32 protein-coding genes, 5 tRNA genes, 1 other RNA gene and 2 pseudogenes (1 of these 40 only partly in view) are annotated in these 43,711 nt (G+C 39.5%); 28 read left to right on the forward strand and 12 right to left on the reverse strand.

The genetic code is table 11. The features are described from left to right. Positions 1-345: the start of an aromatic amino acid transport family protein gene (locus J5X91_RS04710; protein ID WP_182684173.1), read on the reverse strand. Its footprint begins 858 nt before the window's first position; the window shows 345 of its 1,203 coding nt (coding positions 1-345); its start codon is at positions 343-345; its stop codon lies beyond the left edge, outside the window. A 220-nt stretch (positions 346-565) separates the two neighbouring features. Between J5X91_RS04710 and J5X91_RS04715 the strand changes: the two genes are divergently transcribed. Further along, positions 566-1,456 carry a DMT family transporter gene (locus J5X91_RS04715; RefSeq protein WP_041454509.1) on the forward strand — a complete coding sequence of 297 codons (891 nt, stop codon included), beginning with the start codon at positions 566-568 and terminating at the stop codon, positions 1,454-1,456. A gap of 10 nt (positions 1,457-1,466) precedes the next feature. Here J5X91_RS04715 and J5X91_RS04720 read toward each other — a convergent pair whose 3' ends face one another. Beyond that, positions 1,467-2,345, reverse strand: a complete 879-nt coding sequence (locus J5X91_RS04720; protein WP_086998494.1) for an OmpA family protein — start codon at positions 2,343-2,345, stop codon at positions 1,467-1,469. Positions 2,346-2,552: 207 nt separating this feature from the next. Here J5X91_RS04720 and rnt point away from each other — a divergent pair, with 207 nt between their 5' ends. After that, positions 2,553-3,251, forward strand: a complete 699-nt coding sequence (gene rnt / locus J5X91_RS04725; RefSeq protein ID WP_182684171.1) for a ribonuclease T — start codon at positions 2,553-2,555, stop codon at positions 3,249-3,251. Here the strand turns inward: rnt and J5X91_RS04730 are convergent. Beyond that, positions 3,235-4,860 carry a FapA family protein gene (locus tag J5X91_RS04730; RefSeq protein ID WP_197108192.1) on the reverse strand — a complete coding sequence of 542 codons (1,626 nt, stop codon included), beginning with the start codon at positions 4,858-4,860 and terminating at the stop codon, positions 3,235-3,237. The genes rnt and J5X91_RS04730 overlap by 17 nt on opposite strands. Before the next feature lie 269 nt (positions 4,861-5,129). Between J5X91_RS04730 and ssrA the strand changes: the two genes are divergently transcribed. Further along, positions 5,130-5,486, forward strand: a transfer-messenger RNA (tmRNA) gene (gene ssrA, locus J5X91_RS04735). A 551-nt stretch (positions 5,487-6,037) separates the two neighbouring features. Here the strand turns inward: ssrA and J5X91_RS04740 are convergent. From J5X91_RS04740 to gltS, 3 genes are all read right to left on the reverse strand, one after another. Next, positions 6,038-6,691: a hypothetical protein gene (locus J5X91_RS04740; protein ID WP_208834159.1), complete on the reverse strand. Its 654-nt coding sequence runs from the start codon at positions 6,689-6,691 to the stop codon at positions 6,038-6,040. A gap of 1 nt (position 6,692) precedes the next feature. Then, positions 6,693-7,754 carry a DUF262 domain-containing protein gene (locus J5X91_RS04745; RefSeq protein ID WP_244363750.1) on the reverse strand — a complete coding sequence of 354 codons (1,062 nt, stop codon included), beginning with the start codon at positions 7,752-7,754 and terminating at the stop codon, positions 6,693-6,695. A gap of 540 nt (positions 7,755-8,294) precedes the next feature. Further along, positions 8,295-9,509, reverse strand: coding sequence for a sodium/glutamate symporter (gene gltS / locus J5X91_RS04750; RefSeq protein WP_208834160.1), 1,215 nt, complete (start codon positions 9,507-9,509; stop codon positions 8,295-8,297). Between the two features lie 595 nt (positions 9,510-10,104). Here gltS and J5X91_RS04755 point away from each other — a divergent pair. Further along, positions 10,105-10,863: a sulfite exporter TauE/SafE family protein gene (locus J5X91_RS04755; protein WP_208834161.1), complete on the forward strand. Its 759-nt coding sequence runs from the start codon at positions 10,105-10,107 to the stop codon at positions 10,861-10,863. 5 nt (positions 10,864-10,868) lie between these two features. Here J5X91_RS04755 and J5X91_RS04760 read toward each other — a convergent pair whose 3' ends face one another. Both J5X91_RS04760 and mnmC read right to left on the reverse strand, forming a co-directional pair. Beyond that, positions 10,869-11,504 carry an NAD(P)-binding oxidoreductase gene (locus J5X91_RS04760; protein WP_011328740.1) on the reverse strand — a complete coding sequence of 212 codons (636 nt, stop codon included), beginning with the start codon at positions 11,502-11,504 and terminating at the stop codon, positions 10,869-10,871. Between the two features lie 82 nt (positions 11,505-11,586). After that, positions 11,587-13,596 carry a bifunctional tRNA (5-methylaminomethyl-2-thiouridine)(34)-methyltransferase MnmD/FAD-dependent 5-carboxymethylaminomethyl-2-thiouridine(34) oxidoreductase MnmC gene (gene mnmC / locus J5X91_RS04765; protein WP_208834162.1) on the reverse strand — a complete coding sequence of 670 codons (2,010 nt, stop codon included), beginning with the start codon at positions 13,594-13,596 and terminating at the stop codon, positions 11,587-11,589. Between the two features lie 181 nt (positions 13,597-13,777). On the opposite strand from mnmC, the gene fabB reads away from it, so the two are divergent. The 10 genes from fabB (at position 13,778) to purF (ending at position 27,902) form a co-directional block, all read left to right on the forward strand. Then, positions 13,778-14,989: a beta-ketoacyl-ACP synthase I gene (fabB, locus tag J5X91_RS04770; protein WP_011328738.1), complete on the forward strand. Its 1,212-nt coding sequence runs from the start codon at positions 13,778-13,780 to the stop codon at positions 14,987-14,989. A 109-nt stretch (positions 14,990-15,098) separates the two neighbouring features. Next, positions 15,099-16,220 (forward strand): 4-phosphoerythronate dehydrogenase, encoded by a 1,122-nt coding sequence (locus J5X91_RS04775; RefSeq protein ID WP_086998476.1) that lies wholly within the window; start codon positions 15,099-15,101, stop codon positions 16,218-16,220. Between the two features lie 45 nt (positions 16,221-16,265). Then, complete coding sequence (locus J5X91_RS04780) at positions 16,266-17,282, forward strand: aspartate-semialdehyde dehydrogenase (RefSeq protein ID WP_011328736.1); 1,017 nt, start codon at positions 16,266-16,268, stop codon at positions 17,280-17,282. A gap of 348 nt (positions 17,283-17,630) precedes the next feature. Next, the gene (locus J5X91_RS04785; protein WP_208834163.1) at positions 17,631-21,761 is read left to right on the forward strand and encodes a FimV/HubP family polar landmark protein; all 4,131 of its coding nucleotides are present in this window, start codon (positions 17,631-17,633) and stop codon (positions 21,759-21,761) included. A 149-nt stretch (positions 21,762-21,910) separates the two neighbouring features. Then, a complete protein-coding gene (truA, locus tag J5X91_RS04790) occupies positions 21,911-22,705 on the forward strand; it encodes a tRNA pseudouridine(38-40) synthase TruA (protein ID WP_011328733.1) in 795 nt (264 codons plus the stop codon). Positions 22,706-22,859: 154 nt separating this feature from the next. Then, entirely contained in the window at positions 22,860-23,735 is an 876-nt protein-coding gene (accD, locus tag J5X91_RS04795) for an acetyl-CoA carboxylase, carboxyltransferase subunit beta (RefSeq protein WP_011328732.1), read from the forward strand. A gap of 25 nt (positions 23,736-23,760) precedes the next feature. Beyond that, positions 23,761-25,026 (forward strand): bifunctional tetrahydrofolate synthase/dihydrofolate synthase, encoded by a 1,266-nt coding sequence (gene folC / locus J5X91_RS04800; RefSeq protein WP_086998467.1) that lies wholly within the window; start codon positions 23,761-23,763, stop codon positions 25,024-25,026. An 11-nt stretch (positions 25,027-25,037) separates the two neighbouring features. After that, on the forward strand, positions 25,038-25,667 hold the full coding sequence (locus J5X91_RS04805) for an SPOR domain-containing protein (RefSeq protein WP_089368568.1): 630 nt from the start codon (positions 25,038-25,040) through the stop codon (positions 25,665-25,667). Positions 25,668-25,862: 195 nt separating this feature from the next. After that, positions 25,863-26,357: a CvpA family protein gene (locus J5X91_RS04810; RefSeq protein WP_058373811.1), complete on the forward strand. Its 495-nt coding sequence runs from the start codon at positions 25,863-25,865 to the stop codon at positions 26,355-26,357. An 18-nt stretch (positions 26,358-26,375) separates the two neighbouring features. Further along, positions 26,376-27,902, forward strand: a complete 1,527-nt coding sequence (gene purF / locus J5X91_RS04815; protein ID WP_089368566.1) for an amidophosphoribosyltransferase — start codon at positions 26,376-26,378, stop codon at positions 27,900-27,902. 93 nt (positions 27,903-27,995) lie between these two features. On the opposite strand, the gene J5X91_RS04820 is transcribed toward purF, so the two are convergent. Then, positions 27,996-28,595: a Yip1 family protein gene (locus J5X91_RS04820; protein ID WP_011328727.1), complete on the reverse strand. Its 600-nt coding sequence runs from the start codon at positions 28,593-28,595 to the stop codon at positions 27,996-27,998. A gap of 223 nt (positions 28,596-28,818) precedes the next feature. Between J5X91_RS04820 and miaE the strand changes: the two genes are divergently transcribed. After that, the gene (gene miaE / locus J5X91_RS04825; RefSeq protein WP_011328726.1) at positions 28,819-29,586 is read left to right on the forward strand and encodes a tRNA isopentenyl-2-thiomethyl-A-37 hydroxylase MiaE; all 768 of its coding nucleotides are present in this window, start codon (positions 28,819-28,821) and stop codon (positions 29,584-29,586) included. An 18-nt stretch (positions 29,587-29,604) separates the two neighbouring features. Here miaE and J5X91_RS04830 read toward each other — a convergent pair whose 3' ends face one another. After that, positions 29,605-30,345 carry a UDP-2,3-diacylglucosamine diphosphatase gene (locus J5X91_RS04830; protein ID WP_011328725.1) on the reverse strand — a complete coding sequence of 247 codons (741 nt, stop codon included), beginning with the start codon at positions 30,343-30,345 and terminating at the stop codon, positions 29,605-29,607. Between the two features lie 112 nt (positions 30,346-30,457). Further along, positions 30,458-30,949: a peptidylprolyl isomerase gene (locus tag J5X91_RS04835; protein WP_011328724.1), complete on the reverse strand. Its 492-nt coding sequence runs from the start codon at positions 30,947-30,949 to the stop codon at positions 30,458-30,460. Between the two features lie 155 nt (positions 30,950-31,104). Here J5X91_RS04835 and cysS point away from each other — a divergent pair, with 155 nt between their 5' ends. Continuing rightward, positions 31,105-32,484 (forward strand): cysteine--tRNA ligase, encoded by a 1,380-nt coding sequence (cysS, locus tag J5X91_RS04840; RefSeq protein WP_086993300.1) that lies wholly within the window; start codon positions 31,105-31,107, stop codon positions 32,482-32,484. A gap of 88 nt (positions 32,485-32,572) precedes the next feature. Here the strand turns inward: cysS and folD are convergent, their stop codons facing one another. After that, positions 32,573-33,427, reverse strand: a complete 855-nt coding sequence (gene folD / locus J5X91_RS04845) for a bifunctional methylenetetrahydrofolate dehydrogenase/methenyltetrahydrofolate cyclohydrolase FolD (protein ID WP_011328722.1) — start codon at positions 33,425-33,427, stop codon at positions 32,573-32,575. Between the two features lie 345 nt (positions 33,428-33,772). Between folD and J5X91_RS04850 the strand changes: the two genes are divergently transcribed. The 12 genes and pseudogenes from J5X91_RS04850 to J5X91_RS04905 all read left to right on the forward strand — a co-directional run. Further along, a tRNA-Pro gene (locus J5X91_RS04850) sits at positions 33,773-33,849 on the forward strand. 116 nt (positions 33,850-33,965) lie between these two features. Then, a tRNA-Arg gene (locus J5X91_RS04855) sits at positions 33,966-34,042 on the forward strand. 23 nt (positions 34,043-34,065) lie between these two features. Continuing rightward, positions 34,066-34,141 (forward strand) — tRNA-His (locus J5X91_RS04860). A gap of 15 nt (positions 34,142-34,156) precedes the next feature. Further along, positions 34,157-34,233: transfer RNA gene (locus J5X91_RS04865), tRNA-Pro, on the forward strand. Positions 34,234-34,297: 64 nt separating this feature from the next. Continuing rightward, positions 34,298-34,374 (forward strand) — tRNA-Pro (locus J5X91_RS04870). Positions 34,375-34,830: 456 nt separating this feature from the next. Continuing rightward, complete coding sequence (tig, locus tag J5X91_RS04875; protein WP_011328721.1) at positions 34,831-36,135, forward strand: trigger factor; 1,305 nt, start codon at positions 34,831-34,833, stop codon at positions 36,133-36,135. 164 nt (positions 36,136-36,299) lie between these two features. Then, the gene (clpP, locus tag J5X91_RS04880) at positions 36,300-36,917 is read left to right on the forward strand and encodes an ATP-dependent Clp endopeptidase proteolytic subunit ClpP (protein WP_011328720.1); all 618 of its coding nucleotides are present in this window, start codon (positions 36,300-36,302) and stop codon (positions 36,915-36,917) included. Between the two features lie 132 nt (positions 36,918-37,049). Further along, positions 37,050-38,333, forward strand: coding sequence for an ATP-dependent protease ATP-binding subunit ClpX (gene clpX, locus J5X91_RS04885; protein ID WP_011328719.1), 1,284 nt, complete (start codon positions 37,050-37,052; stop codon positions 38,331-38,333). Between the two features lie 149 nt (positions 38,334-38,482). After that, positions 38,483-40,843: an endopeptidase La gene (gene lon / locus J5X91_RS04890; protein ID WP_011328718.1), complete on the forward strand. Its 2,361-nt coding sequence runs from the start codon at positions 38,483-38,485 to the stop codon at positions 40,841-40,843. A 170-nt stretch (positions 40,844-41,013) separates the two neighbouring features. Further along, positions 41,014-41,322 (forward strand): annotated as a pseudogene (locus J5X91_RS04895) (HU family DNA-binding protein); the annotation flags it as partial. 171 nt (positions 41,323-41,493) lie between these two features. Continuing rightward, complete coding sequence (locus tag J5X91_RS04900; RefSeq protein WP_089368565.1) at positions 41,494-43,395, forward strand: SurA N-terminal domain-containing protein; 1,902 nt, start codon at positions 41,494-41,496, stop codon at positions 43,393-43,395. A 241-nt stretch (positions 43,396-43,636) separates the two neighbouring features. After that, a pseudogene (locus tag J5X91_RS04905) lies at positions 43,637-43,711 on the forward strand (Mobile element protein); the annotation flags it as partial.

Genomic DNA, 43,711 nt, shown 5'->3' on the forward strand with positions numbered 1-43,711 from the left:
AAACCCCGTGTTTATGCGATCTTGAAGTTGTGCGCCACCACCAGCAATATAAGCTGCACACAAAGCGTAAAATAAAAATATCACCGAAAAGTTAGCTACATATTGCCCGCGTTTGCCAAGCCAAAGTTTAGCTAAGGTATTTAGCGTCGCATCGCGAGGAGCATATTGATGGAGCTCAAGCATTAGCAGTGCAGTGTAGGTCATTAATAACCAACAACCGACAATTAATGTCAGCGCAGTACTAAACCCTAGTCCGGCTGATGCAATTGGTAAGGCCAGCATACCTGCACCTATGGTAGTACCTGCAACAATTAACATGCTACCTATTGTTTTATTTTTAAGCACTTAATGATCCTGATCAATCTTGAGAGGTACGCAAGATATAACTAGTTAACCAAAACTTAAATAGTTTTGTTATAAAAGAAATAAAATAAAGTGTAATTATCTATTTACAACTGTAATTTAAATGCATCTTTTATTAATATTAACTATTAAAAAAGTGCTTTAAGCGTATAGTTTATTTGAAGTTTTTTGAGTTTTATTGTTAATGGCTAAGGAGCGGCATGTGCCAATTAAAGTATCGTACTTTATAATGATTCTTATATGGTCAACCACACCATTAGGTATAGTGTGGAGCAGCGATACAGTATCGCCAACATTAGCGGTTTTATTACGTATGTTGGTAGGGCTTACTTTAGGTGCTGTAATTATAGCTATTACGCGTATTAGGGTGCCGTGGAATAAAAATGCCTGCTTACTTTATTTTTACTCTAGCATAGGTATTTTTGGTGGCATGTTACTTAGTTATATGGCGGCTAAAACAGTGCCCTCAGGCATTATTTCATTAATGTTTGGCTTAGCGCCTATTTTATCGGGCTTACTTGCCCAGCAACTCCTTAACGAGCCTAAGTTTAGTGCAATTAAGCTAATCGCACTTGCATGTGCCCTAATCGGATTATATTTTGTCAGCTATAACCAAATTAAGCACTCGCAAACTCAGGGGCTTGGTTTGTTATATGTGTTTATAGCGGTGTGTTTTTTTAGTTTAAGTGGAGTGATGATCAAGCGGGTTAAAATTGCTATTCATCCTATGGCAACTACATTTGGTGCTCTGGTGTTTGTAACACCTTTATTTTTTATTGCTTGGTTGCTGCTAGACGGTGAATTAAATATACAAAATTGGAGTGCTAAATCAATATGGGCTATTGGTTATTTAGGAGTATTTGGCTCATTGTTAGGAGCGCTGGCGTATTTTCATGTATTACAAAACTTAAATGCCAGTACTGTTGCACTTACCACGCTTATTACCCCAAGTTTTGCATTAGGGCTTGGCGCATGGCTTAATAATGAACCGCTTAGCAAGGAGCTTATTAGTGGTGCGGTTATTATTTTACTAAGCTTAGGTGTGTTTCAGTTTGGCGAGCAAATAGTTAATCGAAATAAGCAAAAAATATGATGTTAAAGCATCATATTTTCGCTATTTGAATTACTAATCTACGGTTTTTGTTGCGCCCTAAAATAGTATCGTTAGTGTCTACAAAACGTTTTTCACCTAACCCATCGGTATGCACTTTAGTTTCATCAACACCTAAACTAATCATATAATCTTTAATTGCTTTAGCGCGTGTTTTAGAAAGGTCTAGGTTATTCCATCGACCGCCATAGCTATCGGTATAAGACGCTATATTAATTGACTCAATACTTGGATCATTTTTTAAGTATTCAGCAATTTTATCTAAACGTTGCTGCGAAGATTTAGTTAATTTACTGCTGTTAGACTGATAGTTCATTACCGTAAACGAAATATCTTCAAAGCTATATGGCAGTAATTCATCGCGGCATTGTAAAAAGGCCCAATAGGCTTGTTTAAAATTAACCCCCGACATGCCTACGGCAATTTTATCGGCACTATTTTGCCAGTCTTGATAATAAAAAGTAGGCTGATTACCTTTTTCAAGTTCGGTGAGCATTTCCCATGCGGTTTTATTACCCAGTTCGCCGTCAAACTTTTTAAGTAACTTCATGTCAGCTATATCGCGAACTGGCGTACCGGCTCGCCATGCTGGTGGCACTGCTTTTAAGCCCGCAATAGCGTAATTATCAGGGCGAACAACCATATCTAAATTAAAAGTAAGGTCTTTGTTTTTACTTGCATTAACATTAAATATGGCTTCGCCATAATATGGAACTTCATGATTCAACTGGCATTGTAAACGAGTGGTTTTAACTACTTGCCAATTAGAGTTGTCTTGATCGGCAATGTATTGGCGCATAGCACCATAGCTGCTATAACTGCAAAGTGCGCTGGTAATACCAAGGCTAATAAATAACAACTTAAACTTCATCGGGAATTCTCCAGTAAATCAGTATTGCCAATAATTTGGCAAAATACCGTGTAATAGCACTTAATAGTAAACAATACTGAGTAAGCTCTAACTGTAAAGCAAATTGCATGCCTATAGTTTTAGCTGTAATTAATCAATAAATCCCCTAGCCGAAAGGCCCTCAATTTTGACATAATAGATGGCTTACACCTACAAACCAAGAAGACTATGGCAAATACTGAGCAAACACTTTTCGCAAAACGCTTTCGTGGCTTTTTTCCAGTGGTAATTGATGTTGAAACTGGCGGGTTTAATAAAGATACCGACGCTTTATTAGAAATTGCAGTATCTGTTTTAAAAATGGATGACGAAGGATTGCTTAGCATAGATCACACGGTGCACTTTCATGTAGAACCGTTTGCAGACGCTAACATTGAACAAGCAGCTATTGAGTTCAATGGTATTGATCCATTTTCAGCACTGCGCGGTGCCGTGCCTGAAGAGCATGCAATTAAAGAAATTTGCAAAGTTGTGCGCAAAGCGCAAAAAGCAGCAGGCTGCCAACGTTCAGTTGTGGTTGCGCATAATGCAGCATTCGATCATGGTTTTTTAAATGCAGCAATAGAGCGCAATAATATAAAGCGCACGCCGTTCCATCCATTTGTAAGTTTTGATACTACATCGTTAGCAGGGCTTGCTTTAGGGCAAACTGTACTTGCCAAAGCATGTAGAGCAGCGGGTATTGAATTTGATAATAGCCAAGCACACTCAGCACTTTACGATACAGAGCGTACCGCTGAGCTTTATTGTTTAATAGTGAATCGCTGGCAACAACTAGGCGGTTGGCCACTAGCGGCATTAGAAAACACCGATACTGAGTTACAAGTAGATGATAGTGATAGCGATGATGCTAAAACGTCTGAGTAATTTTACCTTCGCTTAGTTTGACTAAATGGGGCGGATAAATACGCGAAAACTGCTTAGTGTCTTTTGCTATTTTAAGCTCCACACCCGGATGCATTAAATCGTTAACTTTTAAGTGGCTGGTGGCCAATAGTTGCATTATTTTATGCTTAATAAGCTGTTTTTGACGTTGTAACTGGGCAGTACGTGTTTGTATATGCTGCTCGTTAAGTTTTATTTTATCTAAATATAGTTGACGTTGTGCCGGCGCTGGGATTTTGTTGGCCTTAATTCGCGCATTTTTTAGCACAGCAGATTTATCAGCAAGCAGCTTTTCAAAGTCAAAAATTTCAGTTTGCTTTTCTCTCAGTTCAAACCAATGTTGTGCTAAAAACACCTTGGTTTTAGTTCCTGCGGGCGCACCCAGCTCACCAGTTTCAAGACGCAGTGCATCTAATATATTACCGCCAATTATTTTACCGCGCGGATTGTTCGCTTTTCCTACTCTAATTAATCGCTTAGCGCGTAAATCACAATGTAAAGCCTGGCGTTCAATAAAGAGATCTTGCGCTGTTTCTATGTGGCAATACTGCGCATATCCAACGCAAATAGTCCGCTGAGCAATTATGTGGCAACTAAATGCTTCATCAACTTCGCGCTTTCGGCCAATGGCACCTAGCATAATGGTTACTGCACCTTTACTGTGTATTGTTCCTGATTCTACAAAGCCTAAAACAGTAATGTCGCCATTCGCTTTAACATGCATACCATCTTTAATATCACCACTAATAATTACGCTACCGGTAAAGTTAATATGGCCGGTGCTTACATCTACGTTATCAAAACATAACACGTCATCCACACGCATTCCACGGGGGAGGGCAACTGGTACGCCTTTGCAATCAGCTATTAATATATTTGGGTTATTAGGATCTATTTTGGTTCCCTCAAAGGGCTGCAATTGATGCTCTTTTCCGGGCTTTGCTAAAATAATATCGCCAAATACAGTATAACCATCTTCACCTAAAGTAGCCGCAACTCGCTGCATAAGTGGCGTGCCTGGTTTTACCGTAATAATTGCCCCTAAATTTTTCATATCAACTTTACCGCCTTCCTTAGCTTGCGGGCTAAGTACGCGATCTTGTGCGGTTGAACACAAACGTACAAATTTGGCGTCAAGGCCTTTTTTAGGGTTACGGCCATGCGCAATAATTGCAGAATATTCGCTTCCTGCTGGGTGCTCAAATTGCTGTCCTAAAAAGTTATCTAATGCTTGTGGGCTTATGCCCTTACTAATACCAGCATCAAAAAGTGCTTTTTGTGCGTCTTGCATTGATAGCAATACACCACCTTTTGCCGTTTTAATCGTTGCTTCGGCTACCATATTTTTGTCATCAATATTAATAGTAATAGCGGCATTAATTGCGTGTGCAACAATTAACGATTCGCTTTGGTAATTTTTACTTTGCGTAAATAACTTACTAATATTGACAGCTATAATCTCAAAGTCACAATACTGAGATTGCTCTATCAATGTTATTAACTGTGTTGTTGTTGCTATAAAACCACTGTCTATAGGATGCTTTAATAAAGACAAGTACCCTGTTTGTTGATTAAATGAGAAAACCGACATTTATAAATTCCCTACGTAATATGCCTGTTATTATTTTATTTTTTATATAAAGATCAAAATTTGTTATTAAATAAATTTTAATCTCGTATTTGAGCACAAAGCAGAGAGAGTGTTAAGTAAATGTTATTGCCTACTCGGGTTGTTTGCATAGCTTTGCCTGTTTAATGCACAATAGTGCTTAGTAAATAAAATAAAGCGTCGAAGGCCCTTGAGTATCAGCATGTTACTCGGTTATACTAGCCGTACGCTCTGAATGAGTTACTAATTCAGGGGCTGATTAGGATTCGACGGAATTCAAGAAGCCCAAGGTGCATGTCGAGGTGCGGTTTGCCTCGTTAAACAGCCGCAACCTAAAGTAATCGCAAACGACGATAACTACTCTCTAGCGGCTTAGGCCAGCTAGCGCTCCTTCTATGTATTCTTGTGGACTAGATTTTGGAGTGTCACCCTAACACCTGATCGCGATGGAAACCCTGGCCGGGGTTGAAGCGTTAAAACTAAGCGGCCTCGCCTTTATTTACCGTGTTTGTCCGGGACTTAAAGGTTAATTAAATGACAATACTAAGCATGTAGTACCGACGGTCGAGGCTTTTCGGACGGGGGTTCAAATCCCCCCAGCTCCACCAATATCGGTTTTTAGATTCGTTTGTCTAAAAACCCTAAAAAACCCGCAAGCTTGAGAAATCAAGCTTGCGGGTTTTTTTATGGCTAAAGGTTAATTAAGATCACAGACCCATTAAGCTATTCGCCAAAGTACCCACCAAGCCGGTAGCGCTCTTTATTGAGTGTTGATGCAGTAACCGAAGCTAAGCTTTTAAAAAATGAAGGTTTAAATGAGGGGAGTAACTGAGAGTTTAAAACTGTCTGATGTAGATAAATTAATAATCAACCTTATTAGCAACGATCCTCATATTACAAACGCACAGTTAGTTGTCGCTAGCGAAACGTCGTTGAGCACCATCTAAAGGCGAATAAAGGTTTTGAAAGAAGCAGAAGTAATAGTAAGAATTGGCTTTAAAAAACCGGCAATTGTCAGATTAAATAAGTTATTAAATTGAAAGAGTTTTAAATACTTGCCCGCTACTAATTTGCCAGAAGAGCAGTATAGCCATGTTTTACGCGCACTTTGCACCAAGTCATTTAGAAGATGCTATTAAGTTTGGACCACAGTTTTAAGCTAACGTTTTTCAGTTGTGAGATTAGCTATTGTCAGCATTTCTTCAAGCCAGATATCTATAGCTAATTCCGTAGTACCTTTCTTATGAGACCAAGCTAAGTCAGTTGGTGTAGTAATTTTGACGAAGCTATACCTACCAGCTAAATCATATAAATCCGATATAGTTTCAACATTTTTATGGGCACAAGCATTACGAACTAATTGGAGATCCTTTAATTGACTAAAACTACCGAAGGAAGAGATTAAGTTACTCTTATTATTTGGAGAAAGCCCATCAACTATCACAGGAACGTTTTCAATATCTCCCCAAGTAGGTTCTTTTCTAATTAAAAAACTATTATGGCCGGTATCAGATAAATTGTTATTCCTCAAGAACCGAGAAGACTCATAGCCAAGCCTTTTCCAGCAATTACCTATGGTAGTTGTACGTTCTTGTATGAAATCCCCATTTCGAGCAACTGTTCCTCTGCAGGAACTAAAGATAAGCTCTCTACTGAAGGCTGACCAACTTTGCCATATATCTGATATAAGGACTTCGGAACAATAGTTAAATTTCCACTGTTCCGAAGACGGAATTTGTTGGATTTGATAAATTCTTGACTTATATGAGCGGTAACGGCACTCGAATCTTGAATATAGTTTTCCAAGGTGCAAATTAATCACCGCTTAATACGTCAACTAAAACCTGAAACCTAGCTTTGCGTTGAGGAAGCTTAGTTGTGCTTGATAGACACGAATTTACATATTTAGAATGTTCACCCTCATTATCCTGTACTTCATGAGCTTCAGCTAATTCAATCAGTTTTTGATTGATTCTATAAAAATCAAATTCTATGTCATTATTTGGGATTATGTTTACTAATTCATCCATATTAGGGAATCCGTACTTGCAAGCTACAAAAGCAGAAAATAATGAATTGATAACGTATGATTTCATTATAAAGGTGTCATGCACTGGCGATAAGTCTGTTTTCAACATATGAAAAAAATCATCTAAAATAATGTCATAGTGTTCTTGTTGTGAAAAATTGACATCAAAGTTTTTGTATAAATCTTCGAAATGCTTAGCTGTTTTAGCAACAATACCTTTTTCTAATGTAACTATTAAATCTGATATAAACTCACAATCCCCCATTCGTGATAAAAGCTTTTGACCTATTATTTCAAGTTCAGCTAAAAGTGGAGAGTAAGCATCAGCTTGATCAACAATAAACCATTTAAAAGCTCCCTGATAAATAGCATGTCTTTTTTCAGCGGCTGCAAGAGGAGCTGTGTATGCATTTATACGTCTGAACATTTCAAGCAATTCTGGTCTAGTTGCAGACAAAATTACTGTTGCTTCAATTTGGTAAGATAAGAAGCCTTGTTGATCATCCTCATCTAGATCTTTAAAAAACATACCTTTATATTTATTCGAACTATTACCAAGCTTAAATTTATTATTCATGAAGTCTATGATAGTTGTTATTCTTTGTTGACCATCGATTAACTCTTTAATTGGTCTTTTTGTTTTTTCATTAAAAACTTGGTATAGGTATATTTTAGGGAAAGGGTAACTTTCGAGAATAGTATCAATAAAGTACGACTTAGCAGTATCAGGCCAAACTTTCCCCCTTTGGTAATCTCTATTAACAACAACTTCTTTTCTGTGAATTTGCTCTACAAGATCTATAAGTGTAATTTGGCTTACGCTGAGGTTCATTTTTCTATCTTCCAATTTTAGTCCTTTAAATAATAACTCCGCTTGGGTAAATTATAAATCTTTATTTGAATATCGTTAGTGCCCATATATTGCCCAATTACATTAGTTAACACAAGACCTAAGTAGATATCACAAGTAGATAACTGCTTTTCAATGTAAATCATTGTTTTTATTCGTCATCTATAGCAATCGAGGCTTTCTGGCCGGGATTCCTCCCAGCTCCACCAATATCGGTTCTTAGGGATAAAATTCACGAGTACGTATTCAGGAGTGATTTTCTTATTACTGAGGTACTCGTAAGAGGCTTTAACAAGGTTTAACCACAGCGATAGATAATACCTTATACTGCCCCGTAGCAGGCTGTGAAGGGCTTTTATGGGGGTGTAAATAATACTAAACTTGTATTGCTTTAGATTATTGAAAGTAAGTTAAGATTTGATACGTTTGTAAGGTTACTGCTTAGCGATGAGATAAAACAGTAAGTAGATACGTAGTAAACATTAAGCCAGCGCTAAAGCTGGCTTAATGTTTACTACAATAGCTTAAGTGCGGCTATTAACCGCTAACAAAAGGAAAGCTTAAATACAGCTGTATAATGAGTGCGTTGGTAATATCAATGAAGAATGCGCCGACTAAAGGTACTACTAAAAATGCCTGTGGTGAGGGGCCGTAACGAGATACTAAAGATTCCATATTTGCAACTGCGGTAGGCGTTGCGCCTAAACCAAAACCACAATGACCGCCCGCTATTATTGCGGCGTTGTAGTTTTTACCCATTACTCTAAAGGTAATAAAGTAAGCAAACAGCATTAGCATAACGGCTTGTACTAAAATCATAAATATCATTGGGCCGGCTAAGCTCAGCAGCTCCCATATTTTTAACGACATTAAAGCCATGGCTAAAAACATTGATAGCGCCATAGTGCCCCATAAGTCTATACAGGCGCGGCTTACCTTATAAATTTTAGAAAATTCAGTAAGGTTAGTAATTAAAACACCAAATAATAATGGGATTAAAAATGCTGGTAAAATAACGTCAATTGCTTTTAATGCGTCGTAGCCCATGCGGCCTAAGTACATACATAATAATATAACAAACAAGGTTTCCATCATTTTACGCGGTGTTACTAGGTCGTGATCATCTGGATCGAAGGTAACTGTGTCATCGCGCTCTTCATGGTATGAAGTGTCTGCTTTTAAGTTGTATTTATTAATGAGGCGCCTGCTGACAGGGCCGCCAACTAAGCCACCAAGAATAAGCCCGAGCGTAGCGGCTGCCATTGCCAGTTCAAATACGCTACTTTGCATACCATATTCATTAATAAATAAATCAGCGTACGTAGCACCACTACCATGGCCACCAGAGAGTGTTACAGAGCCGCCAATTAACCCCATTAAAGGCTCCATACCGGTTGCTACCGCAATAGATATGCCTAAGGCATTTTGTACCAATAAATAAATTGTTGCGACGCCCAAAAACAGCGCGACTTTAGGGCCACCTTTAATTAATAAGCTAAAACTCGCACCTAAACCAACAGTGGTAAAAAACATGGTCATTAATGGGGTTTTAAAAGTCATATCGAATTGAAAGTTAATATCAAAGTAAACGTGCAGAATGGCCGCAATAATAGAAAAGGCAATACCACCCACAACGGGTTCAGGAATGTTGTTGTCTTTAAGAAAAGCAATTTTGCTATTGAGATAATAGCCTGCAAAAAGTATTAACAAAGAAACTAACAAGGTTTCTATAATAGAAATTTCAATATTCATAAGCGCATTTAACCTTTTTAATACGGTATATTTTTGTTTGCACATGAACCAAAGTTTGACCGTGAAGAGGTAATCAACAGATTAGCAGTTCAAAACTTTAGAGCGCCATAAGCAAAAGCAGTACCTTGCAACTTAGCAAATCATTAATAAAAAACAGGCAAAGTTTAATTTTGAGGGCAGGAGCTTAGCATATACCGGTTACCGATCAAGATGCATATTTTAAGTTTGTATACTATTTTGCAGCAAACACAGCCATAAAGTAATTCTTATTCATTAGTTTTAATGTGGTTGTATTTTTTTACAACAAACAAAGTTGGGTGTAATTGTTAAAAGTTGAATAGATAAAGGGACAGTTCATTTTTATTAGTTACGTGTTTGGGCTAATTTATAGCGGGTTATTAACTTTAAAATTGAATCTATAATTAATTGTTGTAAGCATATTTTAAACTTAATGCTGAGCTTTAATGTGCTGTGGCTTTACACAATGCTTATATTTTTTGAACGCAATTTAAACTATGCATGTTATACCTAATGGTTATACAAAATCACTAAAATAAGCCTCAATATAAGGTGTTATTCACCCTAGAGCATAAATATGGATTTATTGGCTACAGAGTTTGTTACTCCCTGTATAGCGCTGTTACTTATTGTACTTGCAGGCTTTACATCGTTTGTATCTGCCGCGTTTGGTGCCGGTGGCGGGCTGATGTTATTAGTTGTTATGGCATCAATTATGCCAATGACGGTCGTGGTGCCAGTGCATGGCTTAGTACAATTAGGATCGAATGCAAATAGACTAGTGTTGAGCATTAAACATATAGATAAAAGTATGTTTATTTACTTTACGCTTGGTGGGTTGGTTGGCGCTGGCATTTCTAGCACTGTAGTTAATGATATTCAGTTAGATGGTATGAAGTTGGCGGTTGCGGTATTTGTGGTTTATTTATTGTGGGGTAAAACGCCTGAATTTAAAAACGACTCAAAGCTGGGGCGTTTAGTTGCGGGTTTAATAACGGCATTTATTTCTATGTTTGTTGGCGCAAGTGGACCGCTAGTAGCGAGTTATTTGCATATTAATAATTATGACAAATTAAAGTTCACTGCAACGTTTTCTAGCATTATGACCCTACAGCATGTGTTAAAGGCGTTTGTTTATACTGTTATTGGGTTTAACTTTTGGCAATGGTTGCCATTGGTGATAGGTATGATTGCCAGTGGTGCGCTAGGCACCTGGTTAGGTATTTATTTACTTAAACGTATGCCTACAGCACGTTTTAAAGCTATTTTTAAGGTTATATTAACACTTATGGCTTGCCAATTGGCTTGGCAAGGCATAAGTGAAATATTGCTATAAGCAGATTATTTTACCGCAGCTTTAATAGGGCTGTCGCCATCAAAAAGCTCAAAAATACAACTGCTATTACATTGGTTTTGCGCAATGTTAAATAAAACATGAGCAACGTTTTCTCGGCTTATTTTTGCATTTGAACGATCGCTTGGTCGTGTTGTGCTAATAAGCATTGATGCAGCTTCGTTGGTTAATGCACCCGGTCGTACAATGGTATAACTAAGGCCGCTATTTATTAGGTATCTGTCTGCCATGTGTTTAGCTACTAGGTAAGGTTTTAGATCACTTTGAATTGCATCAGGATCGTCAGCACCTAACGAGCTCACCATAATAAAGTGTTTAACACCGTGCTCTTTTGAAAAGTTAATTGCCTTAGTAGCAGCCCACAGATCAATTAATAAGGTTTTATCAGCACCTGTACCGCCGCCTGAGCCAGCAACAAATATGACTTGCTCACAGTCTTTTACTACGTCACTAAAATCGCTTTCTAAATCTTGTTCGATAATAGTTAAATGTACGCTATTTAAATCACTTAGTTTATTTTTATTGCGCACTAAAGCGATTACATTATGCTCATGCTGGAGTAATAACTCGGTAGTCATTTTACCAATTTGCCCGCTTGCGCCAATAATTAAGGTTTTACTCATCATTAACTCCTAAATTTGTTTGCTATTTCAGCTTACAGTAGATCGTGACTCGTTGGTATACCTTTCAAGTATAGCTAACTGATTAAATTTTATTACGAATTAAATCACGCACTATAAAACGAGCAGGGTGAATAGCTTGGCTTACACGCTCGCTGAGCGGGCGCGGCTCGTTGTTTAAACTGCTAATTAAGTGTTCACTGCAAAGTGGCGCACTGCATAAAGCACGTGCACCAAAGCCGGTGAAAATATGTAGCCCTTGTTGTTTTTTACTTAGGGCTTGGTACTGATAGCGTTTACCTAAACGTAAATTAGCAAAGGCAGTTAGGTAATCGCTTTGCTCTGCCCACTCTCCTGCCATAGGTAAGTGATCAATAAAACTACAACGCACTGCGGCTTTTGCTGCGGTTATATTGCCTAAGCTAGTTGCAAAATTACAGTGGCCGTAAAAGTTGAGTAATTGCTCGCGATTACTAAGGTTGTCTTGCTCAGTTACTTGTTGGCTTTTGGTGTTTTTTTCAAACGTTGCACCCATGCAATGATGATCTAAATAAGCGGGTGTAAAATAGCCTTTATGGCACAGCACTGTTTTTAGTTTAGTTGACTGCTCACTTGCCTGCACATGCGATACTTGCCCGCGTACACCAACGATTGATAGTGCTTTAGTTTGTGCAAATGCATCGCTGTGCTCACCTGCACATATAATTACATCGCTAAAGGGGCCAAACTGTTTGCCGTTACTAAAAAGTAGCCAGCCGTTGCTGGTTTTTTTTAATTGTTCTATATGGCAGTTAAAAGTACTTTTATAAGGCGACAAACAATGGGCGGCGCTCAACATAGCATTAACTAGTTGTGGTGGGTTTACCCAGCCACCTTGTTCAAAATATACGCCAGAATAACCAGTAGTAACTCCGGCTATAGTATCTCCTTGCTCTGCGGTTACGTTACGCATTAATGTTTGTGGCCATAATTGCTGCTGGGCTAAATTTTCATGGCGATCAACGAGTGGCTGTTTTACTGCATGCTGCAATACACCGCACCAGCTATGATCAAAACTAAAGCCATCATTGAGTAACTGTTTATAAAGCCGTTTGGCATATAAAAAGCTATGCGCAAATAACTCGCTGTGTGGGGAGTTTTTTGCTTGTAAATGAGGGTATACCGCCCCTTGCACGTTGTGCGATGCCCCCATAGCGGGTGCAGCATCTTGGCAAAATAATTGGCTGCTAATACCTCGCTTAGCTAGGCTGTATAAAATACAGCTGCTGGCAATACCACCACCAATTACCGCCACATTACTAAGCGGGCTTACATCGTGATTAAAATAACTTGGCGCCGATTGCGTATCGTTAGTGTGTTTCAATGTGCCAATTAGCATGCTACGTTTGTGCGCAAATCCTTTAACTTTTTGCATGGTAAAGCCTGCATCACTTAACCCACGACGAACAAAGCCGGCAGCGGTAAAGGTAGCAAGGGTGGCTCCTACTTTTGAAATGTTAACCATGGCATTAAACAGGCTTTGCTGCCACATGTCAGGGTTTTTACTCGGTGCAAAACCATCTAAAAACCAAGCATCTACTATACCTGAGCGCGGATAGCTCATTGTTTTAATCGATTCCAGTGCATCACCAAAATATAAATCGAGCACGATTGTCCCATTATTAAATTCAAGTCGATGGCAGCCTGCTAAATTAATGGGATACTGGCTGATAAGTTGCTCACTTAATAAATTAAGTTCAGGCCATGCTGTTAATATTTTGCTTAAGTCGCTTACACTTAATGGGTGTTTTTCAAAGGCAATAAAGTGTAGTCGCTTTACACCATAGTTTAGTTGCTTTTGAACTTGTTGGCGTGCAAGGTGGTCAGTAAAGTGCTGGCATGTATTTAAAAAGTTAAGGCCAGTACCAAAACCGGTTTCGGCTATAACAAAATGTGCTTGGTCATGGCTTTGTAACCGTGTATCTATATTGTTTTGCTGATAAAACACATAATAAGATTCAGCTAAGCCATTATCGTCAGAATAATAAATATCATCGAAGTCATTGGCAACAGGTGTGCCTTGGTGGTTAAAGTGAATGTTGGCGTTTTTTATCATGACCCATTTAATTTTAGAGATGAAATTTTTTAATTATTTTACGTGTTTTCTTTGAAATAGTCTGGCGTTATTTATAAGCTAGCAGTTCAGAGTACAAGTGTACGCTAGAAAGCTGACCACTTAGATGATTAAATTCGCGTAAAATAGAACGCAATTAAGTATTAAGCTAAGGGAATTACCCATGAGAAGAGCCGTAATTACAGGTATCGGTGTTGTATCAAGTATTGGTAACAACAAAGAAGAAGTATTAGAATCGTTAAAAACAGGCCGTAGTGGCATTGCGTTTAACCAAGAATTTGCCGATTACAAGCTACGTAGCAACGTGTCGGGCAAAATTGATATTGACGTTAAAGAACATGTTGACCGCAAAGCAATGCGTTTTATGGGTGATGCTGCTGCCTATTCTTATATTTCAATGACGCAAGCGATTGCAGACTCAGGTTTATCTGACGAGCAAGTGTCAAACGAGCGTACGGGTATTATAGTTGGTTCTGGTGGTGGTTCATCTAAATGGCAAGTAGAAGCGGCTGATATTTTACGCGAAAAAGGCGTAAAGCGTGTAGGTCCTTATATGGTGCCACGTACTATGGCAAGCACCACGTCTGCATGTTTAGCAACACCGTTTAAAATTAAAGGTGTTAACTACTCTATTAGTTCTGCATGTGCTACATCAGCGCACTGTATTGGTAATGCAGTAGAACAAATTCAACTTGGCAAGCAAGATGTTGTTTTTGCTGGTGGTGGTGAAGAGCTGCACTGGACTTTAGCAATGGAATTTGACGCTATGGGCGCACTTTCTACTAAGTACAACGAAACACCAGAAAAAGCATCGCGTACGTACGATGCAAACCGCGATGGTTTTGTTATATCTGGTGGTGGCGGTATTGTTGTGGTTGAAGAGCTTGAACATGCTCTTGCTCGTGGCGCACATATTTACGCAGAAATTGTTGGCTATGGTGCAACGTCTGATGGTTACGACATGGTTGCTCCTTCAGGCGAAGGTGCTGCACGCTGTATGCGCCAAGCTATGCAAGACGTAGAAAGTATTGATTATTTAAATACGCATGGCACATCTACTCCAGTGGGCGATGTTAAAGAGCTTGGCGCTATTCAAGACGTATTTGGTGGTAATTCACCAATGATCAGCGCAACTAAAGCAATGACAGGCCATGCCCTAGGTGCGGCGGGTGTTCACGAGGCTATTTTCTCTTTATTAATGCTAGAGCATGGCTTTGTTGCACCATCAATTAATATTGATGAATTAGACGAGCAAGCTGCAGGCCTTGATATTGTTACTGAGCGTCGTGATGTTGAGTTAAATACTGTAATGTCGAACAGCTTTGGCTTTGGTGGTACAAATGCCACGTTAGTTATGAGTAAATATAAAGGTTAATTAGTTTCTTACTAAATACCCTAAGCCGAGCATTGCTCGGCTTTTTAGTTTGTGCAAAGCCTAGGTTGTTCGTTACAATAGCGACCCTTAATTGCCAAACGGACTCTGTATGAAAATTCTTGCCGATCAGAATATGCCTTTAGTTGAGCAGTACTTTGCAGACATTGGTGAAGTTGAGCGTTTTGATGGGCGACAATTAACAGCCGATCAACTAATAGACGTAGATGTGCTGCTTACTCGCTCAGTCACTCAGGTTAATAATGAGCTTTTAGCACACGCTAACAAACTAAGCTTTGTTGGCACCGCAACAATTGGTGTTGATCATATTGATACGCAATTATTAAATGATAAAAATATTGCCTTTAGTAGCGCGCCAGGCTGCAACGCAATTGCGGTAGCCGAGTATGTAATAAGCAGTTTATATGCATTAAGCCAAGAAAATGCCCGCCCACTTAATAATCAAACAATAGGTATAGTTGGCGTAGGCAGTATTGGCAGTTGTTTGGCGCAAAAATTACAAGCGCTGAATTTAACCGTACTTTTATGTGATCCAATAAAACATGCGCAAGGCTTATTAAACGAGCACGTAGCACTTGATCAATTACTTGCGCAGTCAGATATTGTAACTTTTCATGTTCCGCTTATAAAAAGTGGCGAGCATAAAACGCTACATATGATGGATAAAGCCAGATTAAAAGCGCTCAAACCCGGGCTTACGTTAATTAATGCAAGCCGTGGTGATGTGATTGACAATCAAGCATTATTAGAAGTGATGCAAGCGGGTGCCGATTTAGATTTAGTGCTTGATGTATGGGAAAACGAACCCACTATTTTAACTGAGCTATTGGAGCATGTGCGCTATGCAAGCGTTCACATTGCAGGGCACACCCTTGAAGGGAAAGCCCGTGGTACACAAATATTGTATCAAAAGTTTTGTGAACTCAAAGGGATAGAAGCAACAAAGTCGCTCGACGAGTTTTTACCCGTGCCTGCAATTACGCAAGCTACATTAGGACAAAGTTTTAATGAAGCTGATATTGCGCGTTTGGTGCATTTAATTTACGACGTACGCCGTGATGACGGTATTTTACTGCGTGATTTAGCGAATAACGGTTTTGATAGTTTACGTAAAAACTACCCTGTAAGACGAGAATTTAGCACTTTAACAATACAAGGTGATAGCTCGCAGCTAGCCGCTTTAGCCCAGCTTGGGTTTACTGTTGCAAACTAATTTAACTAGCGATGTTGTTTTAATATCGCTTAAAGAGGAATAAATATGTCGCAAAAATATAACGTTGTGGTACTTGGTGCTACAGGTTTAGTTGGTCGTCAAATCATTGAAACATTAGCAGATCGTAAATTTCCAGTGGATCAACTTTTTTTACTTGCTAGCAGCCGCAGCGCAGGCGAAGACATTAAGTTTTGTGGTGAGACCATTGAAGTACTAGATGTTGAAGGCTTTGACTTTAGCCAAGCGCACATAGGCTTCTTCTCTGCTGGTGGTAGTGTGTCAGAGCAGTACGCGCCAATTGCTGCAGATGCTGGTTGTGTAGTAATCGACAATACATCATTTTTTAGAAATGATTTTGAAGTCCCTCTAATCGTACCAGAAGTTAACGCAGCAAGCTTAGCCGATTTTAGAAATCGTAACATAATTGCCAACCCTAACTGTTCAACTATTCAGATGATGTTGGCACTAAAACCAATATACGATGCTTACGGAATTGACCGTATTAATGTATCAACATATCAAGCAGTGTCGGGCGCAGGTAAAAAAGCGGTTGATGAGTTAGCAAAGCAAACCGCTAACTTAATGAATGCCCGCCCAGTTGACAGCGATATATTTCCTAAGCAAATTGCGTTTAACGTGATCCCACAAATAGATGCATTTGAAGATAACGGCTACACCCGTGAAGAAATGAAAATGGTTAACGAAACGCATAAAATATTAGGCGATACTACCATTGCAGTAAACCCAACGTGTGTAAGAGTACCGGTGTTTTTTGGTCATTCAGAGTCAATCAATATAGAAACACGTATGCCATATGACCTTGAACACGTAAAACAGTTATTAAACGACGCGCCAGGTGTTGAGCTTATTGATGATGCGGGCGATTACCCAACAGCGGTATCTGATGCCAGCGGTAATGACACAGTTTATATTGGTCGTTTACGCGCCGATATTTCACATCCACATGGTTTAAATATGTGGGTTGTAAGCGATAATACCCGCAAAGGTGCAGCAACAAATAGCATACAAATTGCAGAAGAGCTTATTGCTAACTACATGTAATTACTTATAGCTTTAAAGCAAAAAAAGCGGTAAACATTATTTGTTTGCCGCTTTTTGTTTATATGGCTGTCAATTAATTGCCGCATATAATTTAAAAGCGTATAAAGATGTTGATGTAACAGATTTAAATACTTTTAATTATAAATTTAAGGTATTTATTTTCAAAGTGTTGCGATGGATATTAGTGGCTAACTGGTTTATAGTTTGTAACTGGAATAGAGCTTGCAATAAAAATAGATTGTAATAAAAAATGTGAGTCAGCCATTTGGTTGATAACGGCAAGAATAATCAATGTTTATGCGCCCACTTTGTGGCGCTACGTTAACATTTAAACATTAAAGGATCAGCATGCGCGGTTTAGCTTCACTTATTATATTGGCGTCTGCATTGATAGTCACTTCTGTTTACTCTCAAGACAGTACCCAACTAAAGGGGCCTAAAGGCGTTGACTATGGTGTGCAAGGACGAGCAATAGGGCCAATAAAACCGACCGATACACTCTGGCGTATTGCTGTTAAAGTTCGTCCTGATAACTCTGTAAGCATTTATCAAGTTATGCAGGCCTTGTATAACAAAAATCCAAATTCATTTTTAGAACAAAACCTTAACCACATGCAAAGTGGTGCCTATTTAAACATACCCACCTTAGCTGAAATTAAAAGTGTTAGCTCTGAGCTAGCAAGACAGCGCTCTGAACAAGACGACAAGTTATGGGAAAAAAAGAAAAACGGCACGCTAACGCAAAGCGAAATTAATACAGCTCAAACCAAAGTAACGCAAGCGCGTAAAGTTGACGTAGACGAAGCTAAAAAAGAATTACAAAAAGAATTAAATGACATAAAAACGGATCAAAGTAATAGATTAGTTGAGCTGCAACAGCAATTTAAAAGTTCGGTAAACAATGTTGAAGAAATATTAGTAGAGAATAACAAGCTTAAAAAACAACTCACAGGTATTTCACAAGAGCTAAAAAACTTACGCGAGCAACTAGGGCAAGACAGCGAAATACAGCTGCAACTTAAAGAATTAATAGTTAAACAAAATGAAATAATAGCGCAACAAAAAATCAAAGACGCCAAACAAGATGCCAAATTTGACTTAGGAGCCTTGCTATCTAATCCGCTGGTTTTAATTTTGTTAATGACTATACCTGCATTATTAATTATTTTTGCCGTTGTAATGTTGTTACGTAAACGCGCAAATAACACCGAACAAAATAACCAAGAAGATGAAGAGTTTTTACCGCAAACTCCCGTTTATAGCAGTGATGACAGCGATGATGTTGTAAGTGCAGCTAGCCACGACGATCCTATTATTCCTGATCCGTTGGATGATTTAAGTGTTCAATTAGATGACGGTATTGCGGATGACGTGCTGTTAGATGACGGTATTTCAGATGACATGCTGTTAGATGACGATGTAGCGTTTGACGACTCATTAGACGATAGCAATTTATTAGATCAAGATGAGTTAGAAAGCTTACTGAGCGATGACATCATTTTTGATGATGAAGACGGCCAAGACGATGATGAGCTCGATATTTTTATGCAGCAAGGCTTTGATGAGCCTGTAGATGACAGCTTAGAGGACACTATTGATTTAGACTTAAACACATCACAAAACAGTGATGATATTTTAAGTGCTGATGATTTAGATAGCTTATTTGATGAAGACGATAGCTTACCAGAAATTGAATCGAGTGATAGCGACAAAGTAGCACCAGAGAGTGGGGATTCTCACGATGAAATATCTGCCTTTAGTGAAGAGTTAGCAAGTGAAGATGACGATTTTGATATTGATGATTTATTAGAATCAGAGCAATCATCAATACCAAAAAATACAGAAGAGTTGGTAGAGGAAAACGACGACTTTGACTTAGATGATATCGACAGCTTAATCGATGAAGTAAGTGAGCAGGACGATGATCTGCCTGAAAAGCAAAGCAGCGCTACAGAGCTAGTTGAAGAAAACGACGACTTTGATTTAGACGATATCGACAGCTTAATCGATGAAGCAAGCGAACAGGGCGATGATCTGCTGGAAGAGCAAAACAGCGCTACAGAGCTAGTTGAAGAAAATGACGACTTTGATTTAGATGATATCGACAGCTTAATTGGCGAAGCAAACGTTCAGGGCGATGATCTGCTTGAAGAACAAAGCAGCGCTACAGAGCTCGTAGAAGAAAACGACGACTTTGATTTAGATGATATCGATAGCTTAATCGATGAAGCAAACGAGCAGGGCGATGATCTGCTGGAAGAGCAAAGCAGCGCTACAGAGCTCGTAGAAGAGAATGACGACTTTGATTTAGATGACATCGATAGCTTAATCGATGAAGCAAACAAGCAGGATGATGATCTGCTTGAAGAACAAAGCAGCACGACACAATTAGTTGAAGAAAATGATGGTGTTGATATTGACGACATCGACAGCTTAATCGACGAAGTTAGCGAACAAAGCGATGAAGAGCAGCCAGAAACAGCGCTTGAAGAGCAAAGTAATACAGCTGAGTTAGTAGAAGAAGCTGATGACTTCGACTTAGATGATATTGACGACATCGACAGCTTAATTGACGAGGTTAGTGAACAAGGCGAGGAAGAGCAGCCTGAAACAGCGCTTGAAGAGCAAAATAATACAGCTGAGTTAGTAGAAGAAACTGATGACTTCGACTTAGAGGATATTGACGATATCGACAGCTTAATCGACGAGGTTAGTGAACAAGGCGAGGAAGAGCAGCCTGAAACAGCGCTTGAAGAGCAAAACAATACAGCTGAGTTAGTAGAAGAAGCAGATGACTTTGACTTAGATGATATTGACGACATCGACAGCTTAATCGACGAAGTTAGTGAACAAAGCGAGCAGGGCGATGAAGAGCAGCCTGAAACAGCGCTTGAAGAGCAAAAAAATACAGCTGAGTTAGTAGAAGAAGCTGATGACTTTGACTTAGATGATATTGACGATATCGACAGTTTAATTGATAACTTAGACGACGACCTTGATGAACATGATGCACAAATAGATACAGCCCTTGCTGAATCAGTAGAGGATTTAGAAAAAGCGCAGCAAGAGTTAAATAGTGACGACGCTGAATCTGTTGCCTCATCATTCAGTGAAAATACAGAGTCAGCACTTGAGTCAGAACCAGAGCTTGCAGTAGAAGAGCAAGACGATTTTGGCGACTCAATTATAGAGGATTACTCAGATACATCGCAGACGTTACTCGATCCTGAAGATGCGCTTGAAGAATATAATGACGATAATTTAAAAAGTGTTGATGAGCTTTTAAATGAGCTACAACAAGCATCCGATGATGAAGAGTATGTAGAACCCCCTCAGTGGTCGGTTGATGATTTTAATGATGTAACAGAAGCCGAATTAGGTGACGACCCTCTAGGTATTGAAAATGATGAATCTGAATTATTAGCAGATGAGTCAGTGCCTGATGTAGCAGCGCCAAGCGAAGAGCTTGATGTAGACGAATACCCTGAGCTAGATCTGAATGACGATGCAATACTAACAGCAGATGAACAGCAAGCGTTTACTCCGCAAGAGCTGCAAGGCGATAACCTAGATGGTGATGCTAAAGGTATGGCCTCGAGTCAAGCTGAACAAGATCTTGCAAACTCGCTACTAGCCGGTGGTAATTTAGATAGTTTAAATGATGACTTTGACGATGAACTATTAATTGAAAATGATTTTTCAGAGCTCGATAGTGAACAACAAAATGAAGATGAATTATTAGCAATAACCTCACCACCAGAGGTTGATACAAGTAATTCGTCTGAGCAGCAATTAAATGATGACGTTAGTGATGATTTGCTTAACGAAGTAGACGATATTCAAATTGAGCAATTAAATGAAGAGTTAGATGAGAAGTTAATTGATGAGCAAACAAATGTAGACCGTGAAGCGGCATTAATGCCAACAGAGTTACCGCATAACGGTGAAGTTGCATCGGATGATGAGCTTGATGACGAGTTTATGGCCGATTTAACTCAGACCGACTTTGATGCATTACTAAATGAATTAGCCGATGCTGATGAGCTGGATATTGCAGACAGTAGTGAGTTTGACGTTGATTTTAATAACTTACTCAGTGATGAAATAGATACTGATGAATCAGCTTTAGCGCCACAGCCAACTGTTAACAGCAATACTATTGAGCAAACTAGCAAAGATGAGTTTGTAGATATTGATGCGTTATTAGAGCAAAGTGACGACGCAGATACAGAGTACGAACCTTACGATGATGTGAATATGGACGTAGGGCTAGGTGATTTTGACTCATTACTGGCCGGCGATAACCCAACAGATGTTGATGCTGAAAGTGGCGGTTATTCTGCTAAATTAGACTTAGCCCGCGCTTATATCGAAATAGATGATTTTGACTCAGCGCTTAAGGTTATCGAAGACGTTATTAATAAAGGCCCTGAAGAAGTTCAACAAGAAGCGCTTAGCTTAAAAGCTAAACTTAAATAAAATAAAGAGCATAAATTTAAAGCCCGTAATTTTATTAATTACGGGCTTTTTTAATCGGGATAGGTTTGATTATAGCGCAGCTGCTTTTATTGCATCGCTAGATAGCATAAAATGCCCCGTTCATTAGCACAGTAGGTAAAGCAGTAATTATGCGAGTAGCACTTGGAGTTGAATACAACGGCGCACGCTATAGTGGTTGGCAACGACAATCACACGTAAACAGCGTACAACAAGAAGTAGAAACAGCGTTATCGCGTATTTGTAATCATCCGGTTGCAATTGTATGCGCAGGGCGTACCGATGCCGGTGTGCATGGTACCGGGCAAGTTGTGCACTTTGATACAGATGCACCACGCGATATGGTGGCATTTACTTTAGGCATGAATACATTGTTGCCAAAAGATATTGCTATTCGTTTTGCTCAGCCAGTGGCTGATGATTTTCATGCTCGTTTTAGTGCTACAGCACGCCGTTATCGTTATGTTATTTATAATAACCCACTTCGTGGCGCGGTATTAAACGAAGGTGTTACGCACTTTCATCACACGCTTGATGAAACTAAAATGCAAGAAGCGTGTCAGTATTTAATAGGTAAATACGACTTTACGTCGTTCCGCGCTATTCACTGCCAAGCAAATACTGCTATTAGAACAATTCAGCATTTATCGGTACAGCGCCAAGGCAGTTACGTTATTATAGATATTAAAGCCAATGCTTTTTTACATCATATGGTACGTAATATAACGGGTTGTTTAATGGATATAGGCTTACATAAACAACAACCTGTTTGGCTAAAAGAATTGCTAGATTTAAAAGAGCGAGCAAAGGCAAGTGCAACCGCTAAAGCTGCCGGTTTATACCTGGTAGATGTTGATTATCCTGAACAATTTAACATACCTAAAACGCCATTAGGACCTTTGTTTTTACCAGATATTAGTATTTAATTAGGTGGTTTTTAACTGTTTAATCTAAGCGCTGGCAACTACTAAGACCAGTTTTTGATACCGTGTTAGTGTAATTCATGTTTTAATTGAGAAAATTTGTTTGCATGATAAGCATGCAAGCTCGCGACACAGAACAGCATTAAGAGAGTTGCAAATGAGTTGGCTAGAAAAAATCTTACCTAAAACGACAAAAGCATCAGGTCGTAAAGAAATTCCAGAAGGTGTTTGGGCTAAGTGTACATCGTGTGATTCTATTTTGTATAAAGCCGAATTAGAAAAAGCATTGAATGTATGTCCTAAGTGCGATCATCATATGCGTATTAGTGGGCGTAAGCGCCTTGAGTATTTTTTAGATGAAGGTGACCGTGTAGAACTTGGTACACAGCACGAACCTAAAGATGTGCTTAAATTTAGAGACTCAAAAAAATACTCTGACCGTATTACAGCGGCGCAAAAATCAAGTGGTGAAAAAGACGCGCTTGTGGCAATGAAGGGACATTTAAAAGGTATTCCTGTAGCTGCTGTAGCATTTGAATTCTCATTTATGGGCGGTTCAATGGCTTCGGTAGTAGGTGCACGTTTTGTTGACGCTGTTGATCAATGCTTAGAGCATAATATGCCACTTATTTGTTTTTCGGCTTCTGGCGGCGCACGTATGCAAGAAGCACTTATTTCATTAATGCAAATGGCTAAAACCAGTGCCGCGCTTGCTAAAATGACAGAAAAAGGCTTACCATTTATTTCAGTTATGACTGATCCAACAATGGGCGGTGTTTCTGCATCGCTTGCTATGTTGGGCGACATTAACGTAGGCGAGCCAAAAGCATTAATTGGTTTTGCAGGGCCGCGTGTTATTGAGCAGACAGTGCGTGAAACACTCCCTGAAGGTTTTCAGCGTAGTGAATTCTTGCTTGAACACGGTGCAATAGACATGATTATTGACCGTCGTGAAATGCGCGATACATTGGCACGCATCTTGGCTAAGTTTATGAACTTGCCTTCTACTGAGCAAGAGCATAGAGTAGCGTAAATTTAAGCTTTATTGATCTAACGCTATGACAAAAACAATTCCTAGCCAATCATCAAGCCTTGATGATTGGCTTTTTTATTTAGAAAGTGTTCACCCTGCAAATATTGCAATGGGGCTAGAACGCGTTGCCAGTGTTGCTAATAACATTGGGCTATTAAACACCTCAAGTAAAATTATTTTGATTGCCGGTACCAATGGTAAAGGCACCACAGCACGCTGCCTAGAGTCGTTACTTTTAGCGCAAGGCCTTAGCGTAGGTACGTATGCTTCACCACATTTAACGCACTATAACGAACGTGTACGGGTAAATGGGCAAGAGCTTAGCGATCAGTATCATGTTGATGCCTTTCATTTACTAGAACAAGGGCGCAAAGATACCGCACTCACTTATTTTGAATATGGCACCTTGGCTGCGCTGGCAATTTTTAAGCGCTGTGAGGTTGACTACGTACTCTTAGAGGTAGGTTTAGGCGGGCGTTATGACGCCACTAATATTGTTACGCCTTTTGCGAGTGTTATTACCACTATCGATTTAGATCACAAAGAATACTTAGGTGATACGCGTGAACTCGTTGCTTATGACAAAGCGGGTATTTTTCGTGAAAATACGCCGGCTATTATTGGCGATTTAAATATTCCCCATACCATGACTGATTATGGCGATGAAATAAATGCCAAGATGGTTTTATCAGGGAGTGACTTTATATTTAAAGAACACGCAGATACCTTTAGCTGGCAATACCAACAGTACAACCTTGAATTAGCTAAACCAGCAATTCCTAGTCAAAATGCAGCAACAGCGTTAACCACGCTAAGTGTGTTAAATTTACTCCCGAGTGAGTCGGTGATCAAAGCCTGTTTAGCAAACCTGGTTGTGGAAGGGCGTTTTGAGCAGTTAAGCGACCAACCCTTGGTATATACCGATGTAGCGCATAATCCTGAATCGGCTCGATATTTAGCAAGTAAATTACTAAGCTACAAAGATAAAGGCTTTAAAATTCATGCATTAGTCGCTATGCTTGCTGATAAAGATAAAGCAGGTGTGCTTAAAGAAGTAAGCCATTTAGTTGATCAATGGTCGTTAGCGAGTTTAAATGGCCCTCGTGGTGATAGCGCTAGCAACTTACAAAATGCGCTACAAAGCATACCGCATAATGATATTAAGCATAGTTATAATAGCGTAGCAGCAGCACTCGATGTAATTTTGCCAACACAACAAAACGACACAGTTTTGATTGTTTTTGGTTCATTTTTTACCGTTGCTGGCGCTATTGATTACTTTAAAAAATAGAGAGAATATCGGTGAACTCAAGTTTTATAAATCGCTTAGTCGGAACAAGTATCGTGGTAATAGCAGCAATTGTGTTTATACCTAACATACTTGATGGTGAAAAAGTGCACTATAAAGAAGGCTTTAAAGCGATTCCAGAACGCTCTGAGTTCAAAACAATCGATCTGCAGCAAGAAATTGATGAAAACGTAGCCGGGGCAGACTCGTTGCAACAAGATGAGATAGAAGACATTCAAGCAGATGATATCGCTTTTGAACAACAAGCTAACATTGCTCAAAGTGACTATACATCAGAAGCTAAAGTGGTAGAGGCGCTAATAGCGCCTAAAGCTCAACCACAAGCAGCTGCGCCGGTACAATCAATCAAGCCACGCCAAAACAATGAGAACCTAACCAGCATGGCTTATGTCATTCAATTAGGTAGCTTTTCTCATGCCGCAAACGTAAAAGCGCTGCAAGCAAAGCTGCAAGCTAAAGGGTTCAAAACCTTTACTAAGCCAGTAAAAACGCCAAACGGTACATTAACTAAAGTATTTGTTGGCCCATCGCTTAATAAAAATGAGTTACAAAAGCAATTACCAGCACTTAAAGAGCTAACTAAGCTCAATGGTAAAATAACGCAATTTGAAGTAACCAAGTAACGTATTGCACCTAGCCTTGTGTGCAAGGTTAGGTGTTTTTATTAGTCGTATTACACTTCTCATATGTTGGTCAAAACTATTTTAATTAAGGTTAAAATTTACTGTTTTGGGCAACCAGTTATCTCCCGCTTAAACTTGCATATTAACGATGTTTAGGTATAGAATGCGCCCCAAATTAGCGACTAATTGGTTCTTATGATCTGGGTTGATTACGCCATTCTTGGCATTATTGCACTATCTACCGTCATCGGTTTAATACGCGGCTTTGTTAAAGAAGCTATGTCATTAGCTGTATGGGCTGGCGCTTTTATCATCTCTAGCTTGTTCTATCAATATTTAGCTTCCTTCCTAACTACCATTTCTGAACCCCTTTTAAGAAATGCAGCGGCCATAGCCATATTATTCTTTGTGACGCTATTGTTGGGCGGTTTACTAAACTACATTTTAGGTGAATTAGTACAGCGTACTGGTTTATCAGGCACCGACCGTGTTTTTGGCATAGTGTTTGGTGCTCTTCGAGGCGTGTTGGTCGTGAGCGCGTTACTCTTCTTTCTTGATGCTTTTACAGGTGCGCCTAGTACGCATTGGTGGGGCAACTCTATTTTGATTCCGGAATTTGGCTTTGTTGTTGAATGGTTTTTTTCATACCTTGAAAACAACTCAAGCTTTTTAAATTCAGTAAACCGTTAATCGGCGAGGATAAATTACATGTGTGGTATCGTTGGAATAGTCGGAACATCGCCAGTTAATCAGGCGATTTATGATGGCTTAACTGTTTTGCAGCACCGCGGCCAAGACGCCGCGGGTATTATTACCATTGACAACAATACGTTTAGCTTACGCAAAGCAAATGGTTTAGTGAGAGATGTATTTCACACTCGCCATATGAAACGATTGCAGGGAACAATTGGCATAGGCCATGTTCGTTACCCAACAGCAGGCTCGTCAAGCTCATCAGAAGCGCAGCCATTTTATGTAAACTCTCCTTTTGGTATTGCATTAGCACATAATGGCAACCTAACGAATGCAGAAGAGTTAAAAGAGCAATTGTTTTCAGAAGCACGACGCCATGTAAACACCACCTCTGACTCAGAAATATTGCTTAATATTCTTGCGCATGAGTTAAGTAAATCAAACAAGCTACAGCTTGGCGCAGAAGATATTTTTACCGCTATTACCGAAGTAAATAACAAAGTGAATGGCGGCTATGCTGCTATCGCGATGATTATTGGCCACGGTGTGGTGGCGTTTCGTGACCCTAACGGTATTCGTCCATTGGTATTTGGTAAACGCGAAAGCGCAAAAGGCACCGAATACATGTTTGCTTCAGAAAGTGTTGCACTAAAACAAGATGGTTTTGAATTTATTCGTGATGTAGCACCAGGTGAAGCCATTTATGTAACCGAAAACGGTGAATTTCACTCGTTAAGCTGTGCAGATAAAGTATCTTATTCACCATGTATTTTTGAGTTTGTTTATTTTGCTCGCCCCGATTCAACCATTGACCGTATGTCTGTTTATGCAGCACGGGTAAATATGGGAACTAAATTGGGTGAAAAAATAGCACGTGAGTGGGCTGATAAAGACATTGATGTGGTTATTCCTATTCCTGAAACATCGTGTGATATTGCGCTCGAAATAGCCCGTGTTCTTGATTTACCTTACCGCCAAGGTTTTGTTAAAAACCGTTACATTGGCCGCACATTTATTATGCCAGGCCAAGAGTTACGTAAAAAATCGGTGCGTCAAAAGTTAAATGCCATAGATCGTGAGTTTAAAGGTAAAAACGTATTACTGGTTGATGACTCAATTGTGCGTGGTACTACCTCAGCGCAAATCGTTGAAATGGCTAGAGAGTCGGGTGCTAAAAACGTTTATTTTGCATCAGCTGCTCCTGAAATACGTTTTCCTAATGTGTACGGTATTGATATGCCATCTGCAGCCGAGCTGATTGCTCATGGCCGTGAAGTGGAAGATATTAATGCAAGTATTGGTTCTGACGGTTTGATTTTTCAGTCATTAAAAGATTTGATTGCAGCGGTTGGCAAAGAAAACCCTGAAATCACTAAATTTGAAACATCAGTATTCGATGGCCAATATATAACTGGCGACATTGATCAAGATTACTTAAATCGTATTGATAAAATGCGTAATGACTCTGCAAAAAGTACTCGCGAAAATGCGATGTCTGCAGGGTTAGAGATTCATAATCAAGATGAAAACGAATCAGACTAATCGTTAAAAATATTTAAATAAAAAAGGAGCTAATTAGCTCCTTTTTTTTGTGCAAAAAAGCACAAATACTTTTACTCCAACGCGGTGCAGTGCTTATGTAAACATGGGGCTCACTATTCCATTAGTCCATAGCATAGCGGTAACCGCTAAAATAATAACCAGTAAAATTAAGCCACAAGTTACTACAGAGCTTGCGTAAATAAAGCCTCGTTCTTCTGGTATATGCATTAATATTGGCACACCGGTATAAAGTAAATAAACCGAGTAAGCCAAAGCAACCATGCCTACGCACACCACAAACCATAAGTGCGGTAAAAAAGCAGCTAGTGCCGACATAAACACCGGGGTTGCAGTATAAGCTGCTAGTTCGAGAGCTTGAGTGAAAGTGGGCTGAGCACCAAAGGTTACTCCCATCCAGTGGGCTAAATAAGCCAAAGCAAATATACCCGCAATTAGCGCCACATACATTGCAATTGCAATAAGTAGTGCACTGTCATGGGTTAAAAATACGGGGTTTCCTGTACCTATGCTCCATCCTAAATATACCGATGAATAGTACCCCATAACCGAGGGAAACAGCGCTATCAACACAATATGCGAGAGGCTATAAGTTAGGCTTTCATGGCGGTTATCAATTGTTTGCCATTCTTCAAGTGGGTGAGCGTAAAGCCCCCATAGGTGGTTTAGTATCATAGTGTTTACTCCATAAAAGTAACTTATTAGTTTTTTACTGTTTTATTTTTATACAGTCACTATACAGTTATGGTTCACTTGCAATACAAAGTCAAGGCAACATTGTATTAACATTTTGAAGTTGTAAATGATACCCATGTAAAAGTAGGCCGTGGTGATCTTTTAAAAAGGTTTCATGGTAAAATCGTTATTAAGTTTAAAGTTATACTGAGATATGCAAAAAGTGTCTACGCAACAATTATTAGCGCCAATTTTAAGTTTTTTAAAATGCGAAACCCCACAGCAGTGGGTTGATGAAGCGATAAAAAAAGAAAATTTATCGATTATATTAATCGACCATTTGATATGTGAATTAAAGGCAGCGCAATCAGCGATGTTTTTAATTCGTAAGTATGCGGTGGATAAAGAAAGTAGCGACGCTCTGCTTGAGTGGCTAAAACCGTTTGAAACATTAATTTATAAACGTGAAGGTAATTGGCGTGACTTAGCGGCTAAAAACAAGCTTACCAAGGCTATTATTCCTAAATCTAACTCGCCGTATGGGCAAGAGTTAATCGATAAAATGGTGATGCTAATAAAAGAAGAGTTGCATCATTTTTATCAAGTATTAGAAATTATGGACGAGTACGGTGTTGAATATAGAAGTATTACCCCATGTCGTTATGCTAAAGGTATGCTGCGCAATGTGAAAACCTTTGAGCCAGATGCTCTGGTCGATAAGCTTATAGTGGGTGCTTACATTGAGGCGCGATCGTGTGAGCGTTTTGCTAAGCTTGCTCCGCATGTAGATAAACGTTTAGGTGACTTTTATATATCGCTATTGCGCTCTGAAGCGCGACATTATCAAGATTATTTAACGCTGGCGCAAGAAATTGCCGACTTTGATATTACCGAGCGAGTGCAGTTTTTTGCAGAAAAAGAACGTGAGCTCATTGCAACGCCCGATACCGACTTTAAATTTCATAGCGGTATTCCTGCATTAAAAAACTAACCTTTTGTAGCACTCATTTTACGCCTTAAAAGGAGTGCTAATTAACTTTTGAGCCTGTGGTGTAACCACTAAATATGAGCCTTGGGTGTACCAGTCACCTAAAACCGTACGCGTTAAAGTTTCTTGGTTTACTGTGTAAGTATGCACATTAGGGCGATGAGTATGACCGTGGATCATATTAGTGACCTGGTGCTTAGCAAAAGTAGCGAGTACGGCGTCATCAATCACATCGAGTATTTCAAGGGGTTTATTGGCTTGGCTAAGTTTACTTTTTTCACGTGCATTACGGGCTATTTTTTTACGATACCATAGTGGCATAGCCAACATTAGTTTTGGCCACCACCATCCGCGGCTTTTACGACGAAACTTTTGATACTCTATATCTTGAGTACACATTTCATCGCCATGTAAAATAACCGTTGGTGTACCGTATAAATCTATTACGGTTTGCTCATCAAGTAAGGTCATACCTGCCATTGCGGCATACTTGTCGCGCATAATAAAGTCGCGATTACCATGAATAAAATAAACCGGTGTACCGCCATCACTGACTGCTTTTAAATGCTTTGCTACATTAGCGCTCAGCGTTGTAATGTAATCATCGCCAACCCATACTTCAAAAAAATCACCTAAAATGTACAGTGCATCTACATCTTGATTAAGTATGTGCGTATTTAAAAAGCTAAAAAATGCCGCGCTAATATCAGGGCGGTTTTCACTTAGGTGTAAGTCGGCAATAAAATAAGTTTTGCGGGTCATAGATGAGTCTTTTTAGATAAAATAAAAGCGGGCTTATATAAATTAAGTAAATATTTAAACTTAATTTATATTAATACCCGCTTATATACTCACATAAAGTGAGTAAACGCTATTAGTTAACAGTAACGCTTTCGATAATTACATCTTCAAGTGGTACGTCTTGGTGAAAGCCGTTGCTACCTGTCGCTACGCCTTTAATTTTATTAACTATGTCCATGCCTTCAACAACTTCAGCAAATACACAGTAACCCCAGCCTTGCGACGTTTCGCTGCTGTGGTTTAAAAAATCGTTGTCGTTAACGTTAATGAAAAATTGCGCTGTAGCTGAATGAGGATCAGGCGTACGTGCCATTGCTAAAGTACCTACTTTATTTGATAGGCCATTGTTAGCTTCATTTTTAATTGGATCATTTACTTCTTTTTGATCCATACCAGGGATAAAACCACCGCCTTGAACCATAAAACCATCGATTACACGATGAAAGATAGTGCCGTTGAAAAAGCCAGCATTTGCATACTCTAAAAAGTTTTTAACTGTGTTTGGAGCTTCTTGATCAAACATTTTAATGGTGATGTCACCAAAATTAGTGTGTAGAACAACCATGAGGTTTCCTGTATCTGGTTTAAATAGTCGCGCTATTTTATCTCAGTTAGCTAAGATTAACAAAGTAGATGTTTGCTTTGTTATAAAGCGCTAGAGCAGGGGCTTTTCAAGTGGTAACATAGCTGTTCAAGTTAATAGTCAAGGACTCAAAGTAAATGGTTAATATATACAACACACTAACGCGACAAAAAGAGCAATTTAAACCAATGGTCGAAGGCAAAATCGACATGTATGTGTGTGGTATCACCATTTATGATTACTGTCATATTGGGCATGCGCGTACCTTTGTTGGCTTCGATGTGATTGTTCGCTACCTTCGCCATATTGGTTATGATTTAAAATATGTGCGTAATATTACCGATGTTGATGACAAAATAATTAAACGCGCTAACGAAAATGGCGAGTCAATAAACGACTTAACTGTGCGCATGACGAAAGCCATGCATGAAGATTTTGATAGTTTAAACATGTTACGCCCCGATGTTGAACCAACAGTAACTGCGCACATGGATGAAATTATTGAAATGGTTGAGCGCTTAATTACCAAAGGCCATGCTTATGTTGCTGCCGATGGTGATGTATTGTTTGATGTTTCTACCTTTGAGCAGTACGGCGCATTATCGCAGCAAGATTTAACCATGCTGCAATCAGGATCGCGTGTTGAGGTTGCTCAAGATAAAGACGATCCGCTTGATTTTGTATTGTGGAAAAAAGCCAAAGCGGGTGAGCCATCATGGTCATCTCCATGGGGCGAAGGGCGTCCAGGTTGGCATATTGAATGTTCTGCTATGAGCTCAAAGCATTTGGGTGAGCATTTTGATATTCATGGTGGGGGTTCTGACTTACAGTTTCCGCATCACGAAAACGAAATTGCACAATCGTGCTGTGCAAATAATGGCAAGTATGTAAATACTTGGATCCACACGGGTATGGTGCAAGTAAATAAAGAAAAAATGTCTAAATCGTTAGATAACTTTTTTACTGTGCGTGAAGTGTTAAAACAGTACGATGCAGAATCAGTACGTTACTTTTTAATCTCGGGCCATTACCGCAGCCAGCTAAATTATTCGCAAGAAAATTTAGATCAAGCTCGCTCATCACTTGAGCGTATTTATACAGCACTTCGTGGGGTTGAACCGGTAGCGTGTGAGCTTGATGACAACGAGTATGTTATTAAGTTTAGAAAGGCGATGGATGATGACTTTAATACACCAGAAGCATTACCTGTGTTGTTTGAGCTAGCTAAAGAGCTAAACCGCGTAAAAGATATTGATAGCCAGCAAGCAGGGCAGTTAGCATTTATACTAGGTAGCATAAGCGAAGTGCTAGGTGTTGCTCAGCAGGACCCAGAAGCCTTTTTACAAGGTGGGCAAGACGATGATGAAGTAGCACAAATTGAAGCGCTAATAGTTAAGCGTAACGATGCGCGTGCTAGTAAAAACTGGGCTGCTGCTGATGAAGCGCGCGATGCACTTAGTGCGTTAGGCGTAATACTAGAAGATTCAGCCGGTAAAACCACTTGGCGTAAAGCGTAATTGGTTTATTTCAAAAATAATAACTAACTTTATTATTTGCATTAAAAAGGGTTGCCACTTGGCAACCCTTTTTTGATTCTGTTAGCGTTTAGCTATGATATTTTTCACACGCTTCGAGGGTGTTTTCAATCAAGCTTGCCACTGTCATAGGGCCTACACCACCAGGTACAGGGGTAATAAAGTCAGCTTTTTGCTCAGCAACACTATATTCAACATCACCCACTAACTTACCGCTATCTAAGCGGTTAATACCTACATCAATAACAATCGCACCTTCTTTAACCCAGTCACCAGGAATAAATTCAGGTTTACCAACTGCAACCACTAATAAATCGGCCCGACGAACATGGGTTTCTAAGTCTTGTGTAAACTTATGACAAACAGTGGTAGTGCAACCAGCTAACAATAGCTCTAGTGCCATAGGACGCCCTACAATATTGGATGCACCTACAACCACAGCATGCAATCCTTTATAACGCACACCCGTTGAGTCAAGTAAGGTAATAATACCTTTTGGTGTACAAGGACGAAGGGCTGGCATACGTTGGGCTAGTCGGCCTATATTGTAAGGATGAAAACCATCTACATCTTTATGCGGGGTAATACGTTCAAGAATCTTTTCTACATCAAGACCTTCAGGTAAAGGGAGTTGTACTAAAATACCGTCTATTTCTTGATCGTTGTTTAATTCATCAATTAACTCTAATAGTGTTTGCTCAGTGGTATTTGCTGGTAAATCAAAAGATTTAGAGATAAAACCAACTTCTTCACAGGCTTTACGTTTTGAGCCAACATAAACCTGACTCGCAGGGTCGAGTCCTACAAGCACTACTGCAAGACCGGGCGCACGAAGGTTTTGTGCTACTCGCTCTGAAACGCGTTGTGCAACTGCGCTACGTACTTGTTTTGCTATTGCTTTACCATCAATGATGTTTGCCGTCATGGGTGACCTTTAATTAGGGTTAATTAACTTGATACAGATACTTAAAATGGATATACAAAAAATAGGGGTAATGTAATAAAGAAATACTTACTTTATTAAATCCATTTTTAATATGTTTACTATTTTCGCAGAAAAGCACTAAAGCGCCAAGTTGCTTTTAGCTAATAGCGTATTTGATTATACAAAATAGTCTAAATTTCAGCCGGCTATTAGGTTATTCTGGCTATTATGAACTAAAAGTGAGCAATTGAATTGTTTTCTTAAAAAAACGTTTGACCTAACCCAGCCAAATCACTATTATGCACCCCGTTGTCAACGAGGTCACTCGCTAACAATTATAAGCATCGGCGATTAGCGCAGTTTGGTAGCGCACTTGGTTTGGGTCCAAGGGGTCGCAGGTTCAAATCCTGCATCGCCGACCACTTTCTTAAGTAATTAAGCTAAGTGGATATTATTTGGGTATTAATGCAATAGTACATTTGCACAAAGCCATTGTACTTACGTAATTAGCTTATTGGTAAACTATGAAGTTTTCGATGCGCCCATAGCTCAGCTGGATAGAGCAACGCCCTTCTAAGGCGTGGGTCGAAGGTTCGAATCCTTCTGGGTGCACCATTTGAAAACAAGTAAATGCCGTGGTGATTGTAGCTCAGTTGGTAGAGCCCCGGATTGTGATTCCGGTTGTCGTGGGTTCGAGCCCCATCAGTCACCCCAATTTACAAAGAGTATCGGCGATTAGCGCAGTTTGGTAGCGCACTTGGTTTGGGTCCAAGGGGTCGCAGGTTCAAATCCTGCATCGCCGACCATTTTCTTATAAATGGTCTTAAATACAAAGTTTAAGTATTCAAAAGTTAAGTATAAAAAATATATCGGCGATTAGCGCAGTTTGGTAGCGCACTTGGTTTGGGTCCAAGGGGTCGCAGGTTCAAATCCTGCATCGCCGACCATTTTCTTTATTAACAATAATAAATGAAAATGGTTTTGATATTACACGCACTACTCACTTCAAAATCAGTATTATCGAGCACTTTGTTAAAGCAGAGATTGTTAATATTCGAAAATAAATAATAAAAACTCACTAATAAACTATTTTAGAACTTATAAACTATAACTTTATACTTTTGATTAGCTGCTAAATTAGCCTGTTTTTTATTCGCTTGATTACTAATAACACAATTGTGCTTCAAAAAATTGTTTCCTACACTCGACTATCATCAATATTACGTTATAATGCCGCGTCTATTATTTTAATATAGTGCCCGCAGGGCAGAGCAGCAATGGTATCTGGTGGTAGCGACGAATGTTTTTAAGCCACAAAGGTTTAAATTTTATCAAGACTCCTAAAGATGACTTTGTGTGTAAAGAAGGCGAACAGTCGCCAAAATTGAAGATTGAGGTAAATCATGCAAGTTTCTGTTGAGACGACCCAAGGCCTTGAGCGCCGTCTGACCATCACCGTTCCTGCAGAGAACGTTGAGAATGAAGTAAAAAAACGCTTACAACAACTGTCAAAAACGCAGCGTATTGATGGCTTCCGTGCTGGTAAAGTTCCAGCATCAGTAATTAACAAGCGTTTTGGACCAGCAGTTCGTCAAGAAGTTGCTGGCGAAGTAATGCAACGTAATTTCTATGAAGCAATTGTTTCAGAAAAAATTAACCCAGCTGGCGCACCAACATTTGCTCCAAAAGCACTTGAAGCTGGTAAAGATTTAGAGTTTTCGGCTACGTTTGAAGTTTACCCTGAAGTTGAAGTTCAAGGTTTAGACAAAATTACAGTTGAAAAACCAGCCGTAACAGTAACTGACGAAGATTTAGCTAACATGCTAGAAACACTTCGTAAGCAACACGCAGACTGGGCTGAAGTTGATACAGCTGCTGGCGAAAACGACCGTGTAACGGTTGATTTTGTAGGTACTATCGACGGTGAAGTATTTGAAGGCGGCAAAGCTGAAGACTTCCCATTAGAACTTGGCCAAGGTCGTATGATCCCAGGTTTTGAAGATAATATCGTAGGTAAAAAAGCAGGCGAAGAAGCAATTGCTGACGTAACTTTCCCTGATGATTACCATGCTGAAAACTTAAAAGGTAAAGCGGCTCAATTCACTATCACAGTGAAAAAAGTTGAAGCGCAAGAGTTACCTGAATTAAGCGAAGAATTTGCAACTAAATTCGGTGTTACCGAAGGTGGTGTTGACGCGCTTAAAGTTGAAGTTAAAAAGAACATGACACGTGAGCTAGACCAAGCGGTTAAAGCTAACGTTAAAGATCAAGCTATTAAAGGTCTTTTAGCGAACAACGAAATTGAAGTGCCTAAAGCACTAGTTGATCAAGAAGTTGACGCATTACGTCAGCAAGCTGCTCAACGTTTTGGTGGCGATGCGCAAAACATGCCTGAGCTTCCTGCTGAATTGTTCCATGAGCAAGCAGTAACACGTGTTAAAACTGGCCTTTTATTAGGTGAAGTGATTAAAGCTAACGAGATTAAAGTTGACGACGCTAAAGTTGAAGCATTAATCGCAACGGTAGCTTCTGCATACGAAGATCCAACTGAAGTAGTAGAATACTACAAAGCGAATGATCAACTTATGCAGCAAATGCGTAATGTAGCAATGGAAGAGCAAGCTGTTGAGGCTATCTTAGCTAAAGCAACTGTGACTGACGTTGAAACAGCATTTGACGACATCATGAATCCACAGCAAGGTGCTTAATAAGTCATTGACTTAAGTGCTCGCTAACGATTAAATGGCTCGTGTTACTCTGTTTATGCAGTGTGCTCGGGCCATTTTAGTTTGTGGTTCTTAATTTGCGAAAAATGATAACTATGCTTTTCTTTAATAAGGACAAGTATAAGCGCATAAGGAATTAAATAAGTATGAATATTGGTATTACAGATCCCCTAAACGCATTGGTCCCTATGGTTGTTGAACAAACACCTAAAGGCGAGCGCTCGTATGACATTTATTCGAGATTATTAAAAGAGCGTATTATCTTTTTAACGGGTCCTGTTGAAGACAACATGGCAAACCTGATTTTAGCGCAAATGTTGTTCTTAGAATCAGAAAACCCAGATAAAGATATCTTTTTATATATAAACTCACCAGGTGGTTCGGTTACTGCGGGTATGGCAATTTACGACACAATGAACTTCATTAAACCAGATGTAAGTACAATTTGTGTAGGTCAAGCTGCTAGCATGGGTGCTTTTTTACTTACCGCTGGGGCAAAGGGCAAACGTTTTTGCCTACCGAACTCACGCGTAATGATCCACCAACCATTAGGTGGTTTCCAAGGTCAAGCATCTGACTTTGAAATACATGCCAAAGAAATCCTGTCTATTAAAGACAAGCTAAACCGCTTAATGGCTGAGCATACAGGCCAACCATTAGACGTGATTTCTAAAGACACTGATCGTGATAACTTTATGAGTGCTGATCAAGCTGTAGATTACGGCATTGTAGACTCAGTATTTAAAAATCGCGCTAGCAAGTAAGCGTTTGGCAAACAGCTAGGCTGTTTGCCACTTTGAGTTACTATGCGAAAAAATTAAATTTTGGTATAGTTAAAACGTATTGAAATAGCCATCGACCAATTTGGTGGCCAACGTATAAAATGAGGTAGCTGAATGTCTGACACTCCTACAGACGGCGACAAAAGTAGTAAATTGTTATACTGTTCTTTTTGCGGCAAAAGCCAACATGAAGTACGCAAATTAATTGCAGGCCCTTCAGTATATGTTTGTGATGAATGTGTAGAGTTGTGTAACGATATTATCAGAGAAGAAATAAAAGACATTGCGCCTAAGCACGATGCCTCTGACAAACTACCTGTACCAAAAGAAATTCGTAAACACTTAGACGACTATGTTATTGGCCAAGACCATGCTAAAAAAGTATTGTCTGTAGCGGTATACAACCATTACAAACGCCTACGTAATCAGTCGACTAAGCAAGATATTGAACTAAGTAAAAGTAATATCTTATTAATTGGTCCTACAGGTAGTGGTAAAACATTACTAGCAGAAACGTTAGCACGCTTATTAGATGTGCCGTTTACTATGGCCGATGCAACCACATTAACCGAAGCGGGTTATGTGGGTGAAGATGTTGAAAACATCATTCAAAAGCTGTTACAAAAATGCGATTACGATGTTGAAAAAGCGCAACGTGGCATTGTTTACATAGATGAAATTGATAAAATTTCTCGTAAATCAGATAACCCGTCAATTACGCGTGATGTATCAGGCGAAGGCGTGCAACAAGCACTACTTAAACTGATAGAAGGCACCATAGCTTCGGTTCCACCACAAGGTGGCCGTAAGCACCCACAGCAAGAGTTTTTACAAGTAGATACGTCTAAAATCTTGTTTATTTGTGGTGGCGCATTCTCAGGTCTTGATAAAGTGATTGAGCAACGTAGCCATAAAAATACCGGTATTGGTTTTGGTGTTGATGTTAAAGAGTCTGCAGCGAGCCGCTCTTTAAGTGATACATTTAAAGACGTAGAGCCAGAGGATTTAGTTAAGTACGGCTTGATCCCTGAGTTTATCGGCCGTTTACCGGTAGTTGCTACATTAACTGAACTTGATGAAGCTGCACTAATACAAATTTTAAGTGAGCCTAAAAACGCCATTACTAAACAGTTCTCAGTATTGTTTGGTATGGAAGATGTTGAGCTTGAGTTTCGCGATGATGCCTTAGCTGCAATTGCCCACAAAGCAATGGAGCGTAAAACAGGTGCACGTGGTCTTCGTTCAATCGTTGAAGGTGTATTACTTGATACTATGTATGAGCTACCTTCTATGGATAATGTAAGCAAAGTGGTTATAGATGAAACCGTAATTAAAGGTGAATCAGACCCAATTTTGATTTATGAAAATAATAATCAAGATAAAGCAGCATCTGAGTAGTTTTTAAGCTATTTGATTTAAAAAGGAGCCTTAGGCTCCTTTTTTTATAATTAATTTAATTGAGTACGGGAAAATCGTTGAACTTTAATTAGGTTATCCCCATATACTTGAGTAATCTTTAAAATAAATGAAGTGCAAAGAGAAATATAATGACGCTTGAGAGAACCGATCGAGTCGAAATCCCAGTATTAGCACTGCGCGATGTAGTGGTATATCCGCACATGGTGATCCCGCTTTTTGTAGGCCGTGAAAAATCAATAAAATGCCTTGAAGCGGCAATGGATAAAGACAAACAAATTTTCTTGGTTGCCCAAAAAGATGCAACCGTAGATGAGCCTGAGCAAGATGATATTTATCGTGTTGGTACTATTGCCACTGTACTTCAGTTATTAAAGTTACCAGACGGTACAGTAAAAGTTTTAGTAGAAGGTACGCAGCGCGCAAAAATTGAAGAATTTATTGATAGCGAAGAATTTTTTGTAGCTAATGCGCAGTTTATTGAATCAGAATCAATAGATGAGCATGAGCAAGATGTGTTTATTCGCAGCGCAATTAGCCAATTTGAAGGCTATGTAAAACTCAATAAAAAAATCCCACCAGAAGTACTTACTTCGGTTTCGGGGATTGACGATCCGGCGCGCCTTGCCGATACCATGGCAGCTCATATGCCATTAAAAGTGCCTGAAAAACAAAAAGTATTAGAAACCTCAAGTGTTACCGAACGCTTAGAATACTTAATGGCGCTAATGGAAGGCGAAATAGATTTACTGCAAGTTGAGAAAAAAATACGTAGCCGCGTTAAAAAGCAGATGGAAAAATCACAGCGCGAGTATTACCTCAATGAGCAAATGAAAGCTATTCAAAAAGAGCTCGGTGAACTTGATGATGTGCCAGACGAGTTTGAAGCGCTGAAAAAGCGTATTGAAGAGTCGGGCATGCCAACCGAAGCAAAAGAAAAAGCGACGGCTGAGTTAAGTAAGCTAAAAATGATGTCGCCAATGTCGGCAGAAGCCAGTGTAGTGCGCTCATACATAGATACACTAATTAGTGTACCGTGGAAAAAACGCTCAAAAGTTAAAAAAGATTTAGCTGGCGCGCAAAAAATACTTGATAGCGACCATTACGGCTTAGAAAAAGTTAAAGAACGTATTTTAGAGTACCTAGCGGTGCAACAACGTACTAACAAGCTTAAAGGGCCTATTTTGTGTCTAGTAGGGCCGCCTGGTGTGGGTAAAACCTCTTTAGGTCAATCTATTGCACGCTCTACCGGCCGTAAGTATATTCGTATGGCGCTTGGCGGTGTACGTGATGAAGCTGAAATTCGTGGCCATCGTCGTACTTACATTGGCTCAATGCCAGGTAAAATGATTCAGAATATGACAAAAGTGGGCGTTAAAAACCCATTGTTTTTACTTGATGAAATCGACAAAATGTCATCAGACATGCGTGGTGATCCCGCATCTGCATTACTTGAGGTGTTAGATCCTGAGCAAAATAGTCATTTTGCCGATCACTACCTAGAAGTTGACTACGATTTGTCGGATGTGATGTTTGTTGCTACATCAAACAGCTTTAACATTCCAGGGCCGTTACTAGATCGAATGGAAGTTATTCGTTTGTCGGGTTACACCGAAGATGAAAAACTAAATATTGCTAAACAGCACTTAATTACCAAGCAAGTTAAGCGTAATGGCTTAAAAGAGCATGAAATTGAGATAGCCGATAGTGCCATTACCGGTATTATTCGTTATTACACGCGTGAAGCGGGTGTACGTAATTTAGAGCGCGAAATATCTAAACTATGTCGTAAAGCGGTTAAAAATATTTTAATCGAAAAAGACACCACAACAGTCACTATCGATGAGCACAACCTAGAGGACTTTTTAGGGGTGCAACGCTTTGATTACGGTAAAGCAGAAGACGGCGACCGTATTGGCCAAGTTACAGGCCTTGCATGGACTGAAGTGGGCGGCGACTTGCTAACTATTGAATGCGCCGCAGTACCAGGTAAAGGTAAGCTTAGCTATACCGGCTCATTAGGTGATGTAATGCAAGAGTCGATACAAGCAGCCATGACAGTAGTACGAAACCGAGCGGAAGAGTTTCGTATTAACAGTGATTTTTATGAAAAGCGCGATATTCATGTACACGTACCTGAAGGCGCAACGCCTAAAGATGGTCCAAGTGCAGGTGCTGCTATGGTAACTGGTTTAGTGTCGAGCTTAACGGGTAATCCGGTACGTGCCGATGTTGCCATGACAGGCGAAATTACATTGCGTGGTGAAGTACTACCAATTGGTGGCTTAAAAGAGAAATTATTAGCAGCGCATCGCGGCGGTATTAAAACGGTTATTATTCCAAAAATTAACGAACGTGACCTAAAAGAGATCCCAGACAACGTATTGGCTGGCCTCGATATTCACCCAGTTACATGGATTGATGAAGTATTAAAACTTGCTTTAGTGCACCCAGTTGATAGTTTTTCAGTCGAAACGCCGAAAAACCGATAAAAAACGCTAAAAAAGTGCTTTTAGGGGCTTTTCAAATCTAAACGGTATGATAAGTTAAGCACTGGTTTTCAAGCCTAGCCCTTATGGTTACTAGGCTTAAGAAAAATATAATCGTATGAGCATAATAGTTTGCTCTAAATTTTCAAAACAGTGATGTTAGTAAAAAACAATCGCTCTTGATAACAACAATTAAAGAGGATGATATTGTGAATAAATCTCAATTAATCGATCAAATCGCAGCTGATGCTGACATTTCTAAAGCGGCTGCAGGTCGTGCACTAGATTCATTTATCGAATCAGTTACTGGCGCACTTAAAGAAGGCGACTCAGTTGCACTTGTTGGTTTTGGTACTTTTTCAGTTCGTGACCGTGCTGCACGTTCAGGCCGTAACCCACAAACTGGCGAAACAATTCAAATTGCTGCTGCAACTATCCCTGCATTTAAAGCAGGTAAAGCACTAAAAGACGCAGTAAACTAATCACTGTTTTAAACACATTAGTTGTGGCGAGTGTAAAAATACTTAATGACCACAGAAGATGAATTAAGTAACTTTACCGCCAGTTACTTCAAGTGAAAAAGCGTATCTGGTAAGATACGCTTTTTTTACATATGACAAGGTAAAAACCTTGCTCAGAAAAGAGATAAACAAATGCTTGAGAAAATCAGAGAAGGTTCGCAAGGACCTATAGCCAAAGTAATTTTAGGCGCCGTGATTTTATCTTTTGCTTTAGCAGGAATTGGTAGTTACCTAGGTCAAACCACAGAACAACCTGTTGCTGAAGTAAATGGTATTAAAATTAGTCAAACCGAATTTAATCGTGCGTTTCAAAATGAACGAGGCCGATTAGAGCAACAGTTTGGTGAATACTTTACCCAAATTGCAGCCGATCCAAATTACATGGCGCAAATACGCCAAGGTGTAATTGACCGTTTAGTACAACAAGAACTGCAAACTCAACTAGCGGCAGAGTTAGGCCTTCGTGTAAGCGATGAAAGTGTAAGACAAACCATTTTAGAATTACCTTATTTTAAAATTGGTGAAAGCTTTAACAACGACCGTTACTTGCAAGTTATTCGTCAAATGAACTTTCAACCAGACTCATTTCGCGAGTATTTACGTAAAGACATGACACGCAGCCAGCTTGTATCTGCTGTTGCGGGAAGTGATTTTGCGCTAAAAAATGAACTTGAGAGTGCCATTGCTCTACAACAACAAACGCGCAGCATTGACTACCTAGTAGTTAATAAAGAAGCAATGCAAGACAGTGTTGTAGTGAGTGAGCAAGAAATAGCAGATTACTATGAATTAAATAGCGGCCAGTTTTTATCTCCAGAGCGTTTATCGGTTAATTACATAGAGCTAAAAGCGCAAGACATTACAGTTGCTTCAGTAACTGAAGATGACGTAAAAGCCTATTACGAACAAAGTAAAGCGCAATACGTTGAGCCTGAAAAGCGTCGTGTTTCGCATATTTTAATTGATAACAGTGAAGACGATGATGCAGCTAAAGCAAAAGCAGAGTCTTTATTAGCGCAATTAAATCAAGGTGCTGATTTTGCCGAGCTAGCAGAATCATCGTCTGATGATATTGTAAGTGGCGAAATGGGTGGCGATTTAGAGTGGATAGAACGTGATGTAATGGATCCTGTTTTTGAAGACGCAGCATTTGCGCTCGAAAATAAAGGTGACTACTCAGACGTTATAGCATCAGAATTTGGTTACCACATTATTAAACTAACCGACCTACAGGCGCAGCAAGTAAAAGCCTACGATGATGTAAAAGCAGATTTACGTGCAGAACTAGAAAAAGCTGAAAAAGTAGATGCATTTTACGAAAAGCAAACAGAAATGGCCGCGCTTGCGTTTGAAATTTCAGACCGCTTAGTTGATGCAGCAGAAGCCGCGGGTGTAGAGATTAAGTCTACTCCACTTGTAGCGCTAAATGAGCTACCAGAGCCGTTAAACAGCCCTGCAGTTATTACAGCATTAACATCAGTTGATTTACTTGAAGATAAAGTAAACTCAGAGCTGATTGAGTTAGGTAATGAGCATGTTATTGTGGTGCGTGTTAATGAACATGAGCCAGCTGCCACTAAAGCACTAAGCGATGTAAGCGAGCAAATTAAAGCCAGCTTAGTTAACGAGAAAACATCAGCGCTTGCTAAAGAAAAAGCCCGTACACTCTTTGCAGAAGTACAAGCAGGCAAGAGCTTAAATGACGTTGCCGCTGAGCAAAACCTAACAGTTCGCCAAGAAGCGCAGTTAACGCGTCAGAGCTATACTGTTTCGCCAGCTATTGTGACGCAAACATTTAAAATGGCTCACCCAACTGATTCAGCAATCGTTGAGCTAGTTAATTTAAATAATGGTGATGCTGCGATTGTTGCGCTTAAATCGGTAACGAACGCTGAAGTTGCAGATAATATTGACCCACAAATTCAGCAAAACATTACCATGGCACAAGCAAACAAAAACTACATGGTGTTTATTGAGTCATTAAAAGCTCAAGCGAAAATTAACTTACCAAATGTAGCGCAAGCCGCAGAGTAAAATTCGTAATAAAATAATTAAAAGGCGCTTTTTAAAGCGCCTTTTTTGTTTGTAAAAAAGCAGCTATTAGGAAAAGTAGTTATTACTAAAAGAAGGTGCCAGATATCAGTAAGTGATTAACCGAATTTGGTATTTAGGTTTACAGTTGAAATATTTTTAATGCAGACACCCACCCTAATATTTGTAATATCAGTGTAATTAACTATGCTCTGATTAGTTCAATAATCAAGCAGGGTGCAACATGGCTATCGCAAGAAAACGTCAGGTTAGTTTGGTCGATACAAAATACTATCACTGTATTTCGCGCTGTGTACGC

Source organism: Pseudoalteromonas sp. K222D (genome assembly GCF_017653575.1).
GTDB classification, from domain to species: Bacteria; Pseudomonadota; Gammaproteobacteria; order Enterobacterales; family Alteromonadaceae; genus Pseudoalteromonas; species Pseudoalteromonas nigrifaciens.

Coding starts and splice junctions, on each gene's coding strand:
- J5X91_RS04810 (WP_058373811.1), top strand. CDS start 25,863: ATGATCTGGGTTGATTACGCCATTCTTGGCATTATTGCACTATCTACC.
- accD (WP_011328732.1), top strand. CDS start 22,860: ATGAGTTGGCTAGAAAAAATCTTACCTAAAACGACAAAAGCATCAGGT.
- rnt (WP_182684171.1), top strand. CDS start 2,553: ATGGCAAATACTGAGCAAACACTTTTCGCAAAACGCTTTCGTGGCTTT.
- folD (WP_011328722.1), bottom strand. CDS start 33,427: ATGACGGCAAACATCATTGATGGTAAAGCAATAGCAAAACAAGTACGT.
- J5X91_RS04785 (WP_208834163.1), top strand. CDS start 17,631: ATGCGCGGTTTAGCTTCACTTATTATATTGGCGTCTGCATTGATAGTC.
- clpX (WP_011328719.1), top strand. CDS start 37,050: ATGTCTGACACTCCTACAGACGGCGACAAAAGTAGTAAATTGTTATAC.
- J5X91_RS04775 (WP_086998476.1), top strand. CDS start 15,099: ATGAAAATTCTTGCCGATCAGAATATGCCTTTAGTTGAGCAGTACTTT.
- J5X91_RS04755 (WP_208834161.1), top strand. CDS start 10,105: ATGGATTTATTGGCTACAGAGTTTGTTACTCCCTGTATAGCGCTGTTA.
- tig (WP_011328721.1), top strand. CDS start 34,831: ATGCAAGTTTCTGTTGAGACGACCCAAGGCCTTGAGCGCCGTCTGACC.
- J5X91_RS04780 (WP_011328736.1), top strand. CDS start 16,266: ATGTCGCAAAAATATAACGTTGTGGTACTTGGTGCTACAGGTTTAGTT.
- J5X91_RS04830 (WP_011328725.1), bottom strand. CDS start 30,345: ATGACCCGCAAAACTTATTTTATTGCCGACTTACACCTAAGTGAAAAC.
- clpP (WP_011328720.1), top strand. CDS start 36,300: ATGAATATTGGTATTACAGATCCCCTAAACGCATTGGTCCCTATGGTT.
- J5X91_RS04900 (WP_089368565.1), top strand. CDS start 41,494: ATGCTTGAGAAAATCAGAGAAGGTTCGCAAGGACCTATAGCCAAAGTA.
- cysS (WP_086993300.1), top strand. CDS start 31,105: ATGGTTAATATATACAACACACTAACGCGACAAAAAGAGCAATTTAAA.
- fabB (WP_011328738.1), top strand. CDS start 13,778: ATGAGAAGAGCCGTAATTACAGGTATCGGTGTTGTATCAAGTATTGGT.
- gltS (WP_208834160.1), bottom strand. CDS start 9,509: ATGAATATTGAAATTTCTATTATAGAAACCTTGTTAGTTTCTTTGTTA.
- purF (WP_089368566.1), top strand. CDS start 26,376: ATGTGTGGTATCGTTGGAATAGTCGGAACATCGCCAGTTAATCAGGCG.
- folC (WP_086998467.1), top strand. CDS start 23,761: ATGACAAAAACAATTCCTAGCCAATCATCAAGCCTTGATGATTGGCTT.
- J5X91_RS04835 (WP_011328724.1), bottom strand. CDS start 30,949: ATGGTTGTTCTACACACTAATTTTGGTGACATCACCATTAAAATGTTT.
- J5X91_RS04820 (WP_011328727.1), bottom strand. CDS start 28,595: ATGATACTAAACCACCTATGGGGGCTTTACGCTCACCCACTTGAAGAA.
- lon (WP_011328718.1), top strand. CDS start 38,483: ATGACGCTTGAGAGAACCGATCGAGTCGAAATCCCAGTATTAGCACTG.
- J5X91_RS04730 (WP_197108192.1), bottom strand. CDS start 4,860: ATGTCGGTTTTCTCATTTAATCAACAAACAGGGTACTTGTCTTTATTA.
- J5X91_RS04760 (WP_011328740.1), bottom strand. CDS start 11,504: ATGAGTAAAACCTTAATTATTGGCGCAAGCGGGCAAATTGGTAAAATG.
- truA (WP_011328733.1), top strand. CDS start 21,911: ATGCGAGTAGCACTTGGAGTTGAATACAACGGCGCACGCTATAGTGGT.
- mnmC (WP_208834162.1), bottom strand. CDS start 13,596: ATGATAAAAAACGCCAACATTCACTTTAACCACCAAGGCACACCTGTT.
- J5X91_RS04720 (WP_086998494.1), bottom strand. CDS start 2,345: ATGAAGTTTAAGTTGTTATTTATTAGCCTTGGTATTACCAGCGCACTT.